This window comes from Sulfitobacter sp. 1A15106, from assembly GCF_043556995.1.
GTDB classification, from domain to species: domain Bacteria; phylum Pseudomonadota; class Alphaproteobacteria; order Rhodobacterales; family Rhodobacteraceae; genus Sulfitobacter; species Sulfitobacter faviae.
Genome location: NZ_JBIFFM010000004.1, coordinates 334063 through 374756 on the forward strand (window position 1 = coordinate 334063; position 40694 = coordinate 374756).

Genomic DNA, 40694 nt, shown 5'->3' on the forward strand with positions numbered 1-40694 from the left:
TTTGCTTGCTCAGGTCATTCACCCGCTCTTCTGCATAGGTCAGCAGACGTTTCGAGAATTCTTCCGAGACCTCGGGATCGGCGGCAATCACCTCCATCCGGATCACGCCTTCGGTCGGGTCGTAGCCGATTTTGACGTTCTTCTTGTAGGTCTTATAGGCTTCTTCGTTGCTGGGATTTTCCGAAAGCCGTTGGATCGCGTCGATCTCAGGGTCGGCGAAATGGGCGCGAAACCCTGCGTCTCCGTCAAGGCGCAGCATCGCGTCTTTCGATTGCAGATAGGCCTGCGTGGCGATGCTGTCGGCGCTATTGGCGAATTGGGTGGGCAGAAGCCCGCCAAAGGGGCTGGAGCCGCCGCCACCTTCGTTCTGAATGATCAGAAACTGGCTTTCGGTGGCATACATCGGTGTGGCGATTTTGTAGAAATAGTAACCCGCGGCGATGGTGGGCAGCATGACGAAAAAGGCCAGCCGGACCAGCAGCATGGCCGCTTTGCGGCGGCGGCGGCGGGTGATATCGCGCTGAATGTCCGAGATCTCGCGCTGGCGGCGCTCGGCGGGGCTGACATCGGTCGAGGGCAGGCCGCGCGGGCCGCGGGGCGTGGTCTGGGGCAGTTGCACCTTCGGGTCGCCGGGCTGGCCGCGGGTGGCGGGCAGGCCGCTGTCCGCCGGATCACCCGCCTGCGGCACCACGAGTTCCAGCATGTTGGACCGCTGAAACGGGTCGATCCCCTTGGCCCGCAAAAGGCGCACCGCGTCGAAATCCGAGGTTGGCGCCAGCCCGTGTTTCTGCGCCACCCGGCGCGCCATGCGCAATTGGCGGCCTGTCAGCCCTTCGCGGCGGATCGCGTCGATGTCCTGCTCGGCTGAGACTTCGTTGGCGGAAGACACCTCGCCCGAGCGGGCGCTTTCGGGTTGGGGCGCTTTGCCGCTGCGGGCGGCATGTTCCAAGGCTTCCTTGCTGTGCGAGGGTTCCACCTCGGTCGCATCGGCGACGGCGCGCAGCTTGGCCTTGCGTGCGGCCTTTTCGGCATCGCTCTGGCCCGCCTGCGCCTTCTCGGCGCTGCTCGGCGCGGCGCTGCTGCCCGAGGGGGGCGGCGCTTTGCGGATGCGGAATTTTCTAGCCTTGGGTTTCGTAGTCATAGAGCTGTTTCGCTTCTTCCAAGGTGTCGAACATATGTAGCTTGCCGTCCAAAAGGACAGCGGCGGAGCGGGCAAATTTCTCAAGCGTATGGGCCTGATGCGAGACGATGATGATCGTCGTGGTCCGCAGCCGTTCTTTCAGAATATCGCCCGCCTTGCGGTTGAATTCCACGTCTGTCGTGCCGGGCATGCCTTCGTCAATCAGATAGATATCAAAATCCAGCGCCAACATCAGCGCGAATGAGAAACGCGCCCGCATCCCGGCGGAATAGGTGCCGAGCGGCTGGTCGAAATATTCCCCCAGACCGCAGAGCCAGCGGCAAAAGCTTTCCACGTAATCAGGGTCAAGCCCATAGAGCCGCGCGATATAGCGGGCGTTCTCCATGGCTGAGACTTTATTGACCACCCCGCCCATAAAACCCAAAGGAAACGAGATGTTACAGCCGCGCCTGATCTCTCCTTCGTCGGGTTTTTCCAGCCCGGCCATCATGTTGATAAGGGTCGTTTTACCGGTGCCGTTGGGGGCCAGAATGCCCAAGGAGTTGCCAAGCTCCACGCGAAAAGATACCCGGTCAAGAATGACCTTGTGCTGCGATCCCGTCCAAAAGGACTTGGACACATTTTCAAATTCCAGCATTCGCTGCTCCGGTTGGTGCTAAGCGGGCGTCGCGGCGCCTCTGGTATCAGAGGTATCTTATCCGTTTATTCACGGAATTTGACCACAATATGTCGAAACGCGGGCGTTCGCTGGGGCAGGGCGCCGTGCGGGGCTTTCTGGTGGCGGTAAAACCTGCTGCCCGCAGGACGGGTATCCTGCGGGGGAGGGGGCATAAGAGGAGGGCATATCGGCCCGCGCCTGCACGGGGGTCAGTGCAACGTGTGGGTGCTCTCGGTCGGGGCCATCTCGCCGATGTAGCTGACGTTCATCAAGGCCGCCTGCGTGCGGTCACCGTCGATGTTTTGCACCGGACCTACCGGCACGGCGCTCATCAGGCCAAGCCGGGTCATCCAGCGGCTGAAGGTGGCGGGCACGATGCCCAGAACATGGCTGGCGCCCATGGCATAGGCGGCACCGGCCATCTGGTTCATCAGCATACGTTGTACGGCAATGCGGCGTTGGGCAGGGACTGCGCTGGTCAGGAACAGGCGGGTGGCTTCCCAGATGTCGTCGCGCACGGGCGCTTTGAAGAACAGCACGTCCTGCGGAATATCCGGCAGCATTCCCAGTTGCGCATCGCGCAGCATGTAGCTGTATTGCGCGCAGGTCGAGGTGGTGGGCATCAGGCGGACCCCGCCCATGACCTCCCCATATTCATGCAAAACGATCCAGCGCGCGCGGGGCGTGTCGTATTGGTCAAACTCCATCCCATCAACCTGAGGGAGATCCCACTGCTTATCGTCGATAAAGATTCGGCGCCGCGCCCGGAGGAAGTTAACGAATAATTCCCCGTGCTGATGCATGTTCAAAAATGACAAAGTTGTGGCACGCATATAGGGGTTGGCCCGGGCAAGGGCCTCGGGGCTATAGGGGTCGACCTCAGTCGATTTGCTGTTAAGCAGTTTTCGTGGGAAGCGGTTGTTCTTTACTTCCAGCGCCTTAGCGTCCTGTGGCGTCAGTTCGGGAAGAACATCCTGCCAAGATTTTCCACTGAAGCTCCGTCCTTGCAGACTCATGTTGGACCTCGAAAATTCGCTGTAAAAATACCTCTTATCAAGAGGCTAACCTCTAGTTGCATGAAATGGCCATACTTATGTCCCATTTCCGGGTGTAGAAAGGAAGATGATCGCGTCTAACATGTGCTTCGATGCCGAAATGCAACATGTTAAGAGCGTTTGTCGGCAGAATGCCGGCATTCGAGCAGCCGACCGAAGAAAACGAGAGCGATGTCGCAGGAAAAAGTAACATACGGCCCGATTCATACGCCGCATCTGGCAGACGCGACAAAGGTGCAGCAGATGCGGGACTATTCCCAAGTCGGCGTTAACCTGTTCTGGCAGCGGCAAATGATCTTTGCGGCGGCCATTTGCCTGTCCGCTTTCTACTACGATCTTTGGCTGTCGATCTCGACGGTGATCCTGATCGCGATCTCCGAGACTTTTGACTATCTGCTGTTCCTGCGCATCACCCGCTGGCGGGGGCGCAGCCCGCGTTTGGCGCGTTTGTTCATGAACCGCATCTATATTGGCACGGTGCTGAGCGCCGGGGTGATCAGCTATTTCGCCCTTGGGATCGCGCTTCAGCAGGGGGCGACCACGCATTTCCTGCCGCTGTTCTTCCTTTTTGCCGCGGCGCTTTTCGCCTCGATGAACAACCACCATATCCTGCCGGTGCTGATGCTGCGGCTTGCGATCTATGGCGCGACATTCCTTTTCATCCCGATCTGGGACATCGTGCGCACGGGGGCGAGCATCGAATCCGAGCTTTGGACCCAGTTGTTCACCGTGGTCTTCGTGCTCTACTTCATCGTCGATTGCTCTCGCATCTTCCTAAAGATGTACCGCACCAATCTACGCCAGCTTGAAGAGCTGAAGGTCGAGCATGAGAAAACCAAGATCGCGTTCAAGGTGAAGACCGAGTTCGTCTCTACCATCAGCCATGAGCTACGCACGCCGATGACTTCGATCAAAGGCTCGCTGGATATGGCCTGCGCGGGGGTTTTGGGCGAAATGACCCCCCAGATGGAGAAGGTCTTGAAGATCGCGCAGCGCAACTCGGCGCGGCTGACCTCTATCATTAACGAGATTCTCGACCTGCAAAAATTCGAGGCGGGGAAAGTCAGCTTTGATATCGAACCGCTTGAGGTGCAGACCATCATCGAAGACGCGATTGAGTTGAACCAATCCTTTGCAGGCAACCTTGGCGTGACGCTGCGCTATGCCAAACCGTCGGAGCCTGCGGGGATCGCCACGGATGAAAAGCGCCTGCAACAGGTGATGTCCAACCTGCTGTCGAACGCGGCCAAATTCTCGCCCGCCGGGTCGACGGTCAAGGTCACCTCGGTCAACCTTGGCGACAAGGTGCGGATCAGCGTGATCGACGAGGGGATCGGCCTTGCCGAATCCGAGCGCGAGAAGGTCTTCGACGAATTCTCGCAGATCGATTCCTCGGACCAGCGGGCCGTCGGCGGCACCGGGCTGGGGATGAACATCTCGAAACGGATCATCGAAGCTTTGGGCGGGCAGATCGACTATTTCAAGAACGACGGCCCCGGCACGACCTTCTATATCGATATGCCCTTGGGCAATGGTACGGGGAAGGAATTGCCCCATGGGATGGCTGTCAAAGACATGGTGAATGGCGAGGGGCCGATTGGGGATGAACCCTCCGAAAAGCCAGACGGAGAGCGCGCAGCGGCGTAAGTCGCGAGCACCTCGCTGCCCGGCCCCTCGGCGCGGGCGACATCTGCCCTCACCGCAAGGACAATCTGAAACGGAAAAGGGGGCGGCATTTCTACCGCCCCCGCATTCGGGTCGTCAGTTTGACGCGGTCACGCCACCAACTGCCAGATCACACCCGCAAAGATCGCTCCGACGAAGGCAAAGCCGATATAGGCGGCGAAGACATGCGGTTTGACCAGTGCCCAGACCGCGATGGCCGCCGGAATGCAGCTTACCCCGCCCGCCACGACAAAGGACATGGCCGCGCCTTGGGTCATCCCTTGCGCCAGCAGCGCGTCGATCAGGGGCACGGCGGCATAGCCATTCAGGTAGGCCGGTGCGCCCACGAATGCGCCCAGAATGATCGGCATGATCCCGGTGCCGCCCAAGACATTGGCGATCCATTCCGCGGGCACATAGGTCAGCATGAGGGCTTCGACCACATAGGCGAGGGTCAGCCATTTGACGAGGAACAGCGCATTGGTCAGCGCCGTGTCGGCAAAGCTCGCGCGGCGCTCGGCCTCTTGCCAGAACTTCCAGACCGGCGCGCCGGAGAAGGGTTTGGCCGAAGAACAGCAGCTGCTTTTCGCGGGCTGGGGGCGGAGGGGGTCGTTGAAAATCGGCGTGCGGGACAGGGCCATGACGGTGAAACCCCCAAACATGCCGACGCCAAGCGCCGCGATGGTTTTCGCCAGGGCGAAGTCGAAGCCGAGCGTGCCTGAGGTGATCGCGAACATCGCCGGGTCCATCAGCGGGGAGGCCAGCCAAAAGGCCATCACCGCGCCGAGCGGGGCGCCGACAGCCAGCAGCGCGGCGATGAAGGGGATCACCTCGCAACTGCAAAAGGGGGACAAGCCGCCGAGCGCCGCTGCCATTACCACCATCCGCGCCGGGTTGCCTTCGAATGCGCGGGCAAGCAGGCTCTCCGCCCCGCTGGCTTTGAGATAGGCTACGGCCAGCACCGCGAAGGCGATGAAGGGGGCGGTGTGCAAAAGCGCCTCGGACGCGAAAATGACTGTTGGCATGACCTGTGGCGGATCCAGCAGTGCGATCAGGGCCAAAAGCGCCAGCGTGATGCCCCAAGCGCCTTTCAGAAATGCCAAACGGTGCAACGCGGGGAGGGTTTGTGTGGTATCAGCCATGGTTATGCTCCGTGCAGCCGTCGATTGCGTCCGCGCAGCATTCGGTCAGCAGGAAATTTGCCAAGGCTTGCACCTCTTCATAGGCGACGGCGGCGCAGATGGTGCTGCGGCCTTGTTTTTCCTGTTTCACCAGACCGGCAGAGGCCAAGAGTTTCAGGTGATGTGTCAGGGTCGAGCCGGTCACGCCGGTGCGTTCGCCCAGCGTGCCGATGTTCAGCCCCTCTGATCCGGCGCGCACCAGCGTGCGCAGCACCAGGAGGCGTTGTTCCGATCCAAGCGCCGCAAAGCTGCTGGCGGCGAGGGTGAGGGCGGGGGTTGAGGATTCTTGTTTCATGATTCTAGAAATATCGAAACGTCAGCGCGATGCAAGGTTTATTTCGATAATTATTGAAGTGACCGCCCGCGGCCCTTTATCTTTTGGCCCTACCGCTTATCTCCTGCTCATGAAGGATATCCGAGATGATCTGGCGGCCTGCCGCCTTTGTGCCGGGCGTTTCGCCGTGACCGCCACCCAGCATCGCCCGCGGCCCATCGTCTGGTTCAAACCCGGCGCGCGGCTGCTGATCGCCAGCCAAGCGCCCGGCAAACGGGTGCATGAGGCGGGCAAGCCGTTCTGGGATATGTCCGGCACCCGCCTGCGCGACTGGCTGGGGCTGGATGAGGCGACATTCTATGATCGCGACAGGGTCGCCATCGTGCCGATGGGCTTTTGCTTTCCGGGCTATGACGCCAAGGGCAGTGACCTGCCACCGCCGCGTATCTGTGCGCAGACTTGGCGCAAACCGGTGCTGGAGATGCTGCCCGATCTGCGGCTGACGGTGCTGATCGGGGCCTATGCGATGAAATATCACCTCCCCGGATTTCGCAACGTGACCGAGGCCGTGGCCGGCTGGCGGGATCATCCGCCGGGGGTCTTTGCCTTGCCTCATCCGTCGTGGCGCAATACCGGATGGTTGAACAAGAATCCCTGGTTCGCGGAAGAGGTCTTGCCCCGTCTGCGCGCCGCCGTGTCCGAGGTGATGAATGACCGACCGCCAAACTGACCCCAAGACCGAGCCGACCCCGCTCGACCAAGCTCATGCCGCGATGACCTCCGCCCCCGACAACGACGCGGCGCGGCTGCGTTTTTACGAGCGTATTGCGGATGTCGAGCTTTTCATGCTGCTTGAGGATGAGCCGCAGGGCGATCAGATCAGCCCGGTGCTGCTTGACGATAGCTATGTCATGGTCTTCGACCGCGCGGCGCGGCTCTCGGCCCATGTGGGGGAGGCATCTTCTTATGTGGCGCTCTCGGGCCGTGCGATTGCCGCGATGTTGGAGGGGCAGCCTCTGGGCATGGCGGTCAACATCGGCGTGGCCCCGTCCGAGATCCTGCTGCCTGCCGAGGCGATGGACTGGCTGCGCAACACCCTGGCCCATGCGCCGGGCGAGGTGGAGGCGGGCATCGACCGCGTGTTCCCGCCGCAGGGCTTGCCCGAGACGCTGATCGCCGCGATTGATGCGAAATTGGCGACGGCCACCGGCATGGCGGCGGGGGCCTTCCTTGTCGGTGTCGAATACAGCGGCGGCGGGCGCGGGCATCTGCTGGCCTTCGTCGGTGCGATCCCCCGCGCGCAAGACGCGCTGGTGCGCGCTGCGTCTGAGGCGCTGACCTTTTCAGGGATCGAGGCGGGAGCGATGGATGTCGGCTTCTTCGGCCCCAATGACGCGGTGGTCGAGAAGCTGGCCCGCGTCGGCCTGCGTTTTGACCTGCCGCAGATGGAGCCTTTGCAGAACACGCCCCGGATGGCCCCGGGCAGCGATCCGGCGAAACCGCCGAAGCTGCGCTGATCTAGGCCTCAGGCAAGAAAAAGGCGGGCAGGGCACTCAAGCCCGCCCGCCTTTTTTTGTTTTATCCTGACCGTCTCAGCGGCGGCGGTCGCGCCGGGCGCTCATCGGTTGGAAGGCGACGCCGACATGGGCCTCGCAATAGGGTTTGCCCTGCTGCACGGGCAGGCCGCAGAACCAGAAATCATCGGTCGCCGGGTCGCCCACGGGCCATTTGCAGGTGCGTTCGGTAAGTTCCATCAGGCCGATCTTCTTGGCCTTCTTCTCGACTTCGCTGACCTTGGCAAGCGCCTCGGGGCTGATCTCATTCGCCGACGGCTGCGGCGGCAGGGGTTGGCCTGCGGGGATGATCTGCTTGCGTGCGGGCAGGTTGGGCTTGGGTGCCGGGGCTGCGGCGGGCTCTTCGGCTTCGGGCGCGGGGGCGGCTTCGGCCTCCGGCTCGGGCGCGGCTTTGGCGGCGGGCTTTGCCTTGGCCTCGGCCTTGGGGGCTGCGGGCTTGGCCTTGGGCTCCGGCTTGGCAGTCGCTGCGGCGGCGGCAGGCGCGCCCGCGGTGCGGTTCGACAGGCCCAGACGGTGCACCTTGCCGATCACGGCGTTGCGCGTCACCCCACCCAGTTCCTTCGCGATCTGGCTGGCGGACTGGCCTTCGCCCCACATCTTTTTCAGTGTCTCTACGCGCTCATCAGTCCAGGACATACGGGGTTCCCCAGTTAAAAAGCGGCCCCCTAGCCCGGACCGCTTTGTCAGTGTATCGGCCCCCATTTTATCTTCTGGGGCCGCAGGTGCAAGCGCCGATGCCCTCTGGGCACGGGGCGCTGCGATTGGGGCTTTACGTGGGGGATGAAGGGCCGCTATGCAAGAGCCATGATCAAATCTGCCGCATATTCCATCCGACGACGCTTCGTCCGATAACATGGTGCCCCCCTTTGGGGCGGCGTGATGGCCTGATCTCGCGGCATGCGTGCTGCATCCTTTCAAAAACAAGCAAATCCCATTGACCCTGCGCCAGCCCCATGCCCTTTTACCGGCGTGACACGGCCCTCTTTCAAGGACAAACAGATGATCCCTTCCGTTCTGCCAACCTATAATCGCGCTCCTTTGACCTTCGTCAAAGGCGAAGGCACTTGGCTGATCGAGGCGGATGGGCGACGTTTTCTTGATCTGGGCGCGGGGATCGCGGTGAACGCGCTTGGCCATGCGCATCCGGCGCTGGTGAAGGCGCTGACCGATCAGGCGCAGGCGCTGTGGCATACCTCGAACCTCTACCACATTCCGCAGCAAGAGGCGCTGGCCGACCGGCTGGTGGCCGAGACCTTTGCCGACACCGCCTTCTTTTGCAATTCGGGGACCGAGGCCTGCGAACTGGCGGTGAAGATGGCGCGCAAGTATTTCTATGAGGCGGGCCAGCCCGAGCGGGTCGAGATCATCGCCTTCAACGGGGCCTTTCACGGCCGCTCTTCTGCCGGGATCGCGGCGGCGGGGTCTGAGAAGATGACCAAAGGCTTCGGCCCGCAACTGCCGGGTTTCGTGCATCTCGACCTCGGCGACAGCGCCGCGCTTGAGGCCGCCATCACCGACAAGACCGCCGCCATCATGGTCGAGCCGGTACAGGGCGAGGGCGGTATCCGCGCCCTGCCGGATGCCGAGTTGCAACAGATGCGCGCGCTTTGCGACGCCCATGGGCTCTTGCTGATTTGCGATGAGGTGCAATGCGGCGTGGGCCGGACCGGGCGGCTCTTTGCCCATGAATGGGCCGGGATCACCCCCGACATCATGATGGTCGCCAAGGGCATCGGCGGGGGTTTCCCGCTGGGCGCGGTTCTGGCCACGGAGAAAGCGGCCTCGGGCATGACCGCAGGCACCCATGGCTCGACGTATGGCGGCAACCCGCTGGGCTGTGCCGTGGGCTGCGCCGTGCTGGATGTGGTGGCCGACGCGGCCTTTCTGGCCGAGGTGAGCCGCAAGGCGGGGCTGCTGCGTCAGCGTCTCGAAGGGCTGGTTGCTGAGCACCCGGAGGTCTTTGAGGAGGTGCGCGGCGCGGGGCTGATGCTGGGGCTGAAATGCAAAGTGGCGAATGCCGATGTGGTCGCCTCGGGCTATGCCCATGAGCTGATCACCGTGCCCGCCGCCGACAATGTGATCCGCCTGCTGCCGCCGCTGACCATTTCCGACGATGAGATTGCCGAGGCGGTGACCCGCCTTGACGCCATCGCGCGTGACCTGACCCCGGCCTGAGCGCCATTCACCCCAAAACATTCCTCGGGCTTTCAAGGCCGTGGCCTTGGACCCCGCAAGACAGAGACGACAGATGAACCATTTCCTCGATATCCACCAAACCGACCCCGCCGATCTGCGGCAGATCATCGACAATGCCGCCGCCATGAAAGCCGCGCGTAATGGCCGCCCGCGCGGCGCACCGGATGATGACCAGCCGTTGAAAGATCACATGGTCGCGCTGATTTTCGAGAAGCCCTCGACCCGGACGCGTGTCTCCTTCGACGTGGGCGTGCGGCAGATGGGCGGGCAGACCATGGTGCTTTCGGGCGCCGATATGCAGCTTGGCCATGGTGAGACCATCGCCGACACCGCCCGCGTGCTGTCGCGCTATGTCGATATGATCATGATCCGCACTTTCGAAGAGCAGACCCTGCTGGAGATGGCGGAATATGCCACCGTGCCGGTGATCAACGGTCTGACCAACCGCACGCATCCCTGCCAGATCATGGCCGACATCCAGACCTTTGAGGAACACCGCGGCCCGATCAAAGGGCGCAAGGTGGTCTGGTCGGGCGACGGCAACAACGTCTTCGCCAGTTTCGCGCATGCGGCCAAGCAGTTCGACTTCGACCTTGTCTTCACCGGGCCGGAGCCGCTCGACCCCGAGCGCGCGCTCGACGGGCTTTATACGACCGAGCGCGATCCCCAGAAGGCCGTGGAGGGTGCCGATCTGGTGGTCACCGATACTTGGGTCAGCATGCATGATCCGCAATCGGCGCGGGAGCGGCGGCACAATCAGCTGCGCGGCTATCAGGTGAACGATGCGCTGATGGCGCTGGCGAAGCCGGACGCGCTTTTCATGCATTGCCTGCCCGCGCACCGCGATGACGAGGCGACAAGCTCGGTCATGGATGGGCCGCATTCGGTGATCTTTGACGAGGCCGAGAACCGTCTGCACGCGCAGAAAGCCGTCATGCGCTGGTGTCTGGGCGCATGAGCGACGGCCCCCGCATCGTTGTTGCGGGCGCGGGGGCGGTGGGCTGCTTTGTCGGCGGGCTGCTGGCCAGTGCGGGGCATGCTGTGACCCTGCTGGCGCGGCCCCGCATTCAAGCCGAAATCCGCACCCATGGGCTGACCCTGACGGATTTCGGCGGCATGGCGCGCTACCTGTCGGCCGATGATCTGAGCCTTGCGGGCGATGAGACCTGTCTGCGCGATGCGGATATCGTGTTGGTCACGGTCAAGTCGCGCGACACCGAAGACATGGCCCGTCTGATCGCCCGCCACAGCGCGCCCGGCGTGCAGGTCATCAGCCTGCAAAACGGCATGGGCAATCGCGCGGTTCTGGCGCAGCACCTGCCGCAGCATGACCTGCGCGCGGGGCTGGTGCCGTTCAATGTCGTGGCCATGGGGCAGGGTTGCTACCACAGGGCAAGTTCGGGCGATCTGGTGATCGAGGGTGGCCCCGCCGATCTGGCCGCGCGGTTGTCGCTGCCGGATCTGAAGGTTGTGGAGCACGCCGATATCACCGCCTTGCAATGGGGCAAGTTTCTGATGAACCTCAATAACGCGCTGAATGCGCTGAGCGGCCTGCCGTTGCAGGCCCAGTTGCAGGATCGCGCATGGCGCCGTCTGATGGCTGATCAATGGGCCGAGGCGCTGGCGGTTCTGCGCGCCGACAAGATCCGCCCCGCCATGACCACGCCGATCCCGGCTCGATTGGTCCCGACGTTCTTGCGCCTGCCGACGCCGATTTTTACCCGCGTCGCCGCCGCTATGTTGCAGATCGACCCGCAGGCGCGGACCTCCATGGCGCAAGACCTCGCCGCGCGCCGCCCGACCGAGATCGACGCGCTCCAAGGCGAGGTGCAGCGCCGCGCGAGGGCGCTTGGCCGCGCGACGCCGGTGACGGATATGGTGCTGCGGGTGATGGGTTGGGCAGAGCTTGCAGGCGAAGGGCTGCCGCATTTGCCGGTCGCCGCGCTGCGGGCCGAAATGGCGGCAGGGCAGGACCGGCAAGACGGGTGAGGCGCCCCCGCGCCTGACCTTAGTTCACGAAGGCGTTGAGCACCCAAAAGACGATGCCAGAGAGCAGCGCCGCAGCAGGCACGGTGATCACCCAAGCCGCGACGATGGTCATGAAATGCGAGCGGCGCACCAGTTTACGGCGGCGGCGCTCTTCCTTGGCGATGCGCTTGACCTCACCGGTCTTGGCCCCGATCCGGCGCAGCCGGCGCTCCATATGCCATTCGCGGTAAAAGCCCACGCCAAAGACCCCGCCCACGGCGATATGGGTCGAAGACACGGGCAGGCCCAGCCACGACGCCACGATCACCGTGATCGCCGCTGAAAGCGCTACGCAATAGGCGCGCATCGGGTTCAGCTTGGTGATCTGGCTGCCGACCATGCGGATCAGTTTCGGCCCGAACAGGAACAGACCAAAGGAGATGCCGAAGGCCCCGATGATCATCACCCATGTGGGAATGCTCACCTTATCCTCGAAACCGCCGAACTCGGTCGCATGGACGATCGCCGCCAGCGGGCCGACCGCATTTGCCACGTCATTGGCCCCATGGGCAAAGCTGAGCAGGGCCGCAGAGAGCACCAGCGGCAGGCCAAAGAGCGTTTTGACCGAGCGGTTGCGGTTCTCCATCCCTTCCGAGGCGCGGCGGATCAGCGGGGCGGAGATGGCATAGACGACCAGCCCCGTCACAAGCCCGATGATTAGGGCGACCGGCATATCGATGCTGATGATCTTTTTCAGCCCCTTGAGCGCCAGATAGGCGGCAAAGACACCGGCCATCAGCCCCACCAGCACCGGCACCCAAGTGCGCGAGGCGGCGATTTTGTCGTCTTGGTAGAGGATGCGCGCCTTGATGAAGGCCAAGAACATCGCCGCTACGGCGCCGCCCAAAACGGGCGAGATCACCCAGCTTGCGGCGATCATGCTCATCGAACTCCAGTTCACCGCGCCAAGGCCCGCAGCCGCGATGCCCGCGCCCATGACCCCGCCCACGACCGAGTGGGTGGTCGAGACCGGCGCGCCGACCCATGTGGCAAGGTTGACCCAAAGCGCGGAGGAGACCAGCGCCGCCATCATCGCCCAGATAAAGATGCGCGTGTCCGCGACACTCGCCGGGTCGATGATGCCCTTGGAAATGGTCGAGACGACATCGCCCCCCGCCAGCAAGGCCCCGGCGGATTCGCACAAGGCCGCGATGACGATGGCGCCGCCCATGGTCAGCGCATTAGCCCCCACGGCGGGGCCCATGTTGTTGGCCACGTCATTCGCGCCGATGTTCACCGCCATATAGGCGCCAAAGACCGCCGCGGCGATCACGACAAAGCTGGAGGGCTGTTGCCCGAAGATTACCGCCGCAACGGCACCTGCCACCACGATAAAGGCCAGCGCGATGCCCGGCGCCACAAGGGGGCGGGCGACATAGGTCGCGGCCAGTTCGACTTGCGAAATGCGGTTGAGGTCCTTGTCCAGTGTCTTCCACTGGCTGCCCTGCGGTTCCGTTGCCATTCCTGTATGATCTCCGATCCTAACGTTCAGCGGGGGGTGACATAAGGCTACCGAGGGCGCAAGTCACCCTGTCACAAAATTGTAACATCCCGAAACGGGCAGGGGGCGGCAATGGGGCAGGGGGGATATGGCACCGGACAGCGGCCCGGTGCCGGAGGGGCTTAATGGAAGGCGGATAAGATTGCTTTAAGATCAGGCTCATCCACGAGTTCCGATGCCTCTTGCGGGGTAAACCACGCGCGTTTGCGCATGCCCGCTTCGGGGTATTCCTCGCTCAGATCGCGGACGCGGGTGAGGTAGACCTGTGTGGTCACGGGCACGGTCAAACCTTCGCCGAGACCCTTGTCATAGTCGAAAATACCCATTGGATCGGATTCGATATCCGCTTTGGTCACCCCGGCCTCTTCCCATGCTTCCTGCAAGGCGGCCCCGGCACCGTCCAACCCGTCGATCGGCCAGCCCTTGGGCAAAATCCAGCGACCCGTGTCGCGGCTGGTGATCAGCAGGACCTTTTTGCCCGCCTCGGTGTCGCGGTAGCACAGGGCGGCAACCTGCACACGGCGGGGACGTTTGAAAATAGGAAGGACCATATCCTCCCATGCGCGTCTAAATACTTGTGTCATTACAGAACTATGCCTCGGTCGGGTGTTTTTCTTGTTATCCGCACATTATATAGTCTTCCCGAACGCAAATCAAACTGCGGCCTGCCGGATAGGCGGGCTTGGCAGTATGACAGGCTAGAAATGAGGCATGATCGTTATGGCAACTGGCACGCAGGCGGACGGGGGCGCGGCACAGGGCGCAGGCGCCGATATCGGGGTATACGGTCTGGGGACCATGGGCTCGGCACTGGCGCTGAACTTGGCCGACAATGGATTTACCGTGGCGGTGAGCAACCGCGAGGCCGATTGGATCGCGCCGTTCCTTGATGAGGCCGGACCGCTGGCCGAGCGCCTGATCGGGACCGAGCGGCTTGAGGATTTCGTCGCCGCCATCGCCCGCCCGCGCAGCATTCTTTTCATGATCCCCTCCGGCGCGCCGGTCGATGCGATGATTGAGGCGATCAAACCGCTGCTGAATGAGGGCGACACTTTGATCGACGGCGGCAACGCCGATTTCCACGACACCCGCCGCCGCAGTGCCGAACTCGAAGGCACGGGGCTGCATTTCGTCGGCATGGGCGTGTCGGGTGGCGAGGCCGGGGCGCGCAATGGCCCGTCGATGATGGTCGGCGGCAGCGCGCATTCTTGGACCCAGTTCAAACCGATGGCCGAGAAGATTGCCGCGCAATTTGAGGGCACGCCATGCGTGGCGCATCTCGGCCCCGACGGGGCGGGGCATTTCGTCAAAACGGTGCATAACGGCATCGAATATGCCGACATGCAGATGATCGCCGAAGTCTACGGCCTGCTGCGCGATGCGGGCGGGCAGGGCGCGGTTGAGATTGGCAACCTCTTTGCCGACTGGCGTAAGGGGCCGCTGAACTCCTATCTGATCGAAGTCTCGGCCGCCGCGCTTTTGTCGGTCGACACTCAGACCGGCACGCCGATGGTCGATGTGATCCGCGATCAGGCCGGGCAAAAGGGCACCGGGCGCTGGACCTTGATCGAAGCGCTCAAGATGGGGCAATCGGCCAATACCATCGAAGCCGCCGTCGGCGCGCGCGGTTGGTCGAGCGAGAAGGCTGTGCGCGAAATGGCCGAGCCGCTGCTGCCCGAAGGCGTGCAGGACGCGCCGCTGCCCGAGGTGGCGGATCTGGAGATGGCACTTTTGGCGGGACGGATCATCGGCCACGCGCAGGGCTTTCGCATCCTTTCGGCGGCATCGGAGGAGTTTGGCTGGTCGCTCGACATGGCGCGTATCTCCGAGATTTGGCGCGCGGGTTGCATCATCCGTTCGGCGCTGCTGGACGAGTTTGCCGCTGCCTTCCGGGGCGAATTGCCCGGTGGGCATCTGATCCTCGCCCCCGCGATGCGCAAACGTTTGGAAGAGAGCATTCCGGCGCTGCGCCGGGTCGTGGCGGCGGGCGCATTGCTCGGTGTCGCGCTGCCCGCGCTGTCGGCGGCGCTGGCGTGGTATGACAGCATGCGCCGGGCGCGGGGCACGGCGAATATGATCCAAGCGCAGCGCGATTTCTTTGGCGCACATGGGTTTGAGCGGATCAGTGAAGAGGGGAAATTCCACGGGACGTGGACGCCTCTGCCGTAAGAGGGCTTATAGGTCCGGAAACAAGCCAAAGGCGCCGGACCATCGCCTGCCCGCCCGGTCGGGGAGGCGAACTCGCCAGGGGCGGTGTCCTCTGGGTAACGCGCCCCTAGGCTGCACGATAAAGTGGCATGAACCGACTGAAGCATCGCCACCCTGCGGGCAGGCGATTGTCCTCGTCACGCCTTAGCGAACGGGTCCACCGGATAGCTCACATGCGCCAAATATAACCCCTGCGGCGGGCAGACTGGCCCGCAGGCAGCCCGATCCTTCGCCGCAAGTGCTGCACCCATATCCGTCACGCTCCAAGACCCCGCGCCGACACGCTCCAGCGAACCGACGAAACTGCGCACCTGATTGTGCAGAAAGGACCGCGCGCGCACGTCGAAATGATACTCCGTCCCGGTCATGGTCTCGACCTGCGAGACCTGTAACCGGTCGAGCGTTTTCACCGGGCTTTCCGCCTGACAAACGGTCGAGCGGAAGGTGGTGAAATCATGCTTGCCCACCAAAAGATCCGCCGCCGCCTGCATGGCCGCGACATCCAGCCGATGTTTGATCTGCCAGACCAGTCCCGCTTGATGCACCGCCGGGGCGCGGCGGCTGAGGATGCGGAAGTGGTAGCGCCGCTCAAGCGCCGAAAAGCGGGCGTGAAAATCCTCGGGCGCCAGCGCGCAATCGGTGATCGCGATGGGCTGCGGCTTGAGGTGATAGTTCAGCGCCTCGCCCAGCCGGAAGGGCGACCAATCGCGGGCCATGTCGCAATGCGCGACCTGCGCCAGCCCATGCACCCCGGTATCGGTACGCCCGGCGGCGGCGATGGTGTGGTCACCGGGTTCCAGCTTGGCCAAAGCGGCTTCGATCGCGCCTTGCACTGTGGGCTGGTCAACCTGACGCTGCCACCCGTTGTAGGGCGCGCCGTGGTATTCGATTTTCAGGGCATATCTGGGCATGACCGGGGCCTTAGCGCGGGCGGGCGCTTCTGGCAATCCCTGCCTGCCGGCCCTATGTTGAGGCCAAAGAAAGAAGGACGGGCGCAGCTTTGGGTATCACAGGCATTGCCGACGGGATTTGGCGGCAGTTTGAGAATGTCACCGACACGGTGGGCGAGACCTTTTTCGAGCCGGTGATCCGGCTTGGGGTCACGGGGCTTGCGCGTTCGGGCAAGACGGTTTTCATCACCTCGCTGGTGGCCAACCTGCTGGACCGAGGCCGGATGCCGGGGCTGCTCGCGGCCTCTGAGGGGCGGATTGAGGCGGCGTTTCTGCAGCCCCAGCCTGACGATACCGTGCCCCGGTTCGAGTATGAGACCCACCTCGCCGCGCTGACCGGAAAGACGCCCCATTGGCCCGAAAGCACGCGCGCGATTTCGGAACTGCGGCTTTCGCTCAAGGTGCGGCCCAATGGGTTGCTGGCGGGCTTTCAAGGGCCGCGCACCCTGCATCTGGATATCGTGGATTACCCCGGCGAATGGCTGCTGGATCTGGCGCTGATGGATGTCACCTATGCCGAATGGTCGGTGCAAGTCATTGAACGCATCGCGTCGCGTGAAGAGGCGGCGGGCTACCGCGCGCTGGCCGAGCAGACCGATCCTCATGCCGAGTTGGAGGAAACCACCGCCCGCAGGCTTGCCGACAGCTTTGCCGACTATCTGCAAACCGCCCGCGCCAATGGCTATTCCGACTGCACGCCGGGGCGCTTTTTGCTGCCCGGTGACCTTGCGGGCTCACCGGTGCTGACCTTCGCGCCACTGCCGGGATCGGAAGGCGCGCCGCGCAAATCGCTGATCCGCGAAATGGCGCGGCGGTTCGAGGCCTATAAGAAACAGGTGGTGCAGCCCTTCTTCCGCGATCACTTTTCGCGGATCGACCGGCAGGTGGTGCTGGTCGACGCACTTGGCGCCATCCACCAAGGGCCGCAGGCGGTCGAAGACCTGCGCGGCGCCATGGCCGATATTCTGGGCGCGTTCCGGCCGGGGACGAACAACTTTCTGAGCACGCTCCTGCGGGGCAAACGGGTCGAGAAAATTCTTTTTGCCGCGACCAAGGCCGACCATCTGCACCACAGCCAGCATCCCCGACTGAGCGGTATCATGCAGGCGCTGATCCGCGAGGCGCGGGATCGGGCGCAATATGCGGGGGCGGGCACGCGGGCCATGGCCATCGCCAGCCTGCGCGCCACGACCGAAGACGTGATGACCCATGGGGGAGAGCCGCTCGACGTGGTGCGCGGCACGCTTTTGAACGAGGATGAGACGCGCGGGCGGCAGGCGGCATTCTATCCCGGTGAACTGCCCGAAGACCCGGCCCATCTGCTGACCCCCGCACGGCAGGGCGCGCAGGAATGGCTGGGGGCGGATTATCAGATCATGCGCTTTGTCCCTGCGGTGTTGGACCTGCGCCCCGGCGATGGGCCGCCGCATATCCGGCTCGACCGTGCGGCGGAATTCCTGATTGGGGACCGGCTGTGAGTGCGGTTGTGACAGGCCCCGCCACCCTGCGCCCGGCGCAGCCCCTCGACGCAGGCGCCGTGGGCGGCATCATGAGCGATTTCGCCCGAAACACAGCGTGGTTGCCCCGCATTCATACCGGTGCCGAGGATATCGCCCATGCCGATGCGATGATCGCCCGGGGCTGGATCACGGTGGCCGAGCGGGAGGGCCGCGTGGCTGGTTTCGCGGCCTGCGAGGGCGGCGCATTGGACGCACTATTTGTGGCGCAATCGGCGCGGGGGCAGGGCATCGGCTCGGCCCTTCTGGGCGCGTTAAAGACGCGGCATAGGTCGCTGACCTGCTGGACCTTTCAGGCCAATGCGCGGGCCATCGCATTCTACCGCCAACACGGGTTTGCCGAGACCGCGCGCAGCGATGGCAGCGCCAATGACGAAGGGCTGCCCGATTTGACATTGCACTGGCAAAGGGAGGCCGCCTGATGGCCCGCGGACCGATCCTGTTCGACCTTGAGGAAGACGCCAAGCCGCAGCCCTCGGTCGCCGATGCGCCGGCGGTGCCCGAGTTGGACCTCGAGGCTCCACCGCCCAAGGGCCAAGCGATGCAGATCGCCGCCCGGCTCGCGGCGCGCAAACCGTCGCGCTTGGTGCGGCTGTTCTGGGCGCTGGCGGGGGCATTGGTCACGGCGCTGGTGTCGATCGCGGCTTGGACTTTTGTCACAGACCTGATGGCGCGCTACCCGCTGCTGGGCTGGGCGATGACGCTGCTGATCGGGGCGTTTTTGCTGGTCCTGCTGCTGCTGTCGCTGCGCGAAATGGCGGCTTTCGGGCGGCTGGCGCGGCTTGACGGGCTGCGCCATGATGCGGGCGAGGCGTTGGCGCAGGGGGATCTGACCGCCGCGCGCAGCGTCACTGACCGGCTTGAGGCGCTTTACAAACACCGTGAGGATACCCGCTGGGGCCGCGACCGGCTGACGGAGCTGCGGGGCGATCAATTCGACGCCGAAGCGCTGCTGGGGCTGGCCGAAAGCGAGGTTCTGGCCCCGCTGGACCGTGCCGCCACCCGCGAGGTCGAGGCCGCCGCCCGGCAGGTCGCCGCCGTGACCGCGCTGGTGCCTCTGGCGCTGGCCGATGTCGCCGCGGCCCTTAGCAGCAACCTGCGCATGATCCGACGTATCGCCGAAATCTACGGCGGGCGCTCGGGCTTTTTCGGCTCGTGGCGGCTGACCCGCGCGGTGCTGTCGCATTTGGTGGCGACGGGGGCCGTGGCCGTGGGGGATGATCTGATCGAGCCGCTCTTGGGCGGGTCCATCGTCGCCAAGCTGAGCCGCCGTTTCGGCGAGGGCCTGGTGAACGGGGCGCTGACCGCCCGCGTTGGCGTGGCCGCGATCGAGGTCTGCCGCCCGCTGCCCTTTGCCCGCGAAAAACGCCCCGGCGTGCGGGGCATCATCAAATGCGCGCTGACCGGGGTGCTCGGCGAGGGCTGACCGATCACGCTGCCTCAACCGCTTCGCGCACCGCGCGCAACGGGTGCTGGATCAGGCTGGGCCAAGACGAGGCCTGCAACTCGGGGGCGTAGCCCCACCGCGCGGCCTCAGCCGCCTGTGCCTTCGTCATCTGCGTAGCTCCGGCGTAGGTCTGGTTTCCATCCGCGATGCCTTCGGGCAATGCCGCCTCAGGCAGATCGACAAAACGCGCGATGCGGCGCAGGGCGCGGGGGGCGTCGGCGACGATATCCTCGTAGCGCAGAACCATCACCGCATGCAGATAGGGGAGGTCATCCAGCATCTGCGCCTGCGCCGCGATCCAATGATCGATCAACGCCTGCGCCGGCGCATCTACCCATGACGCGACCGAGGCGGCGACGGCCTCAGGGTGGCGCAGGACGACGATGAATTGCGACATGGGAAAGAGCTGCTGCATCAGCCGCATGCGGGTCAGGTTCACCGGTGATTTTTCAACCCGCCATTGCAGGTCCGGGGCGAACCACGGCGCCCAGTCCTGCGCCAGCCGGGTCTTCGTCTCCAAACTATTAAGCGGATGCGCCTCGGTCAGATGTTCCTCAGGGTTGGTCGCGAAATGCATGGGCCGCCCGGATTGCGCCGTATGGGGGATGGCACCTTGCAGGTAGACCCCCTCATTCTCGGGCGCCGCCGATCCGGTGATGCCGCCCGCGCCGGGCAGGGCATTGGCCAAGCGGTTGACCAGCGAGGTGCCAGAGCGGTGCAGCCCGCCGATGAACAGATAACGCGGGGGAATTTCTGGGGGCATCTGGGGCGGCTCTGATTGGGGGAGAGAGAGGCGGGGTTCAATGGCAGGAAGCTAGGACGTCCAACCGCGCTGTCCAGCGATGTATGCATTAACATTTGTTATCGGAACGGATGGGCTGTGAGGGGGGTCACACCTCCATAAGGAGACCCATTCATGTTCATTTGTCACATTGCCCTCGGGGGCTGCCTCACGGCGCCGTCTGTCAACTATGGCGTGACCGAAGATACCGGCGGTCACATCGCCTATATCTTGGGGGCGGCCCGCGCGCAGGCGGCGCGGGGCGATGTGGATGCGGTGCAGATCGTGACCCGTGCTTTCGATGAACCGAGCCTTGGTGCCGTGCACGCCCAGACCGAGCAGCAGGTCAGCCGCAGCCTGTCGATCCGGCGGCTTTGGACGGCGGAGCGGGGATATCTCAGCAAGGAAAACCTCGCCGCGGAAATCCCCGCGTTGGTGGAGGCGTTCCTCGACGATCTGGCGCAGGCCAAACGGCTGCCGGATGTGATCCACGCGCATTTCGCCGACGCGGCGCAATTGGGGCTGGCGGCGCGGGCGCGGTTTGGCATTCCGGTGATCTATACCCCCCATTCGCTGGCCTTGAGCAAATCGGGGGCAGAGGTGGATGCCGCGCGGGTGTCGGCGGAGCGCCACGCGCTGTTGGAGGCCGATGCGGTGGTGCTTTCCTCGCGCGATGAGGCCGAGGTGCAGGTCGCGGCCTATGGGGCGGATGCGCAGGCGCGGGTGCACCGGGTCTCTCCGGGCGTATCGCTGCGCCGCCCGGCTGAGGCCGGGGCGGGCCGTGCCCTCTTGGCCGATCAGTTGAGCGACCCCGACCGCCCCACGCTGCTCGCCGTGGCGCGCCCCGTGGCCCGCAAGAACCTTGCGACCTTGGCGCGGGTTTATGCGCAAAGCCCCGCTTTGCAGGCGCGGGCGAACCTTGTGATCCTCGCTGGGCAGCATGGCGATGCGCTGCAGGCGAATGCAGAGGCCTGCGCGGAGCTGACCCGCCTGCGGGAGACGTTGGAGGTGCCGGAACTGCGCGGCAAGGTGGCGCTGCCGCCGAACCATACGCAGGGCGATGTGGCGGCCCTCTATGACCGCGCGGCGCAGACCGGTGGGGTTTTTGTTAACCTCGCACTGCATGAGCCCTTTGGCCTGACCATGTTGGAGGCGGCATCGCATGGCCTGCCGGTGGTGGCCACGCGCGAAGGCGGGCCCGCCGATATCGTGGCGGACCTTGGCCATGGTCTCTGCGTGCCGCCGCGTGACATGGATGCGATTGAAGCGGCGCTGTTGAAGCTGTTGGACGATCGCGCATTCTGGGCCGAGGCATCTGAGGCCGGGCGCGCCCATGTCGGGCGCTACGACTGGTCGAAATGGGCCGAGGACGTGCAGCACATCTGCGAGGATATCCGCCACGCCGGGCCGGTGACGATGCCTGCGCCTGTCCTGCTGGCCAGCGATATCGACAACACGCTGACGGGCTGCGCGCCATCCGCTGCCCTGTTCAACGCATGGATCGCCCGCGACCGACCGCTTTTTGCCGTGGCCACGGGGCGCAGCCTGCCGGAGGCCCGCCGTATCCTGCGCGATTGGAAACTGCCCAGCCCGCGCGTCTTTATCACCTCTGTTGGGACCGAGGTCTATCTGCCCGATGCCGAGGGGCGGCTGTGTCTGGATGAGCGTTTTGCCCAAAAGCTTGACGCCGGATGGGACCGGGCCGGGGTGGAGCGGGCGCTGAAGGACTTTGGCTTTAACTGGCAAGCGCCGGTTGAGCAGCGGCGGTGGAAGCTCAGCGGTTTCGGCGACATGCGCACCGCGCGCCGGTTGGAGCGGCATCTGGCCCGGCGCGGTGCTGCGGCGCAGATCGTGGCCTCGCATGGGCGGCTGATCGATGTTCTACCCTTGGCGGCGGGCAAGGGCCCTGCCGTCTGTGCCGCCGCGCGGCGGTTGGGCATGCCGATGGACCGGGTTGTGGTGGCCGGGGACAGCGGCAATGATTTCGATATGTTGCAGGCGGTGGAGGATGGCCCGGGCCGGGGCATCTTGGTCGGCAATGCGATGGACGGGCTGCGCGAACGTCTGAGCGGCAAACGGCTCTACCACGCCCGCGCGGCCCATGCGGCTGGGGTCTTGGAAGGGTTGGAAACCTTCGGCTTTGCCCTCAACGCGATGGAGCCGCCGGTGAAGATGGTGGCGCAATGACGCGGCCCATCGGTTACTTCGTCCATCATCAGGGCCGCGGCCATGCGGAGCGCTGTGCTGCGGTTGTCAACGCGCTGCCTGAGAGCCAGCCGGTGACCGTCTTCTGCGCGAAACCGGACATTTTCCCCGCCTTCCCCCGGGCGGTGGAGGTCATCACCCTTCCATCGCTTTTCGAGGCAACGGGGGCCGAGGACATCAACGACACCACCAGCGCGCCGGATACGGTGCATTGCGCGCCGCTTGGCTGGCCCGGCATCCGGCAGGCCATGGCGCAACTGGCCGCTTGGTTCGCCAGCGCCAATCCGGCGTTGCTGATCAGCGATGTCTCGGCGGAGGTGGCGCAGCTTGCCCGCATTTGTTCGGTGCCGCATGTGAAAGTGTTGCAGCATGGGCAGCGTGGCGATCCGGGGCATCAGGCGGCCTATGACGGGGCGGTCGGCTTGCTTTGTCCCGCCGCGAAAGCACTGGCGCAGCCGGACTGGCCCGCGCGGCATATGGAAAAAACGCATTTCGCCGGCGGCTTGGGCGTCGACGTAAAACGCCCCGATCCGGCGCGGCGCGCGATGTTGCGCGAAAGGCTTGGCGTCGGGCCAGAGCAGCGCATGGTGCTGGTCATGTCGGGCGGGGGCGGCACGGGTTTCGCCTCCGCCCCCTTCGGCATCGCGGCGCGGGCAATGCCCGAGACGGCTTTCATCACCATCGGGCGCATGGCGCGCGATTGGCATGCGACCGAGCCTGCCAACCTGCGCCATCACGGCTGGGTCCAAAACGCGGCGGATTATCTGGCGGCGGCGGATATGGTCGTGGCCTCGACCGGGAACACCACCTGCCACCAGATCCTCGCGGCAGAGACCCCGTGGCTTGCCGTGCCGGAGTGGCGCTATTTTGACGAACAGGTCGAAAAGGCCGAGGCGCTGGCGCGGGCGGGGGCAGCGCATCACCTGCCGCATTTCCCGTCTTCCGTCGCGGCATGGCGCCGCGCGATTCAAGACACCTTCGATGCCCATGACCCCGCCCTGCAACGTGCCTTGGTCAATGAGGATGCCGCCACAGAGACGGCCAATTGGCTGATCGGCCTGACCGACCAGCTGCTATTAGAAACACCCAAAGATACCGGAGACTTACATGACGTCGTTCACCCCATCCGAGCCTGAGAATACCACAGTTAGCGCGCTGACGCTCGCGCGGGGGCGGGCGGCGCATCTGCGCAATGTGATCCTTGGCCTGACCCGTCAGACCCGGCAGCCGGATGAGCTTGTGATCGGGGTCATGCAGGACACGCTTTACGACGACCTGCCTCAGACCGATTTCCCGATCCGGCAGGTGCAAGTGACGGGCAGTGAACTGCCCCTCTCACGCGCGCGCAATACCGTCGCGGCAGAGGCCAAAGGCGACTGTCTGGTCTTCCTCGACGTGGATTGCATTCCGGCGCCGGAGCTGATCGCCGACTATATGGGCTATGCGGTGCCGGGCAACGGGCTGATCATGGGCGAGGTCAACTACCTCCCCGCAGGCACGGCCACCGAAGGTTGGAGCTATCCGAAGTTGGAGGCCGTTGCCGTGCGCCATTCCGACCGTCAGGGGCCGCCCGCCGAAGGGCTGAAACGCTGCAACGATTACCGCTGTTTCTGGTCGCTCAACTTTGCCATCCACGGCGAAGATTGGGACCGCTCCGGCGGCTTTGACGAGCGTTTCACCGGCTACGGGGGGGAGGATACGGACTTTGGCCGAGAGTTGGACGAGCGCGGCGTGCCGATCCACTGGGCGAAGGGCGCGAAGGTCTTTCACCAGCATCACCCACATTGCATGCCGCCGATCCACCACATCCCGTCGATCCTGCGCAATACCGAGATTTTCGCCGACAAATGGGGTCATCGCACCATGAACCACTGGCTCACCGCCTTTCGCCTGATGGGGCTGGTGGGGAGCGACGGCGACGCGCTGGTGCAGTTGCGCGAGCCGGATGCGGATGACTTCGCGCTCTGCGAGCAGCAGTCGGACCAGCCTTACGCCAATACCGCTCGGGTGTTGCGTTATCTGCGCGGCGAAGAGCGGATCGCGGCGGAATGACCCTGCGCATCGCCATCGTCGGCCATATTCGCCACCCCATCGCCGCCCCCTTCAAGGGCGGCATGGAGGCTTTTACCCACGGTCTTGCCCGGATCTTGGCCGAACGCGGGCATGAGGTGACCCTATTGGCCAGCGAGGACAGCGCGGCGAGCCTGCCGCCGGGGGTGAAGCTGCTGCCGATCTGTGACGCGCATTATGACGCGCGTTTTCCGTGGCATGATTTTCACGGGACCGACGCGCTGAACGACCACCTCGACGCCTGCTATGCCCGCGCTGCGCGGCTCTTGCTGGACGGTGGCTTTGACGTGGTGCACAACAACGCGCTGCACCGCTTCCTGCCGCGCCTGTCGCGGGCGGAGCGGCTGCCGATGGTGACCTCGCTGCACATCCCGCCCTTCAAAGTGTTGCGCGGCGCGCTGATGGATGGGGCGGCGCCTTGGCATCTGTCCTCCGTCGTCTCGGCCCGGCAACGCGGCATCTGGTGGCCCAAGGGCGCGCCCGACACGGCGCATGTGGTGCACAACGGGATCGACCTTGACGAATGGCCGCAAGGCGGGCCGGGGGATGGCAGTGCCGTCTGGGCTGGGCGGATCACGCCGACTAAGGGCACCCATCTGGCGGCAGAGGCGGCGCAGATCGCAGGGGTGCCCCTGCGCATCTACGGCGTGGTCGAGCATCGGGATTACTTTAACGATATGGTAAGACCGCATCTTTATGGCGATGTGGCCTATGTTGGGCATCTGAAAACGGCGGCGCTTGGGGTGGCCTATGGGCGGGCCTCGGTGGCGCTCTTCACTCCACAGTGGGAGGAACCCTTTGGCCTTGCTGCGGTGGAAGCGATGGCGACGGGCCTGCCTGTTGCCGCGACCCCGCATGGCGCAGTTGAGGAGGTGCTTGGCGAGGCGGGTGTCATCGCGGCGGAGGATAGCGCGGCTGCCTTGGCGCAGGCGTTGCTACAGGCGCGCGATATCCCCGCCGAGGTGCCCCGCGCCCGTGTGGCACGGCTCTTTGATGCGCAGGCGATGGTGACGAAGTTCGAACGGCTCTATCACGCGGCCCGGGCGCAGAGGGATGTCGCGCTGCCGCGTAAAACCTATCCGGCGATTGCTTTGCAGGTGGAAGGTGCGCCGCAGCCTCTGGCAGAGGCGGGCTAAAACGCCGCTTCGGCTTGGGGCATATAGAGGTAGGCAGGCTCGAACTGGCCGACCTTATGCAGCCCCGCGCGGTCGTGGATCAGAAGTTTGCCGCCCGTCACAGCGCAGCAGCCATGTTCGCGCAGCTCACGCAGGGTGCGGCTGACATGGACCGAGGTGAGGCCGGTGGCATCGGCGATATCGGTCTGGCGCAGGCTGAAGGGCAGGCTCTGACGCTCCATCCCATGGGCGGCGGTCATGCGGGCATCGAATTCGCTCAGGAAATTCGCTACCCGCGCCAGCGCGCGCATGGCGCTGTTGCGCATCACCCAATGGCGGTGGATGGAGGCATCGACCAAGGTCATCAACCAGAGTTTCCGGGCCATCTCAACATCGCCATTGAGCAACTCGCGCAGCGGCTCATGCGAGATGATGGCGACATGGGTATCGGTCAGCGATATCACATCATGGTCGAGTTGCTTTAGCGGGAAGGCGTGCAGATCGACAAACTCGCCGGGGAATTGGAGGGCGACGAAGGTGCTGCGGGCACGCTGTCCGCGCGGCACGCTGCGGGCGATCAACCCATCGAGCAGCAACAGGCTGTGATCCAGAAAATCCCCCCTGCGACTGATCACGGTTCCGGGCGTGAAACGCTCGTGCTGGGTCATCAGCGGGGCAAGCTTGGCCCATTGCGCGCCGCTTAGATGGTCGACCATGCCTGACGGTTTTACGGCCATATCGTGATAAAAGGTGTCTTTGATGGTCACACGCAGGTCTTTCTGCCCATTAGAATTGTCGCGGGTTCCCCAAAACGGAGCCCGCGGAAATAAAGCTTTGTCGAATACCTTATGATGCTGTTTTCGCCGAAAAATTCAAGCGAAGGCCGGGGATCATAAAAAATGTTAAGTCCGGCGGGCGGCGACTCTGGCGGTGTTTTCAGCCCGATTGTCGCGCGTCTTCCGGGGCTTGTCGGGGCAGGGGGGGCTGTTTATAAGCGGGCCCATGACACGCCTCACCGCGATCATTATTCGAATTATATTCCCGGCGCTCTGAGCAATTGAGACGCCGGGCCGAGGTGCTTGAGCCATTCGCACCGACCGAGATTGAATAACCCCCCAAATGCCTAAAGGACGCCCCCCATGTGCGCCGAGACCCCCGACTACAAAGCTACGCTGAACCTGCCCAAGACCGATTTCCCCATGCGCGCCGGATTGCCCAAGCGCGAGCCCGGCTGGTTGGAGCGGTGGGAAAAGATCGGCGTCTATGACCGCCTGCGCGAGAAGGAGGGGCGGGAGCCCTTCACCCTGCATGACGGCCCGCCCTACGCCAACGGCAACCTGCACATCGGCCACGCGCTGAACAAGACGATCAAGGACATGATCGTCCGCTCCCACCAGATGATGGGCTATGACGCGCGCTACATCCCCGGTTGGGACTGCCACGGCCTGCCGATCGAGTGGAAGATCGAAGAGCAGTACCGCAAGAAGGGCCGCGACAAGGATCAGGTGCCGATCAACGAGTTCCGCGCTGAATGCCGCGACTTCGCCGCCAAATGGGTCGACGTGCAGCGCGAGGAGTTCAAGCGCCTCGGCATCACCGGCAACTGGGAAAATCCCTATCTGACCATGGACTTTCATGCCGAGCGGGTGATCGCCGAGGAATTCATGAAGTTCCTGATGAACGGCACGCTCTATCAGGGCTCCAAGCCCGTGATGTGGTCGCCGGTCGAGAAGACCGCGCTGGCCGAGGCCGAGGTCGAGTATCACGACAAGGAAAGCCACACCGTTTGGGTGAAGTTCAAAGTCGCAGATGTCAAAAAACAGGATCGGTTTTCCGAAGTGCCTGGCTACGACCCGGGGGATATGAAATATGAAATGGCTATTCAAATGGAGTATTCTGATAGCCAGCGGGCGAAGGATCTGATTGGCGCACACGTCGTCATTTGGACCACAACGCCTTGGACAATGCCTTCGAACAAAGCAGTGGTTTACGGCGAGGGCATCTCCTACGGTCTCTACGAAGTGACCGCTACGCCAGACGAATGCTGGGCCAATGTGGGGGATCGCTATCTGCTGGCCGACGATCTGGCGGCGGATGTCTTTGCCCGTGCCCGATTGGAAGACGGCATGTGGCAGCGCGTGCGCGGTGTCGAGAATGACGAACTGGCCAAAATCTCCCTCCTGCACCCGTTGGCCGGGGCCGAAGGGGCAAACGGCGAATGGGACGATCTGCGCGATTTCCGTGCGGCGGATTTTGTGACCTCGGACGAGGGCACCGGCTTTGTGCATTGCGCGCCGTCTCACGGTCTGGAGGAATACGAGCTTTACCGCGACCTCGGCATGCTGCCGCAGGTCATCACCTATAACGTCATGGAAGACGGCCGTTTCCGCGACGATCTGCCCTTCTTCGGTGGCAAGGCGATCCTCAAGCCGAACGGCAAGGAGGGCAACGCCAACAGCGCCATCATCGACAAGCTCGTGGAAGTCGGCGGCCTGCTGGCACGCGGCAAGATCAAGCACAGCTATCCCCATAGCTGGCGCTCCAAGGCGCCGGTGATCTACCGCAACACGCCGCAGTGGTTCGCCGCCATCGACAAGGAGGTCGGCGACGGTCTGGACCAGAACGGCACAACCATCCGCGAGCGTGCGCTCACTTGCATCGACAAGGTCAACTGGGTGCCGAAATCTGGGCGCAACCGTCTCCATTCGATGATGGAGGCGCGGCCCGACTGGGTGCTGAGCCGTCAGCGCGCCTGGGGCGTGCCGCTGACCTGCTTCGTGCGCAAGGGCGTGGCGCCCACGGACGAGAACTTCCTATTGCGCAACGACGCGGTGAACCAGCGCATCGTCGAGGCTTTCGAGGCCGAGGGGGCAGACGCTTGGTATGCCGAAAGCGCGAAGGAGCGGTTCCTTTCGGGCATCGTCGACCCGGCGGAGTTCGATCAGGTGACCGACATCCTCGACGTCTGGTTCGACAGCGGCTCGACCCATGCCTTCACCCTGCGCGACCGCGAGGACGGCACCGAGGACGGCATCGCCGATGTCTACATGGAGGGCACCGACCAGCACCGCGGCTGGTTCCATTCCTCGCTCTTGCAATCCGTCGGCACCACGGGCCGCGCGCCCTATCGCAATGTGGTGACCCATGGCTTCACGCTGGACGCCAAGGGCATGAAGATGTCCAAGTCCATCGGCAACACCATCGTGCCCGAAAAGATCGTGCAGCAATATGGCGCCGATATCCTGCGGCTCTGGGTGGCGCAGACCGATTACACCGCCGACCAGCGCATCGGGGATGAGATCCTCAAGGGCGTCGCCGACAGCTATCGCCGCTTGCGCAACACCATGCGCTACATGCTGGGCGCGCTGAGTGACTTTTCCGAGGCGGACCGGGTGGACCCGGCTGAGATGCCGGAACTTGAGCAGTGGGTGCTGCACCGGGTGGCGGAACTCGACAAGGTGGTGCGCGACGGTTTTGCGCGTTTCGACTTCCAAGGCGTGTTCCAAGCGGTCTTCACCTTTGCCACAGTCGATCTTTCGGCCTTCTACTTCGACATCCGCAAAGACGCGCTTTACTGCGATGGCGACACCCTGCGCCGCCGCGCCGCGCGGACGGTGCTGGATATCCTTTTCCACCGTCTGACCACATGGCTGGCCCCGGTGCTGGTCTTCACCATGGAAGAAGTCTGGCTGGAGCGCTTCCCGGGCGACGACTCCTCGGTGCATCTGGTCGATATGCCCGAGACGCCCGAAGCATGGCTGAACCCGGAACTGGCGGCGAAATGGGCCAAGGTCCGCGCCGCGCGCCGGGTGGTGACCGCAGCGCTCGAAGTGCAGCGGACCGAGAAGGTGATCGGCGCCTCGCTCGAGGCGGCCCCCGTGGTACATGTCGACGACGCGGCGCAGCGGGAGGCGCTAGAAAGCGTGTCCTTCGAGGATGTCAGCATCACCTCCGACATCACCGTGACCGGCGATCCAGCGCCTGCCGAGGCTTTCCGCATGCCGGAGACCGACGGCGTGGCCGTGGTGTTTGAAAAGGCCGAGGGCGCAAAATGCGAGCGCTGCTGGAAGGTGTTGCCGGATGTCGGCACGCATGAATATCCCGGCGTCTGCGGGCGCTGTGATGAAGCGGTTCGCGAGGCATTGGCGGAAGCCTGAGGCGTTTTCAGTGAGTGATCAAACGGGCGTCGGGTTGACCGGCGCCCGTTTTTCTTTGTCAGGTCGCCTATGCCCCGCCCGTGGGAACCACGGGCATCGCCCTCCCTCCCCCCGGAGGGCGATTTTGCAGCGTTTGCGCAATTCGCACCTTTAGCGCCTCTTGCAAGTCCACACCCGCCAGATAGGGCGTATCGCCCCCATGGAGCGCGATGCCCTCAGCGCTCTTTCGCCGGCGTGATTTCTGGCGCAGAGTAGGGCGATGAAACAGGCCTCTCTCTCCACGCCCTTCGGCGATCTGATCGTCACCGAAGAAGACGGTTCGATCACGGCGCTCGGCTGGGGGCAGGCGGCGGGGCAAGACCGCTCGGAGGTGCTCGACACCGCTCTAAGGCAGATTAACGAATACGCGACAGGCCAGCGTCAGCAATTTGACCTGCCGCTGCGCGTCACCGGCAGCGATTTCCAGCGCGCGGTCTGCGCCGCCATCGCGGCCATTCCCTTCGGCCACACCCGCACCTACGGCGAGATCGCTCGTGACCTCGGCGTGCCAGCGCAGGCCGTGGGTGGGGCCTGTGGCGGCAATCCGATCCCGATCCTTATCCCCTGCCACCGCGTCATGGGCGCCAAGGGGCTTACCGGTTTCAGCGGCGCGGGCGGGGTCGAGACCAAGGTCGCCCTGCTGCGCCATGAAGGCGCGGCGGGACTGTTGATTTAAGGAGCTAAGGCGGGTTCAGTCGTCGCCCGAAGGGATCAATTGCTGCGCGGCACCGGCGCAGATCAGGTAGACAGAGGTGATCACCAGACCCCAATGCGCCCAGCTTTCGGGGTGGAAGTTCACCCAAGCGGACCAGCCCGCGAAGAAGGTCCAGGCCAGCGCCATGGGCAGCGTCACGGGGCGCCAACGCTCGGTCCGGACGGGGTGGACGAATTTGATCGGCAGAAACATCGCTGCGGCAAGGATCGTGACCACGATCAGGCTGATCCACCACTCGGGCTGCAAGGCAAAGAGCACCAGCACCAGCATGTTCCAGCAGCCGGGGAAACCTTTAAAGGAATTATCCTTTGTTTTCATGCGCGTGTCAGAGAAATACATGACACTGGCGAAGGTGATGATGATGATCATCGCCCAACCGCTCCAGCCATCCATCAGCCCCGAGGTAAAGAGCGCGAAGGCCGGGATGAAGACGTAAGTCAGATAGTCGATGATCAGATCCATCAAGACGCCATCGAACTCGGGCGCGTTGGTCTTCACGTCATATTTGCGCGCCAGCGGCCCGTCGATGCCATCGACGAAAAAGGCGATCACCAGCCATAGAAACATGAGGTCCCATTTCTCTTCCACGGCGGCGAGCATGGCGAGCATGGCCAGCACTGCTCCGGTGGCAGTGAAAAGGTGAACGAAGAGGGCGCGCATCTGTATGGTCATGCGTCTGCATCGCAAATCCGCCGAGGGGATGCAAAGGAAACTCTGGGCCCGATGGCAAAAACCAGCGTAGCGGGGGCAGGGCGGGGCAGCTATGCTTGACGCGATCGGCGGTGGGCGCAGGAAATATGGCCAAGTCCCGCGCACCGGGTTGACGGCTACCGCGATTCCCCTTAAAGCCAGCGAACCAATTCAGGGTCGGCTCTGCGCGGCCCCCACGTTATGTGTGTTTCCGGATCGCTGGAAAGACACAACAGCAAAAGGATGAACCCATGTCGCGCCGTTGCGAATTGACCGGAAAAGGCCCGATGACGGGCAACAACGTAAGCCACGCCAACAACCGTACACGCCGTCGGTTCCTGCCGAACCTCAACGACGTGTCGTTGCAGTCCGAAGCACTGGGCCGCGCTTTCAAGCTGCGCATCTCTGCCGCAGCCCTGCGCAGCGTTGACCACCGTGGTGGTCTGGACAAGTTCCTGGCAAAAGCCAAGGACGTTGAACTGTCCGACAACGCGTTGAAAATCAAAAAGGCCATCGCGAAATCCAGCGCGACAGCCGATGTGCTGAGCTAAGGCTTACCGCATAGAGATTGGGGCCTCGATCCGAAAGGATCGGGGCCTTTTTCGTTTTGGTCTTAGGGATTTGTTAGGGTTTCCGGCCTATCAGGGGCTAGGGCCGTGGCGGCTCGGGGTAATTTTCTTGCGCAGGGGCATGTTTTTATTCGGGAAACCTTAGACAGGCGCGCTAATTGATCTTCCGACAATTGTTGTTCTGGCCATGCTACCTGCCGAGCGGGGTTCAGACAGTGCATCAAGATCGGAGACTCCATGACCGACCCCACACCCGGCACGTCCAGTTCCACTACGCCACCCGATACGAATGAGATTGAGACTGATTTCGAGGTCGGCCAAGACAATATCGACGGATCCCTCGGCCCGTTGGGTTTTGACATTCACAACCCGGTCTTCATGGTCTCGGGCCTAACGGCGGTGGCTTTTGTGCTGCTGACCATGCTCTTCCCGGATCAGGCCGGGGTGGTCTTCCTAGCCGTTCGCGATTTCGCCACGACCAAGCTGGATTGGCTGTTCATGATCATCGTGAACATCTTCGTTCTGTTCTGCATCGCGCTGATTTTCATGCCGATTTCAAAGGTCAGGCTCGGCGGGCAAGAGGCCGTGCCGGAATATTCCTATCTGGCGTGGTTCGCCATGCTTTTTGCCGCGGGCATGGGGATTGGCCTGTTGTTCTTTGGCGTGCTCGAGCCGGTGTACCATATGAACGTCTCCGGCCCGCTGGGGGTGCCCCTGCCCATTGCCGAGGATGGGTCGATCATCCCCGAGTATGTGGAGGCCGCCCTTGCCATGGGTCTTGCGGCGACCTTTTATCACTGGGGGCTGCACGGTTGGGCGGTCTATGCGATCATGGCGCTGGCCTTGGCGCTCTTTACCTATAACAAGGGGCTGCCTTTTTCGATCCGGTCGTGCTTCTACCCGCTGCTGGGTGATCGGGTCTGGGGCTGGCCGGGGCATATCATTGATATTCTGGCGGTTTTCGCCACGCTCTTTGGCCTTGCCACATCGCTTGGCCTTGGCGCGCAGCAGGCCAATGCGGGGTTCAACTTCGCCTTCGGGCTTGAGATTTCGACCAATGTGCAGGTGATCATCATCCTGTTGGTGACCGCCGTGGCGCTGGTGTCGGTCTGGCGCGGGCTGGACGGCGGGGTGAAGATCCTGTCTGAGGTCAACATGATCGTGGCGGTCCTGTTCTTCCTCTTCGTGCTTTTCGTCGGCCCAACGCTGGTGGGGCTGGACGGGTTCTGGACCGGTCTGTTGGCCTATACGCAAGAGATCATCCCGCTCTCCAATCCCTTCGGCCGGGAGGATGATTCCTACCGTGAGGGTTGGACCGCGTTCTATTGGGCGTGGTGGGTCTCTTGGGCGCCTTTCGTAGGCATGTTCATCGCGCGGGTCTCGCGCGGGCGCACGGTGCGGGAGTTCATCATCTGCGTGTTGCTGATCCCGTCGCTGATCATCTTCATCTGGATGGGCGTCTTTGGCGGCATCGCGATCGACCAGATCCTTGCTAGCCCTGAGACATCGCTGGTCAAAGCCAATGTGATCGACAGCTATTCGCCGGAACTCTCGCTTTTCGGAATGCTGAATGAGCTTCCCTTTACCAAGATCGCCTCGACCATCGCGATCCTTCTGGCGCTGGTGTTTTTCGTCACCTCCTCGGATTCGGGGTCGCTGGTTGTCGATACGATCACGGCGGGGGGCAAGATTGATGCCCCGGTGCCGCAGCGCATCTTCTGGTGCATCGTCGAAGGGTTGATCGCCATCGTGCTGCTGATCGGCGGCGGGCTGTCGGCGCTGCAGGCCGGGGTCACCGCGACGGGGGTGCCTTTTGCGATCCTGATGCTGGTGATGTGTTACACGATCTACAAAGGGTTGCGCAGCGAACCGCGCTGATGGCCCGTGGCGCGCCGGTGGTTAGCGGCGCGCCTCAAGCACTTCGGCCACCCATTCCGGCACTGTCTGGCTGGCGGGCCCGATGCGATGTTCGGCGAACTGATTGCCCACGGCGGAGCGTTCGAGATTGAATTCTATCGTATGCGCCCCGGCGCGGCGTGCCTCGGCGACGAAACCGGCAGCGGGGTAGACATTGCCCGAGGTGCCGATGGCGGCAAAGATATCCGCTTCGGCCAGATGATCGAAAAGCGCGTCCATCTCATAGGGCATCTCACCGAACCAAACGATGTCGGGTCGCGCGGCGGGGGCACCGCAGGCGGGGCAGGGATCGCCCGGTGCCATGACCATGGGCGCGGGCCAGCGGTGATCGCAAGCGGCGCAGAGCGCGCCTTTGAGCGCGCCATGCATATGCATGACCTGCCGCGAGCCGCCCTGTTCGTGCAGACCGTCGACGTTTTGGGTAATCACCACCACCTCGCCGTGCAACTCGGCCTCCAGCCGGGCGAGGGCGCGGTGCGCGGCGTTGGGGGCCACTTCGGCGGCCTGCGCGCGGCGCGCGTTGTAGAAGTCGACGACCAGTTTGGGGTTGCGAGCGAAACCTTCGGGCGTCGCCACGTCTTCGACCCGGTGCTGCGCCCAGAGGCCATCTGAGGCGCGGAAGGTCTCAAGCCCGCTTTCGGCAGAGATGCCCGCGCCGGTGAGGATCACGATCTTGGTCATGGGGCATTATTCTCCGATAGGGTCCATGTCTTCAAGCAGGTGAAAGCCGTCGGCCAGCCAAGGCAATTGCGCGATGGCGGGGGCGATCATATGGGTCTGCATCAACTGCCGCAGGGTCTGAGCAATGTCGCGCGGCACGGGGCCGGACCATTCCGCGCCCGCGAAGAGAGAGATGGTGCGCGCAGGCGGTTGGGCCTGTGCCGCCGCGGGCAGGGGGTGCGCGGCGAGGCGGTCGTGAAAACGGGCGGCGCGCATGTATCCCAAGGGCGTGGTCATCGCCCAGCCGATGCCGCGGGCCACCATGGCCATCAGGGCCAGATGGCTGCCAATCTCGAAACGGGCGGGCAGGTTGTGTCTCTCTGATGCAAGATGCGCCTCGATCTGCCGCGCGATCAACTGATCGGCGGCATAGCGCAGGAAGGGCAGATCGGTGGCGCCGCGCAGCAGGGCGTCGGGATCGGCGGACGTGCCCGCGGGGGTAACGAGGATAAACGGATCGCGGGCCAGCGGGTATTCCAGAACCCCCGCCATCGGCCCGTCGATCTGCGCCGAGAGTGCCATATGCAGGCTCTTGTCGCGCAGCGCCCCAGCCAATTCATTGCTGCCTGCGGTGATCATCCGAAAGCGGCATCCGGTCAGGCTGTCGCCAAGGATCGTGGCAAGGCGCGGGGTCAGGTCATCATCGAAATCGTCGATCACGCCGAGGTTCAGCGCCTCCAGATGGGCCAAATCCATCACCGTGACTTCGCTCTGCGCTTGGCGCAATTCGCTGAGCGCCTGTTCGGCCCGGCGCAGGAACATCTGCCCGGCTGGGGTCAGTCGCATGGGGCGGCGGGTGTGATCGACCAGTTCCGCGCCGATGGCGGCTTCGAGGTTGCGCATCTGCTGGCTGACGGCGGGCTGGCTGAGCCCTGTGGCCTCGGCCGCCTGCGCCACCGATCCGCTTCGCGCCAACGCTTCAAACACTTCGATGCCCCGCAGGGTGATGCCCTTGTTCAGCATATGGTCCAATCTCTTTCGGAACTTGTGAAACCATGGGAAGGTCAGGTCAAGCCTTTGCCCAAGCAAGCGGCAGCCTCTCGGGCGTTTCCATGAAAGCGGTGCCGCCTGTCTTGAAGCCAGCGGTAAAGCTGCGCAGACTGCGCGGAAACTAGGAGCCATTCAAATGAAGATCGCCACAGCCGCCTATCCGCTCGATGTTCTGACATCATGGGCGCAATACGAAGACAAGTTGGCCCATTGGGTCGCCGAGGCGGCGGTGCAGGGGGCGGAACTGCTGGTTTTTCCTGAATATGCAGCAATGGAACTGGCGACGCTCGACGGGGCCGAGGTGGCGGGCGATTTGGAACGTTCGCTCATTTCGGTGTCGGACAAGCTTGAGGAGGCGGATCGTCTGCATGTGAAACTCGCCGCCGAGCATAACGTGCATATCGTGGCAGGCTCTGGCCCCGCAGCGACTGAGAGCCGCCCGGTGAACCGTGCCCGGCTGATCACGCCCACGGGGCAGATCGGCGTGCAGGACAAGCAGATCATGACCCGTTTCGAGCGTGAGGAATGGGGTGTGATCGGGGGCAATGCGCTTCAGGTCTTTGACACGGCCATTGGCAAGATCGGGATTCTCATCTGCTATGACAGCGAGTTTCCCCTGCTGGGCCGTGCGCTGGCGGAATGTGATGTGATCTGCGTGCCCAGTGTCACCGAAACGCTCGCGGGCTATTGGCGGGTGCGCATCGGCTCCATGGCGCGGGCGCTGGAGAATCAGTGTATCACTGCCATGTCTTCGGTCGTGGGCAAGGCCGATTGGTCCGAGGCTTTGGGCCAATCCTATGGCGCGGGCGGGATTTTCTGCCCCCCGGATCGCGGCTTCCCGCCTACGGGGGTTTTGGCTGTGCGCGAGGTTAACGCGCCCGGCTGGACCGTGGCCGACGCCGACTTGGCGCAGGTCGCCCAGGTGCGCGCGGATGGCATCGTGCTTAACCGAAGGGACTGGCAAGACCAGATTGGCCGCGACGGAAAGGCGATAAACGTCGCTTTGCGCTGAATCCCCCTTGAAAAAGCGCGAAAATGCGCCCATTTAAGCCTGCGCCCTCGTTTTGGAGGGTTTTGTGCTCAAGGAGAGACCATGGCCAAGGAAGATACGCTCGAATTTCCCGGTGTCGTGAAGGAACTCCTGCCTAACGCGACGTTTCGGGTCGAGCTGGAAAACGGCCATGAGATCATCGCGCATACGGCAGGCAAGATGCGGAAAAACCGCATCCGTGTTCTGGCTGGCGACAAGGTTCAGGTGGAAATGACACCCTATGATTTGACCAAGGGTCGGATCAACTATCGCTTCAAGTAAGCGGCACCGCGTTCGCGCGTTGCGCGGCGCAGGCGGGGCCGTGCGCGGCCCCGACCGGGCCGCCGGCCTCAGGCAAAGAGGCCCATAAGATGCAATTCATTCTTGGATCAGGATCGCCGCGCCGGTTGGAGCTTTTGGCCCAGATCGGCGTGACCCCCGATGCCATTCGCGCCCCCGACATCGACGAGACCCCCCATAAGGCCGAGCTGCCGCGCCCCTATTGCGCCCGAATGGCGCGCGAGAAAGTGGCGGCGGTGCCTGCGGGCGCGGAGGATATCGTGCTTTGCGCCGATACCACCGTGGCGCTTGGCCGGCGCATCCTCGGCAAGCCCGAGGATGAGGCCGAGGCCGAAGCCTTTTTGCGGCTGATGTCGGGCCGTCGGCATAAGGTGGTCACCACCGTCGCCGTCAAACGTGGCGAAAAGCTGTGGCAGCGCGATGTGCAAAGCAGCGTGAAGATGAAATCCCTGTCCGAGCCCGAGATTCGCCGCTACCTCGCCACCGGCGATTGGCGCGGCAAGGCGGGCGGCTATGGCATTCAGGGCCCCGCGGGCGCGTTGATTCCTTGGATCAGCGGGTCATTCACTGCAATTGTCGGCCTGCCATTGGCCGAGGCTGCGAACCTGCTGCAAGCGGCAGGCTACCCATTTGACGGAAGGACGCCATGAAGGGCCGTATGATTATTCTCGACCATCTCGGTGATATCGAGGCCGCCGCCCTGATGGTGGACGGCAAGCTGGATGATTTTCTGATCGACAGTGACGGGCCGCGCGTCGGCACCGTTTACCGCGCGATTGCGGATCGTCCGGTGAAGGGGCAGGGGGGCATGTTCCTTAAGACCCCCGATGGCCCGGCGTTCCTGCGTCAGATCAAGGGGCTGGCCCCGGGTCAGACGATTCTCGTGCAGGTCTCGGGCCATGCCGAGCCGGGCAAGGCGATCCCGGTGACCAATAAGCTGCTCTTTAAGTCGCGCTATGCCATCGTGACGCCGGATGCGCCGGGGCTGAACATCTCGCGCAGCATCAAGGACGAGGAAGAGCGCGACCGGCTGCTCGAAATCGCCCATGAGGTGGCGGGTGGGGCCGATCTGGGCTTGATCCTGCGGTCCTCCTGCGCCGGTGCCGATGCGGAGGATATCGCCGAGGATATCGCCAATATGCTCAGCTTGGCGGATACCGTGGCCAATGATGACGCGCAACAGATGGAGGTGCTGAGCGAAGGCGATGGCCCGCATCTGCTCGCTTGGCGCGATTGGACCGCGCCCGCCGAGGTGGTGACCGAGGTCGGTGGTTTTGACGACCACGGCGTTCTGGAAGAGCTCGACCGCGTGGCCTCGGCGCAGGTGCCGCTCGGCGGCGGCGCGTCGATCTTTGTGGAGCCGACACGTGCGCTGGTTGCGGTCGATGTGAACACCGGCAACGATGCCTCGCTCGCCGCCGGGGTGAAGGCCAATATGGCCTGTGCCAAAGCGCTGCCGCGTGCCCTGCGTCTGCGCGGGTTGGGCGGGCAGATCACGCTCGACCTTGCGCCCATGCCCAAGAAGGACCGCCGGACGTTTGAAAGCGCCCTGCGCGCCGCTTTCCGCGCCGACGATGTGGATACGACGCTGGTCGGCTGGACGCCTCTGGGCCATTACGAGCTGCAACGCAAACGCGCCCGCCCGGTGCTGGCGGAGGTGCTGACAGGGGCAGGCCAATGAGCTGCCCGATCTGCAAAGCCGAAACCGTCAAGGCGCATCGCCCCTTCTGCTCGCGCCGCTGCGCCGACATCGATCTGGGCCGCTGGTTCAACGGCAGCTACGCCGTCCCCTCGCGCGACCCCGAAGACGTGGAAGCCGCCATCGACGCCGCCGAAGCGCCACAAGACCGCCCCGCAAAGCCCCATTAACACAGGAAAATTTGCGTTTTTTGAAAAGAAGTGGGTTTCAGGGCAAAATGGGGCTGGACACCCCGCGCCACAGGTCCTAGAACCCGCTCACCCGACCTTGAAAGAGGTGACCCGTGCCCGGGTAGCTCAGGGGTAGAGCAGTGGATTGAAAATCCTCGTGTCGGTGGTTCGATTCCGCCCCCGGGCACCATTTTTACTAAAACAGACAGACCGTAAGCCTCGCTGCCCAACGCGCGTGATTTCCCTCACAACGGAACCCGCGCCTCCTGCCCAACGTTGTTCCCCTACCTAGATAGAGGAGAGCAACCATGGCAAATGACGACCAAGCAAAAGGCAAGGCGAAAGACATCGGTGGCAAGCTGAAAGAAGAAGCCGGCGATGCCACAGGCAACGAAGACCTGAAGCACGAAGGTCAGGCCGATCAGGCCGAAGGCAAAGTGCAAAAGGGTGTCGGTGACGCCAAGGACAAACTATCTGATTGATTGCAAAAGCGCGCCTCTTCTCGGAGGCGCGCTTTTTCTATTCGGGCTGCTGCCCGCGCTCTCACCTTTTGATGATGATATAGAGCGCATGGACGATCCCGGGCAGGTAACCCAGCAAGGTCAGTAGAATGTTAATCCAGAAGTGCTTTCCCAGACCTTCCTGCAAGAACACCCCAAGAGGGGGCAGTAGGATAGCGATGATGATGCGAATGATGTCCATAGTGTCACGCCGGGTGCGCCGGGCTCCTTTCCAAACTGATTAAACCTTGCCCTAAGCTAGCTCCCGAGCCTCACACGGCCAGTGGTGGCGCGTTGAACGGGGCGCAATTAACACTCGCCGCAGCATGGGTTTTGCGGCAATCTACCAAACAGCCAGAGGAGGGGCAGGGTGGAGCCAGTCAGGATCATGTGGCGCCAGATCATGGAGATGGCGCGAGAGACAATCGCACTTTTGCCGCAGATCGCTGTCGCAACCCTCGTATTGATATTAACCTGGGCCATGGCCGCGCTTGGCCGGTCGCTGGTCAGCAGAACCCTGTCCAGGACCAAGCTGCGCCCGAGCCTTCAGGACCTCTTTACCCTTTTGACATCTATCCTCATCTGGGTCTTTGGCATCATGATCGCGGCCGTGATCGTCTTTCCCGGGCTCACGCCTGCGAGCATTCTGGCGGGGCTCGGCATCGGGTCGGTCGCCATCGGCTTCGCTTTCAAGGACGTCTTTGAGAATTTCCTTGCCGGGATCATCATCCTCTTTCGTCGGGAAATGCGCATGGGGGATCATATCGAATGCGAGGGAATCGAGGGCAAGGTCACCCATATCGCCATTAGAGAGAGCCATATCCGCCAGACGGACGGGCAGCTCGTGATCGTGCCCAATGCGATGCTCTTCAAGAACCCCGTCTATGTGCGCACGGATCAAAAGCACCGTCGGCAAACCGTGATCTGCGGGGTGGCCTATGATGTCGATCTGGGTGAAGCGCGGGCGGTGATCTTTGAAGCGGTCGCGCGCTGCGAGACGGTAGAGCAGGGGGAGCATCCGATTCAGGTCTTCGCCCAAGAGTTCGGGGAGTCCTCCATCAACTTCGAGGTGACTTGGTGGACAGGCTCAGCCCCGGTCGAGCAGCGCCGCTCTCGGGATGAGGTGGTGACCGCGGTGAAGCGTGCGCTTGACGAGGCAGGGCTGGAAATTCCTTTCCCCTACCGCACGCTCACCTTCAAAGAGCCGCTTCCGCTCAGTCGGGCGGAGGAGGATGCAGGGGAGGAGTAGGGCCTGTGCTGCGAGTCGCCGATTTTGCCCTGTGGTCCCGTGAATCGCGGTCGATTCATGGGCCGGCAGTGAGGGTATCGGCTTAGATAGGCCAGGGGAGGCCAGCCTCGGCGCGCTAGGAGTGGAAATTTAGCACGCCATTTCAGCGCCTTGCCGAAAAGTTCCCCGAAATCTCATCTTTTCTCAACTTTCTGCTTGCGGCTTTGCCCCAGTAACCTTAGAACCCCCTCTACCGGCGGCGCTGAGACGCACCGCTGGGGCGCCAGACGGGGCGGACGGCAGCGAAGACGCGGTGGTTCGGATCAAGAGGCGGATAAGAATTCGAGGTATTAGAGGCGGGGCGCGCCAAGAAGTTAGGGCGCATCTCAGTTTCTTTTGTCTCA

At 63.5% G+C, this 40694-nt stretch carries 40 protein-coding genes and 1 tRNA gene (1 of these 41 running past the window's edge); 26 read left to right on the forward strand and 15 right to left on the reverse strand.

Annotated features, from left to right (window positions below; translation table 11 throughout):
* The 3 genes from ACGYKA_RS08685 to ACGYKA_RS08695 all read right to left on the reverse strand — a co-directional run.
* Positions 1–1141: the 5' portion of a capsule biosynthesis protein gene (locus ACGYKA_RS08685; protein WP_394410534.1), read on the reverse strand. 596 nt of this gene lie to the left of the window's left edge; 1141 of the gene's 1737 nt are visible here — the first part of the coding sequence; the start codon lies at positions 1139–1141; its stop codon lies beyond the left edge, outside the window.
* Positions 1119–1778 (reverse strand): ABC transporter ATP-binding protein, encoded by a 660-nt coding sequence (locus ACGYKA_RS08690; protein ID WP_067261436.1) that lies wholly within the window; start codon positions 1776–1778, stop codon positions 1119–1121. The genes ACGYKA_RS08685 and ACGYKA_RS08690 overlap by 23 nt, the downstream gene beginning before the upstream one ends.
* Before the next feature lie 230 nt (positions 1779–2008).
* Complete coding sequence (locus ACGYKA_RS08695) at positions 2009–2632, reverse strand: acyl-homoserine-lactone synthase (RefSeq protein WP_067261478.1); 624 nt, start codon at positions 2630–2632, stop codon at positions 2009–2011.
* 393 nt (positions 2633–3025) lie between these two features.
* Between ACGYKA_RS08695 and ACGYKA_RS08700 the strand changes: the two genes are divergently transcribed.
* Complete coding sequence (locus ACGYKA_RS08700; RefSeq protein ID WP_394438602.1) at positions 3026–4501, forward strand: sensor histidine kinase; 1476 nt, start codon at positions 3026–3028, stop codon at positions 4499–4501.
* Positions 4502–4629: 128 nt separating this feature from the next.
* Here the strand turns inward: ACGYKA_RS08700 and ACGYKA_RS08705 are convergent, their stop codons facing one another.
* Both ACGYKA_RS08705 and ACGYKA_RS08710 read right to left on the reverse strand, forming a co-directional pair.
* Entirely contained in the window at positions 4630–5661 is a 1032-nt protein-coding gene (locus tag ACGYKA_RS08705; protein WP_394410528.1) for a permease, read from the reverse strand.
* Positions 5654–5995, reverse strand: a complete 342-nt coding sequence (locus ACGYKA_RS08710; protein ID WP_394410525.1) for an ArsR/SmtB family transcription factor — start codon at positions 5993–5995, stop codon at positions 5654–5656. The genes ACGYKA_RS08705 and ACGYKA_RS08710 overlap by 8 nt, the downstream gene beginning before the upstream one ends.
* 109 nt (positions 5996–6104) lie before the next feature.
* Here ACGYKA_RS08710 and ACGYKA_RS08715 point away from each other — a divergent pair, with 109 nt between their 5' ends.
* Positions 6105–6704, forward strand: coding sequence for a uracil-DNA glycosylase family protein (locus ACGYKA_RS08715; RefSeq protein WP_394410522.1), 600 nt, complete (start codon positions 6105–6107; stop codon positions 6702–6704).
* The gene (locus ACGYKA_RS08720; RefSeq protein WP_394410519.1) at positions 6685–7491 is read left to right on the forward strand and encodes an SseB family protein; all 807 of its coding nucleotides are present in this window, start codon (positions 6685–6687) and stop codon (positions 7489–7491) included. Before ACGYKA_RS08715 ends, ACGYKA_RS08720 begins: the two co-directional genes overlap by 20 nt.
* Before the next feature lie 75 nt (positions 7492–7566).
* Here ACGYKA_RS08720 and ACGYKA_RS08725 read toward each other — a convergent pair whose 3' ends face one another.
* Positions 7567–8184, reverse strand: coding sequence for a GcrA family cell cycle regulator (locus tag ACGYKA_RS08725; protein WP_394401407.1), 618 nt, complete (start codon positions 8182–8184; stop codon positions 7567–7569).
* Between the two features lie 363 nt (positions 8185–8547).
* On the opposite strand from ACGYKA_RS08725, the gene ACGYKA_RS08730 reads away from it, so the two are divergent.
* The 3 genes from ACGYKA_RS08730 (at position 8548) to ACGYKA_RS08740 (ending at position 11733) form a co-directional block, all read left to right on the forward strand.
* Positions 8548–9723 (forward strand): aspartate aminotransferase family protein, encoded by a 1176-nt coding sequence (locus ACGYKA_RS08730; protein ID WP_394410516.1) that lies wholly within the window; start codon positions 8548–8550, stop codon positions 9721–9723.
* A 73-nt stretch (positions 9724–9796) separates the two neighbouring features.
* Positions 9797–10702 carry an ornithine carbamoyltransferase gene (gene argF / locus ACGYKA_RS08735; protein WP_271691836.1) on the forward strand — a complete coding sequence of 302 codons (906 nt, stop codon included), beginning with the start codon at positions 9797–9799 and terminating at the stop codon, positions 10700–10702.
* Positions 10699–11733, forward strand: coding sequence for a 2-dehydropantoate 2-reductase (locus tag ACGYKA_RS08740; RefSeq protein WP_394417710.1), 1035 nt, complete (start codon positions 10699–10701; stop codon positions 11731–11733). Before argF ends, ACGYKA_RS08740 begins: the two co-directional genes overlap by 4 nt.
* A 19-nt stretch (positions 11734–11752) precedes the next feature.
* Here the strand turns inward: ACGYKA_RS08740 and ACGYKA_RS08745 are convergent, their stop codons facing one another.
* Both ACGYKA_RS08745 and ACGYKA_RS08750 read right to left on the reverse strand, forming a co-directional pair.
* Entirely contained in the window at positions 11753–13234 is a 1482-nt protein-coding gene (locus ACGYKA_RS08745) for an inorganic phosphate transporter (RefSeq protein ID WP_067261454.1), read from the reverse strand.
* A gap of 161 nt (positions 13235–13395) precedes the next feature.
* The gene (locus ACGYKA_RS08750) at positions 13396–13857 is read right to left on the reverse strand and encodes an NUDIX hydrolase (RefSeq protein WP_067261455.1); all 462 of its coding nucleotides are present in this window, start codon (positions 13855–13857) and stop codon (positions 13396–13398) included.
* A 136-nt stretch (positions 13858–13993) separates the two neighbouring features.
* Here ACGYKA_RS08750 and gndA point away from each other — a divergent pair, with 136 nt between their 5' ends.
* A complete protein-coding gene (gene gndA, locus ACGYKA_RS08755) occupies positions 13994–15442 on the forward strand; it encodes an NADP-dependent phosphogluconate dehydrogenase (RefSeq protein WP_394411185.1) in 1449 nt (482 codons plus the stop codon).
* Between the two features lie 176 nt (positions 15443–15618).
* Here gndA and truA read toward each other — a convergent pair whose 3' ends face one another.
* Positions 15619–16392, reverse strand: a complete 774-nt coding sequence (gene truA / locus ACGYKA_RS08760; protein WP_394410510.1) for a tRNA pseudouridine(38-40) synthase TruA — start codon at positions 16390–16392, stop codon at positions 15619–15621.
* A gap of 89 nt (positions 16393–16481) precedes the next feature.
* On the opposite strand from truA, the gene ACGYKA_RS08765 reads away from it, so the two are divergent.
* Genes ACGYKA_RS08765 through ACGYKA_RS08775 form a run of 3 tightly spaced genes read left to right on the forward strand, consistent with a single transcriptional unit; the run spans position 16482 to position 19374 of the window.
* Entirely contained in the window at positions 16482–17909 is a 1428-nt protein-coding gene (locus tag ACGYKA_RS08765; RefSeq protein WP_394410507.1) for a YcjX family protein, read from the forward strand.
* Positions 17906–18370: a GNAT family N-acetyltransferase gene (locus ACGYKA_RS08770; RefSeq protein WP_394410504.1), complete on the forward strand. Its 465-nt coding sequence runs from the start codon at positions 17906–17908 to the stop codon at positions 18368–18370. Before ACGYKA_RS08765 ends, ACGYKA_RS08770 begins: the two co-directional genes overlap by 4 nt.
* Entirely contained in the window at positions 18370–19374 is a 1005-nt protein-coding gene (locus tag ACGYKA_RS08775; RefSeq protein ID WP_394410501.1) for a YcjF family protein, read from the forward strand. The genes ACGYKA_RS08770 and ACGYKA_RS08775 overlap by 1 nt, the downstream gene beginning before the upstream one ends.
* 4 nt (positions 19375–19378) lie before the next feature.
* Here the strand turns inward: ACGYKA_RS08775 and ACGYKA_RS08780 are convergent, their stop codons facing one another.
* The gene (locus ACGYKA_RS08780) at positions 19379–20158 is read right to left on the reverse strand and encodes a sulfotransferase family protein (protein WP_394410499.1); all 780 of its coding nucleotides are present in this window, start codon (positions 20156–20158) and stop codon (positions 19379–19381) included.
* A 153-nt stretch (positions 20159–20311) separates the two neighbouring features.
* Here ACGYKA_RS08780 and ACGYKA_RS08785 point away from each other — a divergent pair, with 153 nt between their 5' ends.
* From ACGYKA_RS08785 to ACGYKA_RS08800, 4 genes are read left to right on the forward strand one after another with little or no spacing between them, the layout of a single operon-like run.
* Complete coding sequence (locus ACGYKA_RS08785) at positions 20312–22363, forward strand: HAD-IIB family hydrolase (RefSeq protein ID WP_394410496.1); 2052 nt, start codon at positions 20312–20314, stop codon at positions 22361–22363.
* On the forward strand, positions 22360–23517 hold the full coding sequence (locus tag ACGYKA_RS08790) for a glycosyltransferase (RefSeq protein WP_394410494.1): 1158 nt from the start codon (positions 22360–22362) through the stop codon (positions 23515–23517). The genes ACGYKA_RS08785 and ACGYKA_RS08790 overlap by 4 nt, the downstream gene beginning before the upstream one ends.
* The gene (locus ACGYKA_RS08795) at positions 23489–24433 is read left to right on the forward strand and encodes a glycosyltransferase family 2 protein (RefSeq protein WP_394410491.1); all 945 of its coding nucleotides are present in this window, start codon (positions 23489–23491) and stop codon (positions 24431–24433) included. The genes ACGYKA_RS08790 and ACGYKA_RS08795 overlap by 29 nt, the downstream gene beginning before the upstream one ends.
* Entirely contained in the window at positions 24430–25587 is a 1158-nt protein-coding gene (locus ACGYKA_RS08800) for a glycosyltransferase (protein ID WP_394410489.1), read from the forward strand. The genes ACGYKA_RS08795 and ACGYKA_RS08800 overlap by 4 nt, the downstream gene beginning before the upstream one ends.
* On the opposite strand, the gene ACGYKA_RS08805 is transcribed toward ACGYKA_RS08800, so the two are convergent.
* The gene (locus tag ACGYKA_RS08805) at positions 25584–26333 is read right to left on the reverse strand and encodes a Crp/Fnr family transcriptional regulator (RefSeq protein WP_394410486.1); all 750 of its coding nucleotides are present in this window, start codon (positions 26331–26333) and stop codon (positions 25584–25586) included. The two genes, ACGYKA_RS08800 and ACGYKA_RS08805, sit on opposite strands and share 4 nt — an antisense overlap.
* Positions 26334–26705: 372 nt before the next feature.
* On the opposite strand from ACGYKA_RS08805, the gene ileS reads away from it, so the two are divergent.
* Positions 26706–29723 (forward strand): isoleucine--tRNA ligase, encoded by a 3018-nt coding sequence (gene ileS / locus ACGYKA_RS08810; RefSeq protein WP_394410483.1) that lies wholly within the window; start codon positions 26706–26708, stop codon positions 29721–29723.
* Between the two features lie 259 nt (positions 29724–29982).
* Positions 29983–30438, forward strand: coding sequence for a methylated-DNA--[protein]-cysteine S-methyltransferase (locus ACGYKA_RS08815; RefSeq protein ID WP_394410480.1), 456 nt, complete (start codon positions 29983–29985; stop codon positions 30436–30438).
* Between the two features lie 15 nt (positions 30439–30453).
* On the opposite strand, the gene ACGYKA_RS08820 is transcribed toward ACGYKA_RS08815, so the two are convergent.
* Positions 30454–31149, reverse strand: a complete 696-nt coding sequence (locus ACGYKA_RS08820) for a phosphatidylcholine/phosphatidylserine synthase (RefSeq protein ID WP_067268016.1) — start codon at positions 31147–31149, stop codon at positions 30454–30456.
* Between the two features lie 269 nt (positions 31150–31418).
* Between ACGYKA_RS08820 and rpmB the strand changes: the two genes are divergently transcribed.
* Together rpmB and ACGYKA_RS08830 are read left to right on the forward strand one after the other, a co-directional pair.
* Positions 31419–31718 (forward strand): 50S ribosomal protein L28, encoded by a 300-nt coding sequence (gene rpmB / locus ACGYKA_RS08825; protein WP_067268014.1) that lies wholly within the window; start codon positions 31419–31421, stop codon positions 31716–31718.
* Between the two features lie 255 nt (positions 31719–31973).
* Positions 31974–33614, forward strand: a complete 1641-nt coding sequence (locus ACGYKA_RS08830) for a BCCT family transporter (RefSeq protein WP_394410477.1) — start codon at positions 31974–31976, stop codon at positions 33612–33614.
* Between the two features lie 21 nt (positions 33615–33635).
* Here the strand turns inward: ACGYKA_RS08830 and ACGYKA_RS08835 are convergent, their stop codons facing one another.
* A complete protein-coding gene (locus ACGYKA_RS08835; protein ID WP_394410474.1) occupies positions 33636–34334 on the reverse strand; it encodes an NAD-dependent deacylase in 699 nt (232 codons plus the stop codon).
* 6 nt (positions 34335–34340) lie between these two features.
* Entirely contained in the window at positions 34341–35336 is a 996-nt protein-coding gene (locus tag ACGYKA_RS08840; RefSeq protein ID WP_394411182.1) for a LysR family transcriptional regulator, read from the reverse strand.
* A gap of 163 nt (positions 35337–35499) precedes the next feature.
* Between ACGYKA_RS08840 and ACGYKA_RS08845 the strand changes: the two genes are divergently transcribed.
* The 7 genes from ACGYKA_RS08845 to ACGYKA_RS08875 all read left to right on the forward strand — a co-directional run bounded on the left by ACGYKA_RS08845 (position 35500) and on the right by ACGYKA_RS08875 (position 39044).
* Positions 35500–36375, forward strand: a complete 876-nt coding sequence (locus ACGYKA_RS08845) for a carbon-nitrogen hydrolase family protein (protein WP_394410471.1) — start codon at positions 35500–35502, stop codon at positions 36373–36375.
* Positions 36376–36456: 81 nt separating this feature from the next.
* The gene (gene infA / locus ACGYKA_RS08850) at positions 36457–36675 is read left to right on the forward strand and encodes a translation initiation factor IF-1 (RefSeq protein WP_005978431.1); all 219 of its coding nucleotides are present in this window, start codon (positions 36457–36459) and stop codon (positions 36673–36675) included.
* Between the two features lie 89 nt (positions 36676–36764).
* Positions 36765–37343: a Maf family protein gene (locus ACGYKA_RS08855; protein WP_394410468.1), complete on the forward strand. Its 579-nt coding sequence runs from the start codon at positions 36765–36767 to the stop codon at positions 37341–37343.
* Positions 37340–38374: a ribonuclease E/G gene (locus ACGYKA_RS08860; protein WP_394410466.1), complete on the forward strand. Its 1035-nt coding sequence runs from the start codon at positions 37340–37342 to the stop codon at positions 38372–38374. Before ACGYKA_RS08855 ends, ACGYKA_RS08860 begins: the two co-directional genes overlap by 4 nt.
* Positions 38371–38562, forward strand: coding sequence for a DNA gyrase inhibitor YacG (locus ACGYKA_RS08865; RefSeq protein WP_271689502.1), 192 nt, complete (start codon positions 38371–38373; stop codon positions 38560–38562). Before ACGYKA_RS08860 ends, ACGYKA_RS08865 begins: the two co-directional genes overlap by 4 nt.
* A gap of 115 nt (positions 38563–38677) precedes the next feature.
* A tRNA-Phe gene (locus ACGYKA_RS08870) sits at positions 38678–38752 on the forward strand.
* Positions 38753–38870: 118 nt separating this feature from the next.
* Positions 38871–39044 carry a CsbD family protein gene (locus ACGYKA_RS08875; protein WP_082852044.1) on the forward strand — a complete coding sequence of 58 codons (174 nt, stop codon included), beginning with the start codon at positions 38871–38873 and terminating at the stop codon, positions 39042–39044.
* A 61-nt stretch (positions 39045–39105) separates the two neighbouring features.
* Here the strand turns inward: ACGYKA_RS08875 and ACGYKA_RS08880 are convergent, their stop codons facing one another.
* Positions 39106–39264, reverse strand: coding sequence for a YqaE/Pmp3 family membrane protein (locus ACGYKA_RS08880; protein ID WP_082852043.1), 159 nt, complete (start codon positions 39262–39264; stop codon positions 39106–39108).
* Positions 39265–39450: 186 nt separating this feature from the next.
* Between ACGYKA_RS08880 and ACGYKA_RS08885 the strand changes: the two genes are divergently transcribed.
* Positions 39451–40311: a mechanosensitive ion channel family protein gene (locus ACGYKA_RS08885; protein WP_271689505.1), complete on the forward strand. Its 861-nt coding sequence runs from the start codon at positions 39451–39453 to the stop codon at positions 40309–40311.
* The last annotated feature ends 383 nt before the right edge of the window (positions 40312–40694 follow it).

Bases quoted from the DNA above. Each gene is read 5' to 3' on its own strand.
- ACGYKA_RS08690 (WP_067261436.1), bottom strand. From the start codon at position 1,778: ATGCTGGAATTTGAAAATGTGTCCAAGTCCTTTTGGACGGGATCGCAG.
- ACGYKA_RS08695 (WP_067261478.1), bottom strand. From the start codon at position 2,632: ATGCGTGCCACAACTTTGTCATTTTTGAACATGCATCAGCACGGGGAA.
- ACGYKA_RS08700 (WP_394438602.1), top strand. From the start codon at position 3,026: ATGTCGCAGGAAAAAGTAACATACGGCCCGATTCATACGCCGCATCTG.
- ACGYKA_RS08705 (WP_394410528.1), bottom strand. From the start codon at position 5,661: ATGGCTGATACCACACAAACCCTCCCCGCGTTGCACCGTTTGGCATTT.
- ACGYKA_RS08710 (WP_394410525.1), bottom strand. From the start codon at position 5,995: ATGAAACAAGAATCCTCAACCCCCGCCCTCACCCTCGCCGCCAGCAGC.
- ACGYKA_RS08715 (WP_394410522.1), top strand. From the start codon at position 6,105: ATGAAGGATATCCGAGATGATCTGGCGGCCTGCCGCCTTTGTGCCGGG.
- ACGYKA_RS08720 (WP_394410519.1), top strand. From the start codon at position 6,685: ATGACCGACCGCCAAACTGACCCCAAGACCGAGCCGACCCCGCTCGAC.
- ACGYKA_RS08725 (WP_394401407.1), bottom strand. From the start codon at position 8,184: ATGTCCTGGACTGATGAGCGCGTAGAGACACTGAAAAAGATGTGGGGC.
- ACGYKA_RS08730 (WP_394410516.1), top strand. From the start codon at position 8,548: ATGATCCCTTCCGTTCTGCCAACCTATAATCGCGCTCCTTTGACCTTC.
- argF (WP_271691836.1), top strand. From the start codon at position 9,797: ATGAACCATTTCCTCGATATCCACCAAACCGACCCCGCCGATCTGCGG.
- ACGYKA_RS08740 (WP_394417710.1), top strand. From the start codon at position 10,699: ATGAGCGACGGCCCCCGCATCGTTGTTGCGGGCGCGGGGGCGGTGGGC.
- ACGYKA_RS08745 (WP_067261454.1), bottom strand. From the start codon at position 13,234: ATGGCAACGGAACCGCAGGGCAGCCAGTGGAAGACACTGGACAAGGAC.
- ACGYKA_RS08750 (WP_067261455.1), bottom strand. From the start codon at position 13,857: ATGACACAAGTATTTAGACGCGCATGGGAGGATATGGTCCTTCCTATT.
- gndA (WP_394411185.1), top strand. From the start codon at position 13,994: ATGGCAACTGGCACGCAGGCGGACGGGGGCGCGGCACAGGGCGCAGGC.
- truA (WP_394410510.1), bottom strand. From the start codon at position 16,392: ATGCCCAGATATGCCCTGAAAATCGAATACCACGGCGCGCCCTACAAC.
- ACGYKA_RS08775 (WP_394410501.1), top strand. From the start codon at position 18,370: ATGGCCCGCGGACCGATCCTGTTCGACCTTGAGGAAGACGCCAAGCCG.
- ACGYKA_RS08780 (WP_394410499.1), bottom strand. From the start codon at position 20,158: ATGCCCCCAGAAATTCCCCCGCGTTATCTGTTCATCGGCGGGCTGCAC.
- ACGYKA_RS08785 (WP_394410496.1), top strand. From the start codon at position 20,312: ATGTTCATTTGTCACATTGCCCTCGGGGGCTGCCTCACGGCGCCGTCT.
- ACGYKA_RS08790 (WP_394410494.1), top strand. From the start codon at position 22,360: ATGACGCGGCCCATCGGTTACTTCGTCCATCATCAGGGCCGCGGCCAT.
- ACGYKA_RS08795 (WP_394410491.1), top strand. From the start codon at position 23,489: ATGACGTCGTTCACCCCATCCGAGCCTGAGAATACCACAGTTAGCGCG.
- ACGYKA_RS08800 (WP_394410489.1), top strand. From the start codon at position 24,430: ATGACCCTGCGCATCGCCATCGTCGGCCATATTCGCCACCCCATCGCC.
- ileS (WP_394410483.1), top strand. From the start codon at position 26,706: ATGTGCGCCGAGACCCCCGACTACAAAGCTACGCTGAACCTGCCCAAG.
- ACGYKA_RS08815 (WP_394410480.1), top strand. From the start codon at position 29,983: ATGAAACAGGCCTCTCTCTCCACGCCCTTCGGCGATCTGATCGTCACC.
- ACGYKA_RS08820 (WP_067268016.1), bottom strand. From the start codon at position 31,149: ATGACCATACAGATGCGCGCCCTCTTCGTTCACCTTTTCACTGCCACC.
- rpmB (WP_067268014.1), top strand. From the start codon at position 31,419: ATGTCGCGCCGTTGCGAATTGACCGGAAAAGGCCCGATGACGGGCAAC.
- ACGYKA_RS08830 (WP_394410477.1), top strand. From the start codon at position 31,974: ATGACCGACCCCACACCCGGCACGTCCAGTTCCACTACGCCACCCGAT.
- ACGYKA_RS08835 (WP_394410474.1), bottom strand. From the start codon at position 34,334: ATGACCAAGATCGTGATCCTCACCGGCGCGGGCATCTCTGCCGAAAGC.
- ACGYKA_RS08840 (WP_394411182.1), bottom strand. From the start codon at position 35,336: ATGCTGAACAAGGGCATCACCCTGCGGGGCATCGAAGTGTTTGAAGCG.
- ACGYKA_RS08845 (WP_394410471.1), top strand. From the start codon at position 35,500: ATGAAGATCGCCACAGCCGCCTATCCGCTCGATGTTCTGACATCATGG.
- infA (WP_005978431.1), top strand. From the start codon at position 36,457: ATGGCCAAGGAAGATACGCTCGAATTTCCCGGTGTCGTGAAGGAACTC.
- ACGYKA_RS08855 (WP_394410468.1), top strand. From the start codon at position 36,765: ATGCAATTCATTCTTGGATCAGGATCGCCGCGCCGGTTGGAGCTTTTG.
- ACGYKA_RS08860 (WP_394410466.1), top strand. From the start codon at position 37,340: ATGAAGGGCCGTATGATTATTCTCGACCATCTCGGTGATATCGAGGCC.
- ACGYKA_RS08865 (WP_271689502.1), top strand. From the start codon at position 38,371: ATGAGCTGCCCGATCTGCAAAGCCGAAACCGTCAAGGCGCATCGCCCC.
- ACGYKA_RS08875 (WP_082852044.1), top strand. From the start codon at position 38,871: ATGGCAAATGACGACCAAGCAAAAGGCAAGGCGAAAGACATCGGTGGC.
- ACGYKA_RS08880 (WP_082852043.1), bottom strand. From the start codon at position 39,264: ATGGACATCATTCGCATCATCATCGCTATCCTACTGCCCCCTCTTGGG.
- ACGYKA_RS08885 (WP_271689505.1), top strand. From the start codon at position 39,451: ATGTGGCGCCAGATCATGGAGATGGCGCGAGAGACAATCGCACTTTTG.